Origin of the sequence: Erwinia oleae (genome assembly GCF_000770305.1) — a bacterium.
GTDB classification, from domain to species: domain Bacteria; phylum Pseudomonadota; class Gammaproteobacteria; order Enterobacterales; family Enterobacteriaceae; genus Erwinia; species Erwinia oleae.
In genome coordinates this window covers 1-47,511 of record NZ_JNVB01000029.1, presented here as the reverse complement: position 1 = coordinate 47,511, position 47,511 = coordinate 1, and the positions used below count along the sequence as shown (strand labels likewise).

Annotated in this window: 48 protein-coding genes; 21 read left to right on the top strand and 27 right to left on the bottom strand. The window is 56.3% G+C overall.

What is annotated here, in order from left to right:
* Window positions 1-128: 128 nt before the first annotated feature.
* Entirely contained in the window at window positions 129-2,081 is a 1,953-nt protein-coding gene (locus GS12_RS11405) for an acyltransferase family protein (protein WP_034946982.1), read from the top strand.
* 48 nt (window positions 2,082-2,129) lie between these two features.
* On the opposite strand, the gene proY is transcribed toward GS12_RS11405, so the two are convergent.
* The 6 genes from proY to phoB all read right to left on the bottom strand — a co-directional run bounded on the left by proY (window position 2,130) and on the right by phoB (window position 9,506).
* On the bottom strand, window positions 2,130-3,482 hold the full coding sequence (gene proY, locus GS12_RS11400; RefSeq protein ID WP_034912712.1) for a proline-specific permease ProY: 1,353 nt from the start codon (window positions 3,480-3,482) through the stop codon (window positions 2,130-2,132).
* Between the two features lie 53 nt (window positions 3,483-3,535).
* Window positions 3,536-4,858 carry a branched-chain amino acid transport system II carrier protein gene (gene brnQ / locus GS12_RS11395; RefSeq protein ID WP_034947004.1) on the bottom strand — a complete coding sequence of 441 codons (1,323 nt, stop codon included), beginning with the start codon at window positions 4,856-4,858 and terminating at the stop codon, window positions 3,536-3,538.
* A 379-nt stretch (window positions 4,859-5,237) separates the two neighbouring features.
* Entirely contained in the window at window positions 5,238-6,350 is a 1,113-nt protein-coding gene (locus GS12_RS11390; RefSeq protein ID WP_034946979.1) for a cobalamin-independent methionine synthase II family protein, read from the bottom strand.
* Window positions 6,351-6,548: 198 nt separating this feature from the next.
* Window positions 6,549-7,466, bottom strand: a complete 918-nt coding sequence (locus GS12_RS11385) for a PstS family phosphate ABC transporter substrate-binding protein (RefSeq protein WP_034947001.1) — start codon at window positions 7,464-7,466, stop codon at window positions 6,549-6,551.
* Between the two features lie 17 nt (window positions 7,467-7,483).
* Window positions 7,484-8,797: a phosphate regulon sensor histidine kinase PhoR gene (gene phoR / locus GS12_RS11380; RefSeq protein WP_034946976.1), complete on the bottom strand. Its 1,314-nt coding sequence runs from the start codon at window positions 8,795-8,797 to the stop codon at window positions 7,484-7,486.
* A gap of 19 nt (window positions 8,798-8,816) precedes the next feature.
* Window positions 8,817-9,506 (bottom strand): phosphate response regulator transcription factor PhoB, encoded by a 690-nt coding sequence (gene phoB, locus GS12_RS11375; RefSeq protein WP_034946973.1) that lies wholly within the window; start codon window positions 9,504-9,506, stop codon window positions 8,817-8,819.
* Window positions 9,507-9,700: 194 nt separating this feature from the next.
* Here phoB and sbcD point away from each other — a divergent pair, with 194 nt between their 5' ends.
* From sbcD to GS12_RS23000, 3 genes are all read left to right on the top strand, one after another.
* Window positions 9,701-10,924, top strand: a complete 1,224-nt coding sequence (gene sbcD / locus GS12_RS11370) for an exonuclease subunit SbcD (protein ID WP_034946970.1) — start codon at window positions 9,701-9,703, stop codon at window positions 10,922-10,924.
* A complete protein-coding gene (locus GS12_RS11365) occupies window positions 10,921-14,592 on the top strand; it encodes an AAA family ATPase (RefSeq protein ID WP_034946967.1) in 3,672 nt (1,223 codons plus the stop codon). Before sbcD ends, GS12_RS11365 begins: the two co-directional genes overlap by 4 nt.
* Window positions 14,593-14,684: 92 nt before the next feature.
* Window positions 14,685-15,077, top strand: a complete 393-nt coding sequence (locus GS12_RS23000) for a cell envelope integrity TolA C-terminal domain-containing protein (protein ID WP_052118435.1) — start codon at window positions 14,685-14,687, stop codon at window positions 15,075-15,077.
* Between the two features lie 19 nt (window positions 15,078-15,096).
* Here GS12_RS23000 and mak read toward each other — a convergent pair whose 3' ends face one another.
* Window positions 15,097-16,008, bottom strand: a complete 912-nt coding sequence (gene mak, locus GS12_RS11355) for a fructokinase (protein WP_034912695.1) — start codon at window positions 16,006-16,008, stop codon at window positions 15,097-15,099.
* A 142-nt stretch (window positions 16,009-16,150) separates the two neighbouring features.
* Here mak and rdgC point away from each other — a divergent pair, with 142 nt between their 5' ends.
* Window positions 16,151-17,062 carry a recombination-associated protein RdgC gene (gene rdgC / locus GS12_RS11350; RefSeq protein ID WP_034946995.1) on the top strand — a complete coding sequence of 304 codons (912 nt, stop codon included), beginning with the start codon at window positions 16,151-16,153 and terminating at the stop codon, window positions 17,060-17,062.
* Between the two features lie 27 nt (window positions 17,063-17,089).
* On the opposite strand, the gene ppnP is transcribed toward rdgC, so the two are convergent.
* The 4 genes from ppnP to aroL all read right to left on the bottom strand — a co-directional run bounded on the left by ppnP (window position 17,090) and on the right by aroL (window position 19,148).
* Window positions 17,090-17,380, bottom strand: a complete 291-nt coding sequence (gene ppnP / locus GS12_RS11345) for a pyrimidine/purine nucleoside phosphorylase (RefSeq protein ID WP_034912692.1) — start codon at window positions 17,378-17,380, stop codon at window positions 17,090-17,092.
* 54 nt (window positions 17,381-17,434) lie between these two features.
* The gene (locus tag GS12_RS11340; RefSeq protein WP_052118436.1) at window positions 17,435-18,109 is read right to left on the bottom strand and encodes an AroM family protein; all 675 of its coding nucleotides are present in this window, start codon (window positions 18,107-18,109) and stop codon (window positions 17,435-17,437) included.
* 228 nt (window positions 18,110-18,337) lie between these two features.
* Window positions 18,338-18,529: a YaiA family protein gene (locus GS12_RS11335; protein WP_034912691.1), complete on the bottom strand. Its 192-nt coding sequence runs from the start codon at window positions 18,527-18,529 to the stop codon at window positions 18,338-18,340.
* 94 nt (window positions 18,530-18,623) lie between these two features.
* Complete coding sequence (aroL, locus tag GS12_RS11330) at window positions 18,624-19,148, bottom strand: shikimate kinase AroL (RefSeq protein WP_034946990.1); 525 nt, start codon at window positions 19,146-19,148, stop codon at window positions 18,624-18,626.
* Window positions 19,149-19,427: 279 nt separating this feature from the next.
* Here aroL and GS12_RS11325 point away from each other — a divergent pair, with 279 nt between their 5' ends.
* Window positions 19,428-20,084: a DUF2076 domain-containing protein gene (locus tag GS12_RS11325; RefSeq protein ID WP_034946964.1), complete on the top strand. Its 657-nt coding sequence runs from the start codon at window positions 19,428-19,430 to the stop codon at window positions 20,082-20,084.
* Window positions 20,085-20,119: 35 nt separating this feature from the next.
* On the opposite strand, the gene GS12_RS11320 is transcribed toward GS12_RS11325, so the two are convergent.
* Window positions 20,120-20,575: a YaiI/YqxD family protein gene (locus GS12_RS11320; RefSeq protein ID WP_034946961.1), complete on the bottom strand. Its 456-nt coding sequence runs from the start codon at window positions 20,573-20,575 to the stop codon at window positions 20,120-20,122.
* A 166-nt stretch (window positions 20,576-20,741) separates the two neighbouring features.
* On the opposite strand from GS12_RS11320, the gene GS12_RS11315 reads away from it, so the two are divergent.
* Window positions 20,742-21,935: a zinc-dependent alcohol dehydrogenase gene (locus tag GS12_RS11315; protein ID WP_034946958.1), complete on the top strand. Its 1,194-nt coding sequence runs from the start codon at window positions 20,742-20,744 to the stop codon at window positions 21,933-21,935.
* A gap of 61 nt (window positions 21,936-21,996) precedes the next feature.
* On the opposite strand, the gene GS12_RS11310 is transcribed toward GS12_RS11315, so the two are convergent.
* Both GS12_RS11310 and GS12_RS11305 read right to left on the bottom strand, forming a co-directional pair.
* Window positions 21,997-22,446: a DUF421 domain-containing protein gene (locus GS12_RS11310; RefSeq protein ID WP_034912685.1), complete on the bottom strand. Its 450-nt coding sequence runs from the start codon at window positions 22,444-22,446 to the stop codon at window positions 21,997-21,999.
* A 9-nt stretch (window positions 22,447-22,455) separates the two neighbouring features.
* Window positions 22,456-22,971, bottom strand: coding sequence for a hypothetical protein (locus GS12_RS11305; RefSeq protein ID WP_034912683.1), 516 nt, complete (start codon window positions 22,969-22,971; stop codon window positions 22,456-22,458).
* A gap of 96 nt (window positions 22,972-23,067) precedes the next feature.
* Between GS12_RS11305 and proC the strand changes: the two genes are divergently transcribed.
* The gene (gene proC, locus GS12_RS11300; protein ID WP_034946954.1) at window positions 23,068-23,877 is read left to right on the top strand and encodes a pyrroline-5-carboxylate reductase; all 810 of its coding nucleotides are present in this window, start codon (window positions 23,068-23,070) and stop codon (window positions 23,875-23,877) included.
* 33 nt (window positions 23,878-23,910) lie between these two features.
* Here the strand turns inward: proC and GS12_RS11295 are convergent, their stop codons facing one another.
* The 3 genes from GS12_RS11295 to GS12_RS24765 form a co-directional block, all read right to left on the bottom strand.
* Entirely contained in the window at window positions 23,911-25,449 is a 1,539-nt protein-coding gene (locus GS12_RS11295; protein WP_034946951.1) for an FAD-dependent oxidoreductase, read from the bottom strand.
* A gap of 177 nt (window positions 25,450-25,626) precedes the next feature.
* The gene (locus tag GS12_RS11290) at window positions 25,627-25,929 is read right to left on the bottom strand and encodes a PsiF family protein (RefSeq protein ID WP_034946948.1); all 303 of its coding nucleotides are present in this window, start codon (window positions 25,927-25,929) and stop codon (window positions 25,627-25,629) included.
* A gap of 140 nt (window positions 25,930-26,069) precedes the next feature.
* A complete protein-coding gene (locus GS12_RS24765; RefSeq protein WP_162834963.1) occupies window positions 26,070-26,231 on the bottom strand; it encodes a hypothetical protein in 162 nt (53 codons plus the stop codon).
* Between the two features lie 250 nt (window positions 26,232-26,481).
* On the opposite strand from GS12_RS24765, the gene GS12_RS11285 reads away from it, so the two are divergent.
* A complete protein-coding gene (locus GS12_RS11285) occupies window positions 26,482-29,547 on the top strand; it encodes a beta-galactosidase (RefSeq protein WP_034946945.1) in 3,066 nt (1,021 codons plus the stop codon).
* A 1-nt stretch (window position 29,548) separates the two neighbouring features.
* Here GS12_RS11285 and GS12_RS11280 read toward each other — a convergent pair whose 3' ends face one another.
* Window positions 29,549-30,757, bottom strand: coding sequence for a multidrug efflux MFS transporter (locus GS12_RS11280; protein WP_034946942.1), 1,209 nt, complete (start codon window positions 30,755-30,757; stop codon window positions 29,549-29,551).
* A 196-nt stretch (window positions 30,758-30,953) separates the two neighbouring features.
* A complete protein-coding gene (gene cspE, locus GS12_RS11275; RefSeq protein ID WP_013200976.1) occupies window positions 30,954-31,166 on the bottom strand; it encodes a transcription antiterminator/RNA stability regulator CspE in 213 nt (70 codons plus the stop codon).
* A 541-nt stretch (window positions 31,167-31,707) separates the two neighbouring features.
* Between cspE and GS12_RS11270 the strand changes: the two genes are divergently transcribed.
* The gene (locus GS12_RS11270) at window positions 31,708-32,001 is read left to right on the top strand and encodes a biofilm development regulator YmgB/AriR family protein (RefSeq protein ID WP_052118434.1); all 294 of its coding nucleotides are present in this window, start codon (window positions 31,708-31,710) and stop codon (window positions 31,999-32,001) included.
* A 172-nt stretch (window positions 32,002-32,173) separates the two neighbouring features.
* Entirely contained in the window at window positions 32,174-32,737 is a 564-nt protein-coding gene (locus tag GS12_RS11265) for a redoxin domain-containing protein (protein ID WP_052118433.1), read from the top strand.
* 34 nt (window positions 32,738-32,771) lie between these two features.
* Here GS12_RS11265 and GS12_RS11260 read toward each other — a convergent pair whose 3' ends face one another.
* The gene (locus GS12_RS11260) at window positions 32,772-33,068 is read right to left on the bottom strand and encodes an I78 family peptidase inhibitor (RefSeq protein ID WP_034946939.1); all 297 of its coding nucleotides are present in this window, start codon (window positions 33,066-33,068) and stop codon (window positions 32,772-32,774) included.
* A 279-nt stretch (window positions 33,069-33,347) separates the two neighbouring features.
* Window positions 33,348-35,960 carry a bifunctional diguanylate cyclase/phosphodiesterase gene (locus tag GS12_RS11255; protein ID WP_052118432.1) on the bottom strand — a complete coding sequence of 871 codons (2,613 nt, stop codon included), beginning with the start codon at window positions 35,958-35,960 and terminating at the stop codon, window positions 33,348-33,350.
* Window positions 35,961-36,159: 199 nt separating this feature from the next.
* Here GS12_RS11255 and GS12_RS11250 point away from each other — a divergent pair, with 199 nt between their 5' ends.
* The 6 genes from GS12_RS11250 to GS12_RS11225 all read left to right on the top strand — a co-directional run bounded on the left by GS12_RS11250 (window position 36,160) and on the right by GS12_RS11225 (window position 41,938).
* Entirely contained in the window at window positions 36,160-36,825 is a 666-nt protein-coding gene (locus GS12_RS11250; protein ID WP_034946936.1) for a CPBP family intramembrane glutamic endopeptidase, read from the top strand.
* 127 nt (window positions 36,826-36,952) lie between these two features.
* A complete protein-coding gene (locus GS12_RS11245; RefSeq protein ID WP_034946933.1) occupies window positions 36,953-38,521 on the top strand; it encodes an ABC transporter substrate-binding protein in 1,569 nt (522 codons plus the stop codon).
* Window positions 38,521-39,573, top strand: a complete 1,053-nt coding sequence (locus GS12_RS11240; protein ID WP_034946930.1) for an ABC transporter permease — start codon at window positions 38,521-38,523, stop codon at window positions 39,571-39,573. Before GS12_RS11245 ends, GS12_RS11240 begins: the two co-directional genes overlap by 1 nt.
* Complete coding sequence (locus GS12_RS11235; RefSeq protein ID WP_034946927.1) at window positions 39,570-40,430, top strand: ABC transporter permease; 861 nt, start codon at window positions 39,570-39,572, stop codon at window positions 40,428-40,430. The genes GS12_RS11240 and GS12_RS11235 overlap by 4 nt, the downstream gene beginning before the upstream one ends.
* Window positions 40,420-41,268: an ABC transporter ATP-binding protein gene (locus tag GS12_RS11230; protein WP_034946924.1), complete on the top strand. Its 849-nt coding sequence runs from the start codon at window positions 40,420-40,422 to the stop codon at window positions 41,266-41,268. Before GS12_RS11235 ends, GS12_RS11230 begins: the two co-directional genes overlap by 11 nt.
* The gene (locus GS12_RS11225) at window positions 41,261-41,938 is read left to right on the top strand and encodes an ABC transporter ATP-binding protein (protein ID WP_034946921.1); all 678 of its coding nucleotides are present in this window, start codon (window positions 41,261-41,263) and stop codon (window positions 41,936-41,938) included. Before GS12_RS11230 ends, GS12_RS11225 begins: the two co-directional genes overlap by 8 nt.
* On the opposite strand, the gene GS12_RS11220 is transcribed toward GS12_RS11225, so the two are convergent.
* Both GS12_RS11220 and copM read right to left on the bottom strand, forming a co-directional pair.
* The gene (locus GS12_RS11220) at window positions 41,924-42,118 is read right to left on the bottom strand and encodes a hypothetical protein (protein WP_034912665.1); all 195 of its coding nucleotides are present in this window, start codon (window positions 42,116-42,118) and stop codon (window positions 41,924-41,926) included. The genes GS12_RS11225 and GS12_RS11220 overlap by 15 nt on opposite strands.
* Before the next feature lie 85 nt (window positions 42,119-42,203).
* Window positions 42,204-42,548 carry a CopM family metallochaperone gene (gene copM / locus GS12_RS11215; RefSeq protein WP_034946918.1) on the bottom strand — a complete coding sequence of 115 codons (345 nt, stop codon included), beginning with the start codon at window positions 42,546-42,548 and terminating at the stop codon, window positions 42,204-42,206.
* A 546-nt stretch (window positions 42,549-43,094) separates the two neighbouring features.
* Between copM and GS12_RS11210 the strand changes: the two genes are divergently transcribed.
* Together GS12_RS11210 and GS12_RS11205 are read left to right on the top strand one after the other, a co-directional pair.
* Window positions 43,095-43,316, top strand: a complete 222-nt coding sequence (locus GS12_RS11210; RefSeq protein ID WP_051936983.1) for a hypothetical protein — start codon at window positions 43,095-43,097, stop codon at window positions 43,314-43,316.
* A 123-nt stretch (window positions 43,317-43,439) separates the two neighbouring features.
* Entirely contained in the window at window positions 43,440-44,453 is a 1,014-nt protein-coding gene (locus GS12_RS11205) for an acyltransferase (protein ID WP_034946915.1), read from the top strand.
* A 71-nt stretch (window positions 44,454-44,524) separates the two neighbouring features.
* On the opposite strand, the gene GS12_RS11200 is transcribed toward GS12_RS11205, so the two are convergent.
* Window positions 44,525-44,752 carry a hypothetical protein gene (locus GS12_RS11200; protein WP_034912656.1) on the bottom strand — a complete coding sequence of 76 codons (228 nt, stop codon included), beginning with the start codon at window positions 44,750-44,752 and terminating at the stop codon, window positions 44,525-44,527.
* Between the two features lie 461 nt (window positions 44,753-45,213).
* On the opposite strand from GS12_RS11200, the gene yjbE reads away from it, so the two are divergent.
* Entirely contained in the window at window positions 45,214-45,462 is a 249-nt protein-coding gene (gene yjbE / locus GS12_RS11195; protein WP_034912654.1) for an exopolysaccharide production protein YjbE, read from the top strand.
* Window positions 45,463-45,609: 147 nt separating this feature from the next.
* Entirely contained in the window at window positions 45,610-45,819 is a 210-nt protein-coding gene (locus tag GS12_RS11190; RefSeq protein ID WP_034912652.1) for a hypothetical protein, read from the top strand.
* A 4-nt stretch (window positions 45,820-45,823) separates the two neighbouring features.
* On the opposite strand, the gene GS12_RS11185 is transcribed toward GS12_RS11190, so the two are convergent.
* From GS12_RS11185 to iraP, 3 genes are all read right to left on the bottom strand, one after another.
* Complete coding sequence (locus GS12_RS11185) at window positions 45,824-46,303, bottom strand: nuclear transport factor 2 family protein (RefSeq protein ID WP_034946912.1); 480 nt, start codon at window positions 46,301-46,303, stop codon at window positions 45,824-45,826.
* 19 nt (window positions 46,304-46,322) lie between these two features.
* Complete coding sequence (locus GS12_RS11180) at window positions 46,323-46,880, bottom strand: TetR/AcrR family transcriptional regulator (protein ID WP_034946910.1); 558 nt, start codon at window positions 46,878-46,880, stop codon at window positions 46,323-46,325.
* A gap of 81 nt (window positions 46,881-46,961) precedes the next feature.
* Window positions 46,962-47,258 (bottom strand): anti-adapter protein IraP, encoded by a 297-nt coding sequence (gene iraP, locus GS12_RS11175; protein WP_034946907.1) that lies wholly within the window; start codon window positions 47,256-47,258, stop codon window positions 46,962-46,964.
* Between the last annotated feature and the right edge of the window lie 253 nt (window positions 47,259-47,511).

Here is a 47,511-nt window from a genome sequence, read left to right as displayed (position 1 = left end):
CCTTCACCCACCCTCGCTTTATAACGTTTTTAACAGCCTTTCCTGGGAATTACCCTATTTTTTGTTTCTATATTGGAAACACTAACAACTTGCTTTATGGTGTGGGAAAAAATAAGGATAAGCCTCTCATGTCTGATAAAAATCCCGAATACAGAGCGGATATTGACGGTCTGCGCGCCCTGGCGATTCTGTTAGTTGTTCTTTTTCACTCAGGCGCCCATATATTCAGCGGCGGATTTATTGGCGTAGATGTCTTTTTTGTTATTTCAGGTTTCCTGATTGGCAATATCATCTATCGCGAAATAAACAATAATGCCTTTTCCTATCAGCGGTTTTATGTCAGGCGAATTCGCCGCATCGCGCCTGCGCTGTTCTTTATGCTGCTCTGTATCAGCGCGCTCGGCTATAGCATGCTGTCGCCGCTGGAATTCCGCGATATGGCAAAGTACATTGTTTCAGTACTGCTTTGCGTTCCTAATATCATGTTATTAAAGGGAATTGATTACTTTAATCCCAATGCGGATCTCAATCCGCTGCTGATGACCTGGTCGCTGGGCATTGAAGAGCAGTTCTACTTTTTTCTGCCGGTCATCATGCTTTTCGCGCGTCGCATCCGTTTTTCCATCAGGCTGTTTATTGCGATTATCAGTCTGATTTCGCTGGCAGTGAATATTGTTGTTACACCAAACGATGCAAACAACGCTTTTTATTTGCTGCATACGCGCGCGTGGGAATTAGGCGCTGGCGTACTGCTGGCGCTTTACCGCAGCAGGCCGCTTACCGGTGCGAAAAGCCTGCCTTTTTCACTGGCTGGTTTTTTACTGATTCTGATCCCCGCCGCAGTACTGAATAAAGACAGCGTCTTTCCGGGCTATCTGGCCCTGTTACCGGTGCTGGGCGGCGTACTGATTATTTTCGCCCGCAGTAGCCTGAGCCGCTGGCTGCTGGAGAATCGTGTCATGGTATTTATCGGCAGAGTCTCCTACTCATGGTATCTCTGGCACTGGCCATTGCTGAGCCTGGCCCGCCTCTCCGCCGACCACGATCTCACTGCCATACAGGGACTCTCCATTAGCGCCGCTGCCTTTATCATTGCGGCGTTCTCCTGGTATTTTGTCGAAAAACCTTTCCGCCAACCGGCGCGCCCGCGTCAGCGTGTTATTTCCATTTATTGTGCGCTGTGCGCCGCAGGAATTTTATCTTTTACCGCGATTTATACACTGGGCGGCCTGCCGGACAGGGTCAATCCATTGGTCAATGAAGGTGAAATGTTCAAAGTTTCCGCCGAGAAAAACCCCTGCCTGATTGATTATGGCCCGCTGCTGCCGGTACCGGGTAGCCGCTGTCTGCCATCATCAAACGTGCCTGCCGTGGCGCTGGTGGGTGACAGCCACGCCGCCGCGCTGCATACGGCTGTCGCACAATACGCTGAAAACAAAAAGAAACCTTTATTCGAACTGACCAAATCTTCCTGCCCGTTTTTGGTGGGCGCCAGCCGCTATATGGTCGATCACCCTAAACACGGCGCGCAGTGCCAGGCCTTCAACGAAGAGACGCTGAAAATTTTACTCAGCAACAAGGTTGATGAAGTCATCATTGCCGCCTACTGGTCTTCCGGATTCCTGCCGACGCGTGGCTACGGCTACAACTCGCTCGACAGACGCGTCACCGATAATTATCAGGCGTTGGATCGGGGGTTGAAAAACGCCGTGGCGAAACTGCGTGCCGCAAATAAAAAGGTCACCATTATTGAGGATGCCCCTCGTCTGGATATCGATCCGCTGCGTTTTAACAACATTCAGCAAATTCCGCTGCGTAAGCGAATCCACGCGCTGCTGACCGAAAACACGGTATCCTCAGCCGATCCCGAACGCACACTCCGCCTTTACCCGGAAACCGACCACGTTGACACGCTGCTTGACCGGTACGCACAGCCGGGCGTGAAGGTGATCAGGCTGAAAGACAACCTCTGTAGCCAGCAGGGCTGCCTGATTGCCAATCGCGGTTTGCCCGTTTATTACGATACGCATCACCTGACGGCGCTGGGCAGCACCATCGCGTTGCGAAATCGTCTGAATTAGTCATGACCGCAGCGCATAAAAAAGCCGGAACAGGTTCCGGCTTCGCTTTTAAGCGGTGGTCTTTCTGACAAAAAGCCAACTTATCAACAACAGTAACAGCCAGCCAACGCCGACATAGAGTGATATGCGCGTATCCGGGAAGTAACCGATCAAACCAATAATAAAGGCCAGGAACAGAATACCCACCATTGCGGTGTAGCGTCCGCCGGGCATGGCGAACTTCAGCGCTTTTGTCTGCTCGCTGGTGAGTGAGCGACGGAAACCGATCTGCGCAAACAGAATCATAATCCACACCCAAACGGTCGCAAAGGTCGCCAGCGACGCGATAACAAGGAAGACTTTCTCCGGCATCAGGTAGTTAAGCCAGACGGCGATCAGCATCGCCATCATCATCACCAATACGGTCACCCAGGGTATCCCGCGACGCGAAACGGTGGCAAAGGCTTTCGGCGCATGTCCCTGTTCCGCCATACCGTGCAGCATACGACCCACGCCGAATACGTCGCTGTTGATGGCAGATAATGACGCGGTAATCACCACAAAATTCAGAATGGCCGCCGCCGCCGCGATGCCCATATGCTGGAAGGTCAGCACAAACGGGCTGCCGTTGGTGCCAACCTGATCCCATGGGAAAATCGACATAATGACGAACAGCGTGCCAACGTAGAACACCAGAATGCGCAGCGGCACGGTGTTAATCGCCTTTGGAATAGAGGTCGCCGGATCTTTGGCTTCGCCCGCGGTGATGCCGATAATCTCAATGCCGCCATAGGCAAACATGACGATTTGCAACGACAGCACCATGCCAGTTACGCCGTGCGCGAAGAATCCGCCGTTGGTCCAAAGATTATGAATGCCGGTCGGCTGACCGCCGTTACCGATCCCCCAGAAAATGATGCCGATGCCCGCAACGATCATGATAATGATGGTGGCGACTTTAAACAGCGACAGCCAGAATTCGACCTCACCAAACACTTTTACGGTCGCCATATTAATGGCGCCGATAATCAGCACCACGCTCAGAACCCAGATCCAGTGCGGCACGTCAGGGAACCAGACTCCCATATAGATGCCGAAAGCGGTAACGTCGGCGATGGCGACAATCAGAATTTCGAAGCAGTAGGTCCATCCGGTAATATAACCCGCCAGCGGGCCCAGATAGTCCTGCGCATAGCGGGAGAAGGAGCTGGCCTGCGGGTTGTTCACCGACATTTCACCCAGCGCGCGCATAATAATATAGGCGACAGCGCCGCCAATGATGTAGGCGATCATGACGCTCGGGCCGGCCATTTTCATCGCGTCGGCGGAGCCATAAAATAACCCCGTCCCGATAGCCGAACCCAGCGCCATAAAGCGGATATGGCGCGTGCTCAATCCCTTTTTGAGGGTATTATTTTTCATCTTAGCTTCTGCATCCGTAGCTCCCCTGAGGTCAGGCGAAGCGATTTTATTACTCACTGCTCATGCGCCTTAACCTGCTGACGTCCCAGCATCCGGTCGCAAATTGCCACCAGCACCAGCATCGCCAGCGAGGGCAGCAACCATGCCAGCCCCTGATCGGCCAGCGGCAGATGCTGAGCAAACGCAGGCAATATCGTCTTCAGATCGCTGGCTTTGATCGCGTCGATAATACCAAACACCAGGCTTATCAGCATCGTTGGCGCAATAATACGCGAATTTTTATTCCACCAGCTCAGCGTGAAACTCAGCAACACCAGCACAATACAGGGCGGGTAGATGGCGGTCAGCACCGGGATCGAAAACTTAATCAGATCGGCCAGCCCAAGGTTAGATACCAGCATTGAGAACAGACCCAGGGTAAACACTAACTGCCGATAGCTCAGCGGCAGATAGTGCTCGAAAAACTCCGCGCAGGCGCAGGTCAGGCCTACCGCCGTCACCATGCAGGCGACAAAAATCAGCGTGCCGAGGAAAATGCTGCCCATGCTACCGAACGTCTGCTGAACATAGGCATGCAGGATCGCCGCGCCGTTAGCGTTCTGATCGACAATGGATGCGCTGCCGGAACCCAGCTTAAACAGCGCCAGATAAACCAGCGTCAGACCGATACCGGCAATCAAACCGGCCAGCACGGTGTAGCGCGTCAGCAGTTTTGCTTCTGTAATGCCGCGTGAACGCGCCGCATTAACAATGACAATGCCAAAAACCAGCGCGCCCAGCGTATCCATGGTCAGATAACCGTTCACAAAACCACTGGAGAACGCCGCCTGCTGATAGGCTTCCGTGGCGGGGACCATGCCGCCCGCAGGCCACAGCAGCGCCGCAACGCCAAGAATGGCCAGCGCGACGATTTTCAGCGGCGCAAGAAAATGGCCGACGGTATCCAGCAGCTTTCCCGGGTAGAGTGAAACGCCAATAACGATCGCGAAATAGATCAGGCTGTAAATCAGCAGCGCGCCGGGGCTTTCGCCGGTTAACGGCGCGATGCCGATCTCAAAGGAAACGGTGGCGGTACGCGGCGTGGCAAACAGCGGACCGACCGCCAGGTAGCATACGGTCGCCAGTACCACGCCTGCCGTTTTGCCAATGGGCGAACTCAGCGCATCAATGCCGCCGCCAACGCGCGCCAGCGCGATAACGGTGACAACCGGCAGCCCCACGGCGGTGATCAGAAAACCCAGTGCGGCAATCCAGACGTGTTCGCCGGACTGAATCCCCACCACAGGCGGAAAAATAATATTGCCAGCCCCCACGAACAGGGCAAAAGTCATAAAACCCAGCGCGAGGATGTCTTTAGAAGATAAACGGTTAGTCATAAGCTGTGGATTGGCCCATACGGTGTTAATAAAAAAGTGATGCCATGTGCATGTGCTTAAAAACCACGTAATCAAACCGTTAAAGGGAAATATATAACCCATTAACACTTTGGCAGCAGATTCGCACTGAGTTTTGCTTTACTTGCAGGCGATCGGGAAAAACGGCGCTAAGTAAACCGTTTATAGCGGCGAAAGGCAATGCTGAATCGGAAAACCAGAAGGATATCGCGTAGAAAACGTATCAGGCAGCGTAACTGTTCAGATTATTGCGCAGATGCGCGAGATGATTTGCTTATTTTTTATTCGCTTAATGGCATTCTTGCAAAACTTCGGGGCGGAATGCGTGAAAAGCGCGTTCTCACGCGCTTTTCATCAATGACTATGCGTTTTTCCACACTTCATCGGCGATATCAACCACCAGGCGCAGTTTCGCCCACTGTTGCTCCTCGCTGAGACTGTTGCCCTCTTCCGTTGAGGCGAAGCCGCACTGCGGGCTGAGGCAGATCTGATCGAGGCTGACGTACTGCGCCGCTTCAGCGATGCGTTTTTTTACCGTTTCCGGATCTTCGGGTTCACCGTTTTTGGTGGTGATTAATCCCAGCACCACCTGCTGCCTGCCCGGTTTGATAAAGCGTAGCGGCTCAAAACCGCCGGAGCGCTCATTATCATACTCCAGGAAAAACGCATCAATATTCACCGTGCCAAAAAGAATTTCCGCCACCGGCTCATAGCCGCCTTCAGAGATCCACGTTGAGCGGAAGTTACCGCGACAGACATGCAGACCAATGGTCAAATCATCCGGCTTCCCTTCAATCGCTTTGTTAAGCACCTGAGCATAGATATAAGCCAGCTCTTCCGGATCGTCGCCGCGCGCGCGGATCTGCGCCTTCTGATCTTCGGAACAGAGGTAGGCCCAGACGGTATCGTCCAGTTGCAGATAGCGGCAGCCCGCCGCATAGAAAGCCTGAATAGCATCGCGGTACGTTTGCGCCAGATCGTCGAAATAGACGTTCAGGTCAGGATAGACGCTGGCATCAATCGCTTTACGTCCACCGCGAAAGTGCAGAACGCCTGGGCTGGGAATGGTCATTTTGGGCACCGCGTCGCCGCTGATGCTTTTCAGATAGCGAAAATCTTCCAGCATCGGATGGTTGCCGAAGCCCAGTTTGCCAGTCACGCGGATGCCGTGGGCTTTGGTTTGCACGCCGTTAAACTGAATGCCCTGCTCAGACTCATAACGCTCCACGCCTTCCAGGCCGTCAAAGAAATCAAAATGCCACCAGGCACGGCGGAATTCGCCGTCGGTGACCACCTTCAGGCCGCAGGCGCGCTGTTTGGCCACCACATCGCGAATTGCTTCGTCTTCGACGCGGCGAAGCGCAGTGGCATCAAGCGCGCCAGCCTGAAACCGTTCGCGCGCCTGTTTAACGGCGGCGGGACGCAGAAAACTGCCGACAACTTCGGCACGTGACTGAGCGGACTTGTTTTGCATATTGGCTACTCCTGGCCTGCGCATCATGCGCATAATTTACCGGTGAAATAATTACGCCTGGTTATATTTAGACTTCTGGATGTCTATATGGCTGAGAGAAAGAGTGTCATGAGAAAGATTCAGACGCAAACGAGGAAAATTCATGATGCATGAAAAAAATTCACTCAGAAAGAGGGATCAACGCGAGGTACAGCCAGTTCATTCATTCATCGCAGCCAGCGCCTGTGCACGCTGCGTCTCCGAAAGCGGCAGATAACCTGCCTGCGTCACCAGCGCCTGCCCTTCTGGCGAAAGGACATTGCGCAGAAAAGCCGCCGTGAGCGGCGCCAGCGGTTTACCTGGCGCTTTGTTGACATAAATGTAAAGCGGACGTGCCCAGGGATAGCGGCCATTGCGAATGGATTCCGCCGTTGGCTGCACCCAGGCAGTGCCTTCGCGGGCGACAGGCAGAGTCTTCACACCGCTCAGGCGAATGCCCATGCTGGCATAGCCAATGCCGTTTAACGTTCCGGCAACGGCCTGCACCACCGCCGCCGAGCCGGGGTATTCCCCCACGTCTTTGCGGAAATCGCCATTGCACAGCGCCTGCTGCCGGAAGAAGCCCCAGGTGCCGGAGGCGGAGTTACGGCCAAACCGCTGAAGGACACGATCCTTCCAGCCAGGCGGCATCAGTTGAAGATCGCCCCAGCGGTTGATGGCGGCGGTGCCGCTACAGCGCCGGGTAATTGAGAAAATCGCGTCGAGCTGGCGTATATTCAGGCCCGGTAAAGGATTGTCCTGATTCACCACCACCACCAGCGCATCCAGCGCGACGGGGATCGCCAGCGGCGGATAGCCGTAGCGGGCCTCAAAAATTTCACGCTCTACAGCCTGCATCGGGCGGCTCATCGCTCCCAGCTGTGCGGCGCCCGCAGCCAGCGCGGTTGGCGCGGTCGAAGAACCCGCAGCCTGAATTTGCACGTTCACGCCAGGATATTGCCGGTTAAAATTTTCGCCCCACAGCGCCATCAGGTTGCCCAGCGTATCCGAGCCGACGCCGCTCAGGTTACCGACCAGCGTGCCAGCCTGTGCAAGGGTGCTGAACAGCAGCGCGACGGCAAGAAACAGCGTTTTCATCATCTTTTCCGATTGCCTCAGCGAGAGGCATTTTGTGGCGATTCACCACTGACAATCAACCCCGGCGGCAGCAGGAAGCTGAAACAGGTTTCAATGTCCGGCTGGCTGGTAATATCCAGCCGTGCGTTATGGTGTCCCAGCGCGTGTTTAACAATCGCCAACCCCAGCCCGCTGCCGCCGGTCTGGCGCGAGCGCGCTTTATCCACGCGGTAGAAACGCTCGGTCAGGCGGGGGATATGCTCTGCCGGGATCCCGGGCCCGTTGTCTTTTACTTTAAACTGCGCGCCAAGCGGCGTTTTCAGCCAGCTGATATCGATGCGCGTGCCGTCCGGCGTATGGTTTACCGCGTTATACACCAGGTTCGATATGGCGCTGCGCAGCTGCTCATCGTTGCCGTAGACTTTAAGATGCGGATCGGTATTAAAACGAATCTCGTGGCGTCCGTGGCTGAGCGTTTCCGCTTCGCGTTGCAGCAGGCGCAGCATCAGCGGCACATCGACTTTTTCACGCAGATCCAGTGCGGGCGCGGCCTCAATGCGCGACAGCGTCAGCAGTTGGCTGACCAGCGCATCCATACGTCGCGTTTGCTCCTGCATGGTGTGCAGGGCCTTCTCGCGCAGCGGCCCTTCAAGAACCGAGTCGCTCATAACCTCAAGGTAGCCCTGCAACACCGTCAGCGGCGTGCGCAGTTCGTGGCTGACGTTGGCGAAAAAGTTTCGCCGCGCGCCCTCTAACTGATGTCTCTGGGTAACATCACGCGCTACCAGCAGCCACTGCCCTTCCGTATAAGGCATCAGGCGAAACTCAAGATGGCGCTGGTTGTTCAGCACCAGCGTCAGGTGACGCGAGAAATCGCGCTGGCGCAGATAGCGGGTAAACTCAGGATAACGCAGCAGGTTGAGGATGTTCTGACCATTATCTTCCGGCCAGCGCAGGCCAAGCATCTGCTGAGCCAGGCCATTACACCAGAAAATCGTCCCCTCTTCGGTGGTCAGTACCACCGCATCGGGCAGCGATTCCGCGCCGCTGCGAAAGCGTTTAATCAGATTGCCCAGTTCGCGGCGCCGACGCCGGTTGCGCGCCTGCATCTGGTAAAGCCCATAAAAAAGCGGCTCCCAGCTACCGCGACCAGTGGGCGGCGTCATGCTGCGATCGACCCACAGCCAGTAAGAAAGGCGCAGCAAATTGATGAAGTGCCAGCCCAGCAGGGCCAGCAAGGAGAGCAACAGCAGCCAGGGTAGTCCGCCCGCCAGCAGCCCGATAATCAGCGCGGGCAGGCAAACCAGTACCAGCTCCAGCAGCAATCTCTTCCAGGAGAGGCGTTCCAACACGGTTCAGGCTCCCGAGCGATCAGTAGCGTGCAGAGAAGCGGTAGCCTGTTCCGCGCACCGTCTGCACCATGCGGTCGTGACCGGTGTGCTCAAGCGCTTTACGTAAGCGGCGAATATGCACGTCAACGGTACGATCTTCGACATACACGTTAGTGCCCCAGACATGATTAAGCAACTGTTCACGGCTGTATACCCGCTCCGGATGGGTCATAAAGAAGTGCAGCAGCTTGTACTCAGTCGGCCCCATATCCAGCGGCTGGGTGTTCGACATCACGCGATGCGACGAGGGATCGAGACTCAGCCCCTGGATTTCAATCACCTCTTCCACCGCCATCGGCGAAATACGCCGCATCACTGCTTTGATGCGCGCCACCAGCTCCTTGGGTGAAAAGGGTTTCGTAATGTAGTCGTCCGCGCCCACTTCCAGGCCACGCACGCGGTCTTCCTCTTCGCCGCGCGCGGTCAGCATCATGACAGGAATATCGCGGGTCATCGCCTCACGCTTTAAGTGCTTAATAAACTGAAGGCCGGTTCCGCCGGGCAACATCCAGTCCAGAAGGATCAAATCGGGCCAGGGTTCAATCAGCGAATTGATGGCGCTGTCATAATCTTCCGCTTCAATCGGCTGATAGTCATTTTGCTCAAGTACGAAACACAGCATCTCACGGATAGGGGCTTCATCTTCCACCACCAAAATACGCTTAGCCATTATTGCTCCTGCAACGGATGCTTCTGGGATTTGCGGCGCCATTATGCGTCAGTTTTATGACAGTTTTATGAAAAAAGCACGGGTACCCTGCGGCTTTTATGACTGTTTTGCGAAGCGCTTTCCAACATACGGGGTAGGTTTTTTAGCGTCGCTGTTTATAATCGTCGCATCCGCTTCGCTGCCACAGAGGCTTCATGCGACTTATTCATACCGCCGACTGGCATTTGGGCCAGCATTTCTATACCAAAAGCCGCGCGGCTGAACACCAGGCGTTTCTTAACTGGCTACTGACGCAGGCGGTTGACCATCAGGTCGACGTCATTATTGTGGCCGGCGATATTTTTGATACCGGTTCGCCGCCCAGCTACGCGCGCGAACTCTATAATCGCTTCGTCGTTGATCTCCAGCAAACCGGCTGCCAGTTAGTGGTACTGGGCGGCAATCATGACTCGGTCGCCACGCTGAATGAGTCACGCGCGCTGTTGGCCTGCCTGAATACCCACGTGATCGCCGCTGCCATGAACGATCCGGCCGAACAGGTGCTGTTGCTCAACACGCGTGATGGCCAGCCGGGCGCCCTGCTCTGCGCCGTTCCTTTTCTTCGGCCGCGCGATATCCTGCTGAGCCGCGCAGGCCAGTCCGGCCGGGAAAAACAGCAAACCCTGCTGGAGGCGATTGCCGACCACTATCAGCGCTGCTGGCAGGCGGCACTGCTTCAGCGCGAGTCGCTTGGCCTGCCGTTGCCGATTATCGCCACCGGCCATCTGACCACCGTTGGCGTGACGAAAAGTGATGCGGTGCGCGATATCTATATCGGCACGCTGGATGCGTTTCCTGCGAACGCGTTTCCCCCCGCCGACTATATCGCGCTGGGCCATATCCATCGCGCGCAGCGCGTTGCTAACAGCGAACATATTCGCTACAGCGGCTCGCCGATCCCGCTCAGTTTTGACGAACTGGGCAAAGAAAAGAGCGTTTTCCTGGTGGATTTTCAGGAGGGGAAACTCAGTCAGGTGCAGCCGCTTGCTATCCCGCTGTTTCAGCCCATGCAGATGATTAAAGGCTCGCTGGAGGAGATAGAACGCCAGCTCGCCGCCATCGCGCCGCGCACAGACGGCAAACCAACGTGGCTCGATATCGAAATCGTCAGCCAGGCATGGCTGAATGATATTCAGCGCCGTATTGAGGCACTCACCGACACGCTGCCGGTGGAGGTAGTGCTGCTGCGCCGCAGCCGTGAGCAGCGCGAACAGACCATTGCCCGGCAAAGCAATGAGACGCTGAGCGAACTCAGCGTACAGGAGGTGTTTGCGCGTCGGCTGGCGATGGAAGAAAACGAAACGCCGGAGCGGCTGGCGCGCGCCACGCTGCTGTTTAATCAGACGCTGGCGGCACTCGATGACGAGGTCGCGCAATGAAAATCCTGACGCTGCGTTTTAAAAACCTCAACTCGCTGAAGGGCGAGTGGAAGATTGATTTCACAAAAGAACCGTTCGCCAGCAATGGCCTTTTTGCTATCACCGGGCCGACCGGCGCCGGAAAAACCACCCTGCTGGATGCCATCTGCCTGGCGCTTTACCACGAAACCTCGCGGCTGGGCAAACTGTCGCAGTCGCAAAACGATCTGATGACCCGCGACACAGCAGAGTGCCTGGCGGAGGTTGAATTTGAGGTCAAGGGCGAAGCGTGGCGCGCCTTCTGGAGCCAGAACCGGGCGCGCGGCGCGGCAGAAGGCAATCTTCAGGCGCCGCGCGTGGAGCTGGCGCGATGCAGCCACAATCATATCGTTGCCGATAAGGTGAAAGACAAGCTGGAGATGCTCACCGCCCTGACCGGACTGGATTTCGAACGGTTTACCAGGTCGATGATGCTCTCTCAGGGGCAGTTCGCCGCCTTTCTCAACGCCGATGCCAACAGCCGCGCCGAACTGCTTGAAGAGCTGACCGGCACGGAAATCTATGGACGCCTCTCCGCCAGCGTCTTCGAGCGCCATAAAAACGCGCGTACCGCGCTGGAGACGCTGCGCGCGCAGGCCAGCGGGATGTCGCTGCTGCCTGAAGAACAGTTGCGCGAGCTCAACACCCGGTTAGAGCAGCTTATTGCAGATGAGCAGGTGCTTACTTCAACCTGGCAACGCCATCAGCAGTTACTTCACTGGCAGCAGCAGCATCAGTCGCTGCGCAGCGCCGCCGACACCGCCCGTAGCGAACATCAGCAGGCAGCGGCAGACTGGCAAACCGCCCAGCCGACGCTGCAAAAACTGACGCAGGCAGAACCCGCCGGGAAGCTGCGCCCGCTCTGGCAGCAGCGTCAGCGTCAACAGCAGGACGCCGCCGCGTTGCAACAGCAGCGCGCGCAGCTTGCACAACAACATGAGCAGGCCGCTCGCACGCTTGAAAGCTGCACGGCCTCGCTGAAGGAGGCGGAAGACGCACGACAACAGCATGAAGCGCTGCGCCTGGCGCAGGAAACGCTGATCGCCGGGCAGGTGATACCGCTTGATAATCAGCTTGCCGCGCTGGAAAAGCGCCTTACGGAGCTGGCGCAAGAGATTAGTGAGCGCCAACACTCTTTGCGAGAACGTCAGACAGCCCTGCTACAAAATCAGCAGGCGCAGAAAGAGGCGCTGGCTGCACAGTCAACCCATCAACGCTGGCAGGCCGATAATACACGGCTGGCGGCATGGGGCGAATCGCTTCAGGTGTGGCGCATGACCCTGAGTCAGCATCAGCAACATCATGAAGATGTCGCCCATCTGCAACAGCGCATTGCCGCTCAGCAAAACGGCATAAAGGAACTGGAGCAGGCGCTCAGCGCGCTGGATGTGCAGATCCAGCCGCAACGGCAGCAGGCAGAAACGTCCATGAATGCGGTTCAGCAGGCAGAGCAGGCGCTGGCCCGGCTCCGGCAGCAGCATGCAGAAGCAGACGTTCAGCACGCGTTGAGTTTGCTGCAACAGCAGCGCCCGCAGCGGCAGGCGCTGGCGCTGCTGATGCCGCAGTGGCAGCAGTGTCACCAGCGGCGTCAGCGTGTATTGCATGCCCAACAGGCCACCACGCAACAGCTTCAGCAGTCGGAAAACGCGCTGCAATCACTGCGTGCCGAGTGGAAAGAGAAACGGCAGCACCTGGCCGATCTTGAAGCGCGCTGCGATCTGGAGCAGCGCATCGCCAGTCTGGAACAGCATCGCGCCCGCCTTGAGGCCGGGCAGCCCTGCCCGCTCTGCGGCGCCTGCGAGCATCCGGCCATCGCCGATTACCAGGCGCTTGAGCCTTCGGAAAATCAACAGCGTCTTGCGCGGCTTCGGGCTGAGGAGCAACAGCTTCACGACCGCGGCACCGCGAAGCGCGAAGAGGTCAAAAACCTCAACCAGCAGTCGGAGCAGCAGCAGCAGGAGTGGACGGAGACAGAGGCAGAGCGCGTCAGGCTGCAAAATCAGTGGCAGCTCGCCACGCACGCGCTTTCGCTGACGCTTTCGCCGGATGATACCGATTCAATTACGACCTGGCTGGAAGAACAGGACGCGCAGGAAATGCAGCGCCAGGCACAGCTCGCCGCATTGCAACAGGCCGTCCGCACGCTACAGACGCAGAAGGATCTTCAGGCGCAACAGCAAAATACGCTCAGCGCTCTTCAGCAGAAGCGGGAACTGAGCGGTCAGCAACTGCTTACTTCGCGGCAATCGCTTGATGAACTGCAAAGGCAGTTGCATGCCGTTCAACAGCAACATGCGCAGCAACGTAGCGCGCTGGAAGCATCGCTGGCCGATGTCGGGCTGACGCTCCCGACGCCGGGTGGCGACGAAAGCTGGCTGTCGGCGAGGCAGGCCGAATGGCGGCAGTGGCGGCAAACGGAGCAAGTGCTTACCGATCTCGGCCCTGCGCTGGCAACGCTGGCCTCTGAACAGAAGGCAATAAACGAGACAATCGCTAACGAGCAGGAGAAACTTGCCGCGCAGGAGCAACAGCAGAAGCAGGCGCTGGCATCCTGGGCAGAGTTAACGCAGCAGCGTCAGCGGCTGTTTGGCGACAAGCTTACTGCGGAGTGGCAGCAGCAGCTCCGCGCGCTTTCCGCACAGCACGCGGAGCAGTGTCAACTGCGTCAGCAGCAGTGGCAAACGCAGCAGAATCAGTTGACTACCCTTCACGGGCAGTTGACCACCTTAACCGAAAGCGCGTCCGTACTTGAGACGCGGTTGAAAGAGGCTGAGCAGGCTTTTGATACGGCCCTGACGGCCAGTCAGTTCAGCGATGAAGCCGCGTTTACTGCGGCTCTGATGGATGAGGCGCAGATGCTGCGGCTCAGCGCGCTGCAAAAGCAGCATGACGAGCGGCGTCAGCAAACCACGGCGCTTTTACGGCAGGCGGAAAGCAACCTCGCCGCGCTGCTGGCGCAAAAACCGCTGGATATGCCGCCGGAAAATGAAAACATACAGGACGCCGTTGCCGCCCTTGCCCGCCAGCTCCGCGACAATGCGCAGTGGCAGGGAGAAGCACGCCAGCAGCTGACCAGCGATGCCGCCCGTCGCCAGCAGCAGCAGTCGCTGCTGACGGAAATCGGCCGCGTTGAGGCGCAGGTTGAGGAGTGGAGCTATCTCAACCAGCTGATTGGTTCAAAAGAGGGCGACAAGTTCCGTAAGTTCGCCCAGGGCCTGACGCTGGATCACCTGGTCTGGTTGGCTAACAGGCAGCTCGATCGCCTGCACGGACGCTATCTGCTGCAACGAAAATCGCAGGAGGCGCTGGAATTACAGGTTGTCGATACCTGGCAGGCGGACGCCGAACGCGATACGCGTACGCTGTCCGGCGGCGAAAGTTTTCTGGTAAGTCTCGCGCTGGCGCTGGCGCTTTCGGACCTGGTCAGCCATAAAACGCGCATTGAATCGCTGTTCCTTGATGAGGGTTTTGGCACGCTGGATGCCGAAACGCTGGACAGCGCGCTGGATGCGCTGGACGCGCTGAATGCCAGCGGTAAGACCATTGGCGTGATCAGCCACGTCGAAGCGATGAAAGAGCGCATTCCGGTACAGATTAAGGTGCGCAAAATAAATGGCCTGGGCTACAGCAGGCTGGAGACGCCGACCTGAGCGCGAAAAATCTGTAAATAGCGCACTTGCCTTTTTCACAGACATACAGCCTGTAGACTATGCGGCATCAGAGAATGAAAGAAGGGATGGCAATGCGTACAGGTATTATCGGCATCGCGATGGTGCTGGCGGGATGTCAGTCCGTACAGGACGGCAAAACGCCGCCTGACGCGCAGGCGATTCAGGCTGCGGCTGACAAAGCGTGCCGCCACGAGACGTCCGCTAAAAAGGGCGACTGCGTCTACTTTGCAAAAATGCAGTACGCTATTCAGCGCAACTTTAACGAGGCCGATCGCTATCATGGCCGCGAGTGCCTGGTGACGGTGGGCTGGAGCGGCAACGGCCGCTATAGCGTTAAAAGCACAAACGGCGACGAAGCGCTGTGTCTGAAGGCATGGAGCGTCATTGGCAGCGCCGACGATCTGCCGCCGCCGCCTGAAAATCTTCCGGGGGAGATGGTACTGCAATTTAAACCCGAAAAATAATACGGCGATGCACGTACCGTCAATTATCCTGAGGCCAGAGCCACGCGGCACCGCGCACGCCGCTGGAGTCGCCGTGTCGCGCTTTGCGCACCGGCGTTTCGCATTCGCCGCCGAACACCCACTTTTTCATCAGCATCGGCACCGTCTGATAAAGACGATCAACGTTGCTCATTCCACCGCCCATCACAATCACGTCCGGGTCGAGAATATTCACCACATGCGCCAGCGATTTCGCCAGGCGCAGTTCGTAGCGGCTCATCGCCAGCTCAGCAACCGGATCCTGCTCCCCGACAAGTTTGATGATCTCCGCGCCTTTACGCTCAACGCCGCTTAACCGCTGGTAGTCGACAGCGAAACCGGTGCCTGAAATAAAGGTTTCGATACAGCCTGATTTACCGCAGTAGCACGGAACCTCATCGCGATAGCGCAGCTCGTCTTCATCCATCCACGGCAGCGGATTATGCCCCCATTCACCGGCGTTGCCATTGCCGCCGGTGTGCGCCTTGCCGTTGAGCGCCACGCCCGCGCCGCAGCCGGTACCGATAATCACGGCAAATACCGTCGGACAGCCTGCCGCCGCGCCGTCAACCGCTTCGGATACCGCAAGACAGTTGGCGTCGTTGGCAATCCGCACTTCGCGCCCAAGCATTTTATGCAGATCTTTATCCAGCGGCTGGCCATTAAGCCAGGTAGAGTTGGCGTTTTTTACGCGTCGCGTGAACGGCGAAAGCGTGCCGGGAATGCCCAGCCCGACGCTGCCCTGCTGGCCGGTTTTCTCTTCCGCCAGTTTTACCAGACCAACGATGGCCTCCAGCGTTTTTGGATAGTCGTCGCGCGGCGTGCTCACGCGATGGCGAAAAAGTGCATCACCTTCTGCCGACAGCGCAATGACTTCAATTTTTGTGCCGCCCAAATCAATCCCGATACGCATAATTCCTCACTATTCAATGGCCTGACTCTGAGCGTAGAGTGAAGCAGGCGGAAAGGCAATGAAACGTCGCCGCCGATTCGCTATCATGCGCGCTGACGTTTACACTGGCGCGCCAGATACGCGCACGGAGAGGAAAAGCATAGTGCTGTGGTTTAAAAATTTAATGGTATATCGTCTGAATCGCGAGATCCCACTGGCGATTGATGAGATGGAAAAACAGCTTGAAGCCTTTGCTTTCACTCCCTGCGGCAGCCAGGATATGGCAAAAACCGGCTGGGTGTCGCCAATGGGTTCGCGCGGCGAGGCGTTTACGCACCTTAACAACGGCCAGATCCTGATTTGCGCGCGCAAAGAAGAAAAAATCCTGCCTTCTCCGGTGATCAAACAGGCGCTGGAAGCCAAAATTGGCAAGCTTGAAACAGAGCAGCAGCGCAAGCTGAAGAAAACGGAAAAGGACTCGCTGAAAGATGAAGTGTTGCACAGCCTGCTGCCGCGCGCCTTCAGCCGTTTCAGCCAGACCTTTCTGTGGATCGATTCTGTTAACAACCTGATTATGGTTGATTCAGCCAGCGCAAAAAAAGCTGAAGACACGCTGGCGCTGCTGCGTAAAAGCCTTGGTTCGCTGCCGGTGGTGCCGCTGACGCTGGAAAGCCCCATTGAGCTGACCATGACGGAATGGGTGCGCTCCGGCGAGACGCCTGCGGGTTTTGCGTTAATGGATGAAGCCGAGCTGAAGGCGCTGTTGGAAGACGGCGGCGTTATTCGCTGTAAAAAGCAGGATCTGGTTTGCGATGAGATAGCCAATCATATCGAAGCGGGCAAACTGGTGACCAAACTGGCGCTGGACTGGCAGGAGCGCATTCAGCTTGTGCTGTCGGACGACGGGTCGTTTAAACGGTTGAAATTTGCCGATGCGCTGCGTGAGCAGAATGATGATATCGACCGCGAAGACGTGGCGGCACGTTTTGATGCCGACTTTATTCTGATGACCGGTGAGCTTGCCGCGCTGATCGCCAATACCATTGAAGCGCTGGGCGGCGAAGCACAGCGCTGAGGAACGGGGCGCGGCGTCGCCCTGCGGTTATCCTTTCAGATAGCGACAGAGATAAGAAGACGGCTCGGCCACCTGAAGATGAAATTCGCTGTGGCCGGGAACGTTAAATACCTGGCCCGGCTGGTAGAGCGTCCACTCCGTTTCGTCTGGCAGCAGCACCTTCAGCGAACCGCTCACCACCGTCATCTCTTCGGGCTGTCCGGTACCAAACGTATATTCCCCTTCCGCCATTACGCCCACGCTGGCACGTCCTGTACTGGCACTGTCGAAACCAATAGATTTCACTTTTCCGTCGAAGTACTCGCTAACGTTGAGCATTATTTTATCCTTACATGATAGTGAGACAAAAAACGTACACAGATGCAAACTTCATCACATCACCAGTTCTGCTGCCAGTTTTACAATCAGCAAATGCGACAGCAGCACGGGGATCCCCAATAATTTTTGTAAAAAATCACGGTGCCGTTGGTGGTAACCCAGACAATCCAGGATCAGCACATCCGCCCCTTTTTCCTGAAGCGCCAGCGCCGCGTCAATCAGCGCCTCATCCTCCCACGGACTGGCAACGGCAAAGTGGGGTCGCTTGCTGAGCCTGCGCCAGTAATGGGCACTTCCGGCCGCGGCGTCGTCTGCGGCAACAATGATGCCGGCCTGATGGTCATTAACGATCGCTTCAATCATCGGCGGCACGATCCTGCGCGGTTCAAGCAGCACGGCGCTTCCGGCACGCAGGTTTTCAAACGCGTTCGCGTTCAGAAGAAGAATGGTTTCCGCGCCCTGCGCTTCAAGATCGCGGATACGCTTTTGCAGCCCCGCCTCAACGCGTTCAGCCGAGAGCACCAGCGTTGTTTGCGCTTTGCGTCGCAGGCGAAGGGTATTTTCGCCCTGAGACGGCGCATAAAGTCGATGGATTTCCTCATCGCTGATGCCGTCGAGCAGCCCGATGCAGACGATTTTCTCCTCGGACAGATGTTCAATCAGCAACGGAAAGATGTCGCTGCGTGAAACCCCGCCTGGTAAAAGGGCAACCAGTTTATTTTTTATCATTTTACTTTCCACAACGTCCTTTCTGTTGACGTCACTCAGGCGCAGTTCCGGCACCCGTTTAACCATTGCTTCAGGCGAAAATAAGGGGATGAAAGGCACGGGTCAAGAAAAAGCGGGGGAAAAAGCGTTTGGCAGGCTGCAATACATTCGAAAAACGTGATGCGTTATCCATAACGCATCCATAAAGGTACTTTTTTTACATCGTGTAAGTCAGGCTGGCGCGTCGCACTACTCTTTTTCGACATCCTCGTAGCGCGCTTTTGAATCCAGTGCTTCCTGCTCGGTTTCATGTTCGCTGATCAGCGTATCAGGTCGGGGGTGGTCGGCGCGCAGCTCGTACCAGGTAACAGGGTTGCCTGCTGTACCTTTTTCCACCGGTACAATGCGCGCTTCGCGTGGATAGGGCGGTCTGGTTGGCATACAACTTACTCCTGTGAGAAAGACAGAGGGTGTCCGTAAGGGACAGGTTTAGTAAGTATAGACAATGCCAACGATTTTTTGCCGGACGGCGTTTTTACCCCGCGCTCGCCAGGGCAAGCAGCGTGATGATCTCCTCTATCACGCCTTCAGGCGACTGCATGGCGTTAACCACCCGATGCGCGGCATTTTGGTAAAGCGTATCGCGCGCGGCAAGCACTTCATCCACCTCATCGACAATGGGCCTGCCGGTGAGCGTAGGCCGCTGTGCCTGTTCAGGATCGGCCTCAAGGCGTGCCGCCAGTATGCCGGCCTCGGCGTTCAGGTAGATAACCTGCCCGTGCTCACGCATATAACGGCAGTTTTCCGGTGCCAGCACCATGCCGCCGCCGGTCGCGATCACCGTGTCCGGCGCCGTTACCGCATGCAGCGCGAGGGTTTCCTGCTGGCGAAAGCTTTGCCATCCCTCTGCGGCCACGATCTGCTCAACGCTGCGTCCGCTCACCTGCTGGAGATGACGATCGGTATCACAAAAGGCGTAGCCCAACGCATCAGCCAGCTTCTGTCCAACGGTGGTTTTACCGCAACCACGCGCGCCAATAAGATAAAGGGGTAACGCCATACCAGCAACTTCCTCAGCCTTGCCTGCAACGGTTTCTGCGTCGTGCAGCAACCGTTTTCCACTTTGCGACGCATCATACCGGGATTTTTTCTGTGCGACCAGCCGACGCCGCCCTTTCAGAAAAAGTGAAATATTGCGGGGACGTTAAAGCAGATTTTGCAAAAGGCCGGGCCTTGCGCTTGACTTAACGTTAACCGGCAACATTTGCTTACCCGTCGCGTGTTTACTTTCGGCGTCGCCGCCCCAAGATAAGCATGACACACAGGCAGAGGATACATTATGCAGAGCCAGGAACAGCAGCTAATTGAAAGTTTGTTCAGCCGTTTAAAGCAGGCGGAGACACAGTCAGGCCCGCGCGATGCGGCAGCCGAAAACCTTATTCATCAGCAGGTTCAGCAACAGCCTGCGGCCGTTTACTATATGGCGCAAACCGTCCTGATTCAGGAAGCGGCCATGAAGCAGCTCAACGAGCGGGTCAGCGAACTGGAAGCCAGACTCAAGCAGGTTGAACAACAGCCCGCGCGGCAGAGCAGCGGCGGTTTTCTTTCCGGCCTGTTTGGCGGCGGGCAGCAGCGCCAGCCCGCCCCGCAGCAGCAGCCAGCCTGGAACAGCGCCCCACAGCAACAGCAGCAGCCGTTTGGCGGCGCGGGCGCACCTTCCGCCACGCGCGGCTTCCTTGGCGGCGCATTGCAAACGGCAGTGGGCGTTGCGGGCGGCGTGGTGATGGCGGACATGCTGACCAGCATGTTCCATCACACGCAGCCAGAGGAGATTGTCAATATTATCAACGAACCGGCGCAGCCGCAGGCGTCGGGCGATAATGCAGGCGATGGGAGCTTTCTGGATCAGAATGACGATCTTCAGCAGGATTACGCCGCCGACGACTTCAGCGATTACAACAATGACGACTTTGGTGACGACGACACCTTCGTTTAATATCGGGCGCGGGTGCGCATCGCTCACCCGCGCGTTCAGCTTTTCTTTTTCTGCGCCACCAGCCACTTATCCAGCTCATTAGCAAACTGCTGCCGATCGCGCTGGCTGAGCGTCGGTGGGCCGCCGGTCTGTACGCCGCTGGCGCGCAGGGTATCCATAAAGTCGCGCATGGTCAGACGCTCACGGATGGTTGCGTCACTGTAGCGCTCGCCGCGCGGATTGAGTGCAATCGCGCCCTTCTCCATCACCTCGGCCGCCAGCGGAATGTCTGCGGTGACCACCAGGTCGTCTTTTTCAACCCGACGCACAATCTCATTATCAGCGACATCAAAGCCCGCCGCGACGCGCAGCGTACGCACAAAGCGCGACGGCGGTACGCTGAGCGACTGATTGGCCACCAGCGTCACCATCATCTCCGCCCGCTCCGCCGCACGGTAGAGCACCTCTTTGATCACTTTCGGGCACGCATCCGCATCCACCCAGATTGGCATTGCTTTCTCCTTTCATTTTTTTGCTGGCGAGAAGTAGAACGTAATCGCCGCTCTGAATCCAGTGTAGCGAACAACATTAAAAAAATTGGACTAACCTTTATCCATGCAGCCTTAAGGCCGGGCTGTGTATTTACAGCTCGATGAAATTCTTTGAACGGGAGAAAATATGAAAGCCCTTACCTATCATGGCCCGCATAAGGTCAGCGTCGATAATGTTCCTGATCCAACGATTGAAGCGGCAGATGATATTGTTCTCCGCGTAACGGCCACCGCTATCTGCGGTTCAGACCTGCACCTTTACCGCGGCAAGATGCCCGGCACGCATCACGGCGATATTTTTGGCCATGAATTTATGGGCGAAGTGGTTGAAGCCGGCCCCGGCGTCACCGCCGTCAGTAAAGGCGACCGCGTGGTGGTGCCGTTTGTCATCGCCTGTGGCGACTGTTTCTATTGTCACCTTCAGCAGTATTCAGCCTGCGAAAGCACCAACAGCGGTAAAGGCGCCGCACTGAACCGTAAAAACATCACGCCTCCGGCGGCGCTGTTTGGCTTCAGCGACATGTATGGCGGTATCCCTGGCGGGCAGGCCGAGTATGTGCGCGTGCCGAAAGCCAACACCGGCCCTTTCAAAGTCCCCGATACGCTGCCGGATGAGAAAGTGCTTTTTCTCTCCGATATTCTTCCCACCGCGTGGCAGGCGGTTAAAAATGCGGAGATCAAAAAGGGATCGAGCGTCGCCATTTTCGGTGCCGGGCCGGTTGGCCTGCTGAGCGCGGCCTGTGCGCGTCTGGAAGGCGCCGAGCAGATCTTTATGATCGACCATAACGACTATCGGCTGGCGTTCGCCCGTGAGCGTTATGGCGTGATCCCCATTAACTTCGATGAAAACGACGATCCGGCGGCGTGGATTATCGATAACACAGCGGGTCATCGCGGCGTTGATGCGGTGATTGATGCGGTGGGGTTTGAGGCGAAAGGCAGCCTCACTGAAACCATCCTGACCAATCTGAAAATCGAGGGAAGCAGCGGCAAAGCGCTGCGCCAGTGCATCGCGGCGGTACGCCGGGGCGGCATTGTCAGCGTACCAGGCGTCTATGCCGGTCCTATTCACGGCTTTATGTTTGGCGACGCCTTCGATAAAGGGCTGACCTTTAAAATGGGTCAGACGCACGTGCATGCTTACCTGCCCGATCTGCTGTCGCTCATTGAGAAAGGTCTGCTGAAGCCGGAAGAGATCGTGACGCATCACCTGCCGCTGGAAGATGCGGCAAGGGGTTACGAAATCTTTGAAAAACGCGAGGAAGATTGCCGTAAGGTGATTCTGGTGCCGGGCATGCAGTCAACGCAGGCCACGCTGTAAAAAAAGAACCAGGCCCGGCGGACACCGGGCTTGTTTGTAGGGGAACGTTTGTCCCCCAAACCTACCCGTTCTGCTGTTCAGGAATAATTGAAATTTTGCCGTTCTTTTCAAGGATGGCGTATTTGATCTGATCGAGGCGTTCGAGGCCGGAACTGCGCGCCGAATTCAGAATATCGTCTTCAGAGATCCCCGCGCGTCGGGCGCGTTCAGGCAATACGCGTCCGTTTTCCACCAGAATCAATGCCGTGCCGTCAATCAGCATATCGAGCCGCGGAAAGCGTGATTTCAGCATCCCGAAAAGAATATCCACCACGATCAGCGTAATGATGGTCAGCGATGCACCGGTTATGGAGAAATCGTTGCCCAGCAGCGCCTGCTGCGTCGCCTCACTGATAATCAGCAGCAGGATCAAATCAAACGAGGTCATCTCCAGCAGGGTGCGCCTGCCCGCAATTTTCAACACGATCATCAGCAGCAGATACATGCTCGCCGCACGCATTACCGTTTCCATGCCTGACTCCTACGGATAAATATAATGAGTAAAATTCACTTTTGCGGCGTTATCCAGGGTGATGGTTACCGGGTAACGGCCTGGGTTTAGCGCCTGCGATCCTATCCATACCGTGGCGCCGTCATTCATCGACGTTTCCCAGGTTAATTCAAGGCTGTTATTACGCGTAACGGCGCGCTGCGGCTGCGGCTGAAGCGACTGAATCTGAAAATTCTCCATCTCCTCGCCGCTCACGACCAGGGTAAATCGTCCCGGCTGGTGCGGCTTTACCCGGATAGTCATCGTCATGTCACTGTCACGCAGGCCAAAACGTTCGTAGTTGACCTGTAGCGTGCCGTCGGACGAGGTCGCGGTCACGTCGCTGAGTACGCCTTTGGAAAACAGGCCACACGCGCCAAGGATCACCACGGCGAACAGCAGCAGGTAACCCACGCGTTGAATGGCCCACTCTATGCGCTGCCAGCGCAGATTTTCTTCAATGGGGTAGTGTCGGCTTTGCTCTTCATCCTGCGGATTGGGCTGCATATTTTTCTCCTGATTGTTGCTTAAGCGTAGCCGAAACTGGATTAAGAAGATGAATGACGTAAGCTAAACGCAGGTAACCGAAACAGAGAGCATGAAATGGACAAGAAAATTGGTTTTATTGGCTGCGGCAATATGTCCCAGGCCATTATTGGCGGCATGATTTCCGCGGGTCAGATTAAGGCAGAAAATATCTGGGTTTATGACCGTAAGCCAGCCACGAACCAGGCCATGCACGAGAAGTACGGCATCACGCCCGCCAACAGCGCGGACGAACTGGCCCGCCAGGTGGACATTCTCTTTGGCGCGGTAAAACCCAACGTCATCCTCAGCGTGTTGAAGGAGATTTCCGGCAGCCTGAATAAAGAGACGCTGGTGGTGTCCATTGCGGCGGGCGTGACGCTGGATTCACTGGCAGGCGTGCTGGGCCACGATCGCAAGCTGGTGCGGGTGATGCCAAACACGCCTGCGCTGGTGAATGAAGGCATGACCTCGGTAACGCCTAACGTGCTGGTCACCGAGGAAGAAGCCAATGAAATCATCGCTATTTTCAACGGGTTCGGTAAGGCGCAGCGCGTGCCGGAGTCTATGATCCACGCGGTAGTGGGCGTGAGCGGTTCGGCGCCCGCCTATGTATTTTTATTTATTGAAGCGATGGCGGATGCCGCCGTGCTGGGCGGAATGCCGCGTGCGCAGGCTTATCAGTTTGCGGCGCAGGCGGTTAAGGGCGCCGCGCAGATGGTGCTGGAAACCGGAAAACATCCGGCCGAACTGAAAGACATGGTCTGTTCACCGGGCGGCACCACCATTGAAGCGGTGAAGGTGCTGGAGGAGAAGGGTTTCCGCGCGGCGGTGATCGGCGCGATGCAGCAGTGTATGGCGAAATCAGAAAGCATGGGTAAATCCTGACGCCAAAAAAAGGGGCTTCGCGCCCCTGTTGCACTAGCGTTTTTCATCAAGCGCCTTCTGCGCCAGCGAGGCCGCCTCGTCAACGCTTAAGGGATGCTGCATGCGACGTATCATCTCTGCCGTAAAGGTGTACATCCCGCAGGAGGCCAGCGCTGCCAGTTGCCCTTTTTGCCCGTACAGCGCCACGAAGGTTTTGTCCTCCAGTGAACCCAACAGCGTGTAATCGTCCCACTCGCTGGCGTGACCGAGATACTCATAGCGCGTGCCAAACTGCGCCGTCCAGAAAAAAGGCACCCGGTTAAACGGTTCGGTTTTCTCCAGCATGTTTTTTGCGCTGATGCGCCCCTGCTGCTGCGCCACGCGCCAGTGTTCAATGCGCTGATAGCCGCTTGCGACCGGATAGCTGACGATGTCGCCTGCCGCCCAGACGTTGCGCGCCACCTCAAGCGTTTCGGTTGCGGTCAGGCTGCCATCATCACGTAACGGGATATCGTGAATAAAGTCCGTGCCCGGCGCCACGCCGGTTGCCAACAGCACCACATCTGCCGCCACGGTGACGCCACTTTTCAGCCGGACACCGTTCACCTTTCCGTCTGCGCCTTCAAGTTTGTCTGGTTCACCTTCGACAAAGCGCACGCCGTTCTCTTCATGCAGCCTGCGGAAGTAGCGCGCCAGTTCTTCGCCAAACTGTTTTTCGAACGGCAGCGGTGAGCGGGTGATAATTTGCACGTCAATATCACGACTGCGTAGCGCAGAGGCCAGCTCGGTGCTGATAAAGTTATTGCCAATAATCACCAGCTTTTTACTGCTGTCCACCTCGTTGAGCAGCGTCTCCGCCTGTTCGAGACTGCGCAGGACATGCACGCCAAACAGCACCTTCCCTTCCAGATCCGGGCGTTGCGGTATGCCGCCGGTGGCGATCAGCAGTTTGTCATAACGCAGCGTCGAGCCATCAGCGAAGCGCAGCGTCTGCGCTTGTGTGTCGAGTTGCTCAACGTCACCCTGTTTACGTTCGGCGACATCAAAAAAGTCGTCATCAAGTACCGACGGCACCTCATCAATGGTCATTTTTCCGGCAGGGACAAATTTGGTCAGTACGGTGCGATCATAGGGCGCTTCGGTTTCCCGATCTACCAGTACCAATCGCCCTTTAAAACCTTCACGACGCAGGGTCCAGGCGGCGGCGCTGCCCGCCGCGCCCGTTCCCAGCACCACAAAAACCGGCTCTTCCCGATCGGCTGAAAAACGATAAAGCGGCGGTAGAGCTTCAGGTTCAACCTGAACCATGCCGTTCTCAATGTTGACCGGATAGCGTTGCAAATCGCTCAGCGCCAGCGGTTCGCACAGATGGCCGTCGCTGATATCAAAGTTGGCTTTATGCCACGGGCAAATGAGTTTGCCTTCGCAGATGGCGCCCTCTTCCAGCGGCGCGCCAGAGTGCGGGCATTTTGCCTGAAAGGCATTCACCGATTCGCCATTACGGATCAGCAGAATGTCAGTGTCCCCGATGGGCACTCTGACCGGTTTACCCTCAGGTAAATCCTGTAATACCAGGGCGTTCTGATAGCTCACGACAGCGCTCCTTATTTTTATATTTAACAGTATTAAGCCTGGCATTGATAAGGAATTGAACAACATAGAAGAAGGCGGAACGGCAAAGACGGCAGGATAACCCTTTGTTGATAAAGGGCTTTAAAAACGTAAAAAAATTTATGCAAACAGTGAAGCGGGGCCGGACGGCCCCACCCATTAGCTTTTTTTCAGGCAGGTGCTCATGAAGGTTTTACGGTCAGCGCCCTTAAGGCTTTTTTCGCCCGCCTGTGCGTTACAGGTTTTCATGCGGATCTGCTGAGGCGTCATCTTTTCCATATTGCTGCCCTCTTTTTTCAGGCAGCCCTGCATAAAGGTTTTGCGGTCGTCGCCCTTTAATGATTTTTCGCCGGCCTGATGATTACACTGCGTCATTTTTTGCTGCTGCACGCCGGGTTCTGCGGCAGTTACGTAGCTGCTGACGATAGCCGCCAGTCCTGCGATGAAACAGATCGCTTTCATTGGTGCATTCCTTATGTAAGTGAGTCAGATCAATTCTGGCAGGAAATTTTTTGTCGGTGAGAAGAGAGGTTAAAATAACGCGGCGGGATCGCAAAAGCGGGATGGAAAAACGGAGGCGTTACGCCCCCGGATGAATTTTTTTAGCGTCCCGGCCCCATGGCGAAGCCACCGCGCGGGCCGCCGCCGCCGCCGCCATGACCACCCCAGCCACCGCCACCGCCACCGCCCGGAGGAGGAAACAGGCAACCACTTAGCGCCGTAACCAGCGCAATCACACTCACTACTTTAATAAGACGATTCATATTTTTATACCTCCCATTGCTGTGCCGCTGATACTAAGCTGCGGCCGCAGCCCCGACAATGCAGAATTCTCCTGTTCGGGCGGCTATTAACCCGGCGTAACCACGCTTAACACTTTGCTGTCGGAAAGCGGCAAAAAAGCTGCCTGTCACGGTAAATTCCTGATGTCAGGCTCGCAGGCTGCCCGCGCCGCACTTTACAAATTTTGTTGCGGGCAGCATTGTGAGCGCATTCCACAGCAGAGAGATCGTTATGACCTTGCTCGCGCCAATGAACCTTCAACAGCAGCTCAGCCGCCGTGACTGGGAAAACCCCGCCGTTACGCATATTCATCGCCTTCCTGCCCATCCGCCCTTCAGTAGCTGGCGCGATCTGGCCGCCGCACGCGATGATGTGCCCAGCACCAGCCTTCTGTTGTTAAACGGCGACTGGCAGTTCAGCTATTTTTCCGCGCCTGAGCACGTGCCTGACCGCTGGCTGATGCAGGATCTTCACGATGCTTCGTCGATCAGCGTACCGTCGAACTGGCAGCTGGCTGGTTTTGACGCGCCTGTTTATACCAACGTGCAGTATCCGATCCCGGTAAACCCGCCGTATGTTCCCGCCGGGAATCCCACCGGCTGCTATTCGCTGACCTTTACCGCGCCTGCGGGCTGGCTGGCCCATGGTGAGACGCGCATTCAGTTTGACGGCGTCAGCTCGGCCTTCTATCTGTGGTGTAACGGGCAGTTTATAGGTTATTCGCAGGACAGCCGGCTTCCCGCCGAATTTGATCTCACCCACAGTCTGAAAGAGGGCGAAAACCGTCTGGCGGCACTGCTGTTACGCTGGAGCGACGGCAGCTATCTGGAAGATCAGGATATGTGGCGGATGAGCGGGATTTTCCGCGACGTCAGCCTGTTGCATAAGCCCGCGCTGCATCTGAAAGACGTGCAGATCGAAACGCGGCTCGGTCCGGCTTTTCTCTCCGCGAGTCTTGAGGTAAAGGTGGTGTGCTCATCCGGCGAGGCCGAGGCCGCCGTCCAGCTCTGGCGCGGCGAAGCGCTTATCGCCAGCGGACGCCAGCGCATGGGCAGCGAAGTCATTGATGAGCGCGGCCGCTATCAGGATCGCACCACGCTCAGCCTGCACGTCGATCGCCCCGATCTGTGGAGCGCTGAAACGCCTCATCTGTATCGCGCAACCATTGCCCTGTTTGATAACGACGGGCAGTTGCAGGAGGTGGAAGCGTTTGATGTCGGTTTTCGTCAGGTGGCTATCCATGAAGGTCTGCTGAAACTGAACGGCAAACCGTTGCTGATCCGCGGCGTCAATCGCCATGAACACCATCCCGAGCACGGCCAGGTGATGGACGCGTCTACCATGCTGCGCGATATTCAACTGATAAAGCAGCACAATTTCAACGCCGTGCGCTGCTCGCACTATCCCAATCATCCGTTGTGGTATCGTCTGTGCGACCGCTACGGGCTTTACGTCGTCGATGAGGCGAATATTGAAACCCACGGCATGACGCCGATGAACAGTCTCTCCGACGATCCAGTCTGGTTTAACGCCTTCAGTGAACGGGTGACGCGGATGGTGCAGCGCGACCGCAATCATCCGTGCATTATTATCTGGTCGCTTGGCAACGAGTCCGGCCACGGTTCAACCCATGATGCGCTGTGGCGCTGGGTAAAAAGCAGCGACGGCACCCGGCCGGTTCAGTACGAAGGCGGCGGCGCCGACACCGCCGCCACGGATATTATCTGTCCCATGTACGCGCGGGTGGATCAGGATCAGCCGTTTGCGGCGGTGCCGAAATGGTCGATCAAGAAATGGATCGGCCTGCCGGAGGAGACGCGCCCGCTGATCCTGTGCGAGTACGCACATGCGATGGGCAACAGCCTGGGTGGTTTCGCCAAATACTGGCAGGCGTTTCGTCAGTTTCCGCGGCTTCAGGGCGGCTTTGTCTGGGACTGGGTGGATCAGAGTCTGACGCGCTATGACCAGCGCGGCACCGCCTGGCAGGCCTACGGTGGCGATTTCGGCGACAGCCCGAACGATCGCCAGTTCTGCATGAACGGGCTGGTCTTTGCCGATCGCACGCCGCATCCGGCGCTGTATGAGGCGCAGCGCGCGCAGCAGTTTTTTCAGTTTACGCTGGAAAGCACCGCGCCGTTGACGCTCACCGTGCGCAGTGAATACCTGTTTCGCCAGACGGATAATGAACGTCTGCGCTGGAACATTGAGCATAACGGTGAACGGATCGACGGCGGCGAACTGGCGTTAGTCCTTGCCCCACAAGGCAGCGCCACGCTGACGCTGGGCGACGCGCCACAATCAGACGGCGACGTATGGTTGAATGTCTCAGTTATTCAGCCAGCGGCTACCGCCTGGTCACCAGAGGCTCATCGCGTCGCCTGGGATCAGTGGCGATTGCCGTCGACGCTGGTGCTGCCTGCTCGCATGGGATCGCCGATTGCGCCGGCTATACATGAACACCCCGATCGTTTTGAAATAACGCACGAGCGGCAATGCTGGCAGTTTTGCACGCGCAGCGGCGATCTGGTGCAGTGGCAGGTGGATGGCTCGCCGCAGTTGCTCTCACCGCTGCGCGACCTCTTCGTGCGGGCGCCGGTGGACAATGACATCGGCATCAGCGAAGTGGCGAAAGTCGATCCCAACGCCTGGGTGTCGCGCTGGCAGCAGGCAGGATACAACGATCTGACCTGTCACCTCATTGATCTGCGCTGCGACCGTCCCGGCGGACGCGTGACGATAGTACAGGCATGGCAGTTCGCCGGGGAAACCCGCTTTGTCAGTCAGAAACGTTTTGAAATTGACGCCAGCGGGGCGCTCTGCGTGACCATGGACGTTAGCGTCGCGGCGGGCCAGCCCTTCCCGGCGCGTATCGGCCTGCGCTGTCGGCTGCGCGACGTGCCCGCCGAGGCAAGCTGGCTGGGGCTGGGGCCGCATGAAAACTATCCCGACCGGCGGCTGGCGGCGCAGTTTTCCCGCTGGACGCTGCCGCTGGATGCGCTCTGTACGCCGTATGTGTTTCCGTCGGAAAACGGCCTGCGCGGCGGCGTAAAAAGGTTGCAGGCTGGCGTGCTCAGCGTGACGGGCGACTTCCACTTTTCGCTCAGCCGGTATGGTCTGGAACAACTGCGCGACACCTCGCACAGACACCTGTTGGAAGAGGAAGAGGGTTGCTGGTTAAGCCTTGATGGCTATCACATGGGCGTTGGCGGCGACGACTCCTGGAGTCCGAGCGTCAGCCCTGAGTTTCTACTGGACGGTTCACGCTATGTCTGGTCGGTAACGTTAACGATGGTATAGCCTATTCCATACGGTCCGGCGTCGTTTTACGACGACGCCACACCAGCATCAGTTGAACCGTATTGATCAGTACGAACGTTGCTGTGGCGGCAAAAACCCAGCGGAAGCCCCCAATGGCAGAGACCGCCGATCCGGTCAGCGGCCCGACCACGTTGCCGAGGTACATAAACGACTGGTTATAACCAAATATGCGCCCGGTAACGCGATCGCTGGAGTAGCGCAGCAGCAGCGTTTGCACCGCCGGCATCATCGCGCCCTCCGCGAAACCTAACATAAAGCGCAGCGCCGCCAGTTCAAAGGCGCTGCCTGCCCATGACATGGCGACGAACAGGCAAAATGTCAGGATCAACGCGGCAAAAAGAACCCGCTGCGCGCCGATTCTGTCGCCCAGCTTGCCCAGCGCCGGCGCAGAAAACAGCGCAGAGACGCCGGGGATCGCCGTAACCACGCCGCTGAGAAAAGCGATGTTCTGCACGTTCGGCTCCAGTTCACGTACAAACAGCGTCAGGATCGGGCTAATCGAACCGTTGCACAGCTGAATAACCAGGGTGGTGATAAACAGGCTGACGATCAGGCCGGGATGTGACAGCGAGCGGAAAACCATGCTGCCGCTGAGCTTGTCCGCTTTCTTTATCTGCACGCGACCGCCTTCTTTGATCAAAAAGAGCGTGACCAGAAAGCTGGTCAGCAGCAGCCCGGCGGTAATGAAAAATACCGCGCGCAGCCCGACTTTATCAGCCAGGAAGCCGCCCATCATCGGCCCCATGATCACCCCGCAAATCTGCGCGGTAGATACCATGCTCAGCGCCCAACCGCTGCGCTCGCGCGGCACCTGCCCCGCCACCAGCGCCATCGCGTTGGGAATATAGCCCGAAGTCAATCCCATCAGCGCCCGCAGCAGGAAAAGCTGCCAGACGTTGGTGACAAAAGCCTGAAGGAAAATCACGATGCCCATGCCCAGCGAGGCGCGCAGCAGCATCAGCTTGCGCCCTTTGCGATCGGCAAGGCTGCCCCACATCGGTGAAACGATGGCGGAAATCATAAAAGTGACGCTGAAAATCAGACCGGACCAGAGCGTTAAGGAATCGTGATCGGTGACGCCAAGCTGCTCGACGTAGAGAGGAAGAAAGGGAATGATCTGACTGATAGCCAGCCCGGTAAAAAGGCAGCCAAACCAGACTGAAATGAGGTTAATTTTCCAGGATTCCATCGCGCGGCGCGTTTAACCTATGATTACGTGTGAATATAAAGTCTAACACGCTGGCGTTGGGCGAAGAGGTCAGAGGGTAAGATTTATAGCGAAACAATAACCAGAACGGATGTCATACCTGAAGCCAGCGCGATGCCAGAAAGCAAAAAACCCGCCAGTTGGCGGGTTTTTTATGCTGAGTATTCAGCAATCGAAATTACAGTGCAGTAACGTTAGCAGCTGCCGGGCCTTTCTGGCCGTTTTCGATTGAGAATTCAACTTTCTGACCTTCTTCCAGGGTTTTGAAACCACCGTTCTGGATAGCAGAGAAGTGTACGAACACGTCTTTGCTGCCGTCGGTTGGAGAGATGAAGCCGAAACCTTTCTCAGCGTTGAACCATTTTACTAAACCAGTCATTTTGTTAGACATGTGTCTTTCCTTCAATAAGTGTGAGGCCATAATGGCGTGGGGCTTTGTGAACAGGATGGACTTATGGGGCACTTAAGAAGGAAGTCAGGAAGAAGAGATATCTGAGATAACGCTTTAACTGAAAACTGCTTTACTAAAATGGCTCGCATACGCTGTCTGTTTCAAAACCGACGGTGCATTTACTCATAATGGAGGAGGGAGTACAACCCCTTCCCGGAAAATAATCGCAAATAAAAAATAACCCATTGTTATTTATTGTACTTTTTAAATTTCCCCTGCTTATTGCTGATCTCTTTACTGGCTGTTTTTCTCCGGAAGCACCATTTCTGTAATGTCTCTAACGCCTTTAATCGGCCTCGTTGAAAATATTTCTGATTGTTACTGGACTTTCTGACCGCCACATCTAGAGTTTAAAAATTCCCGCCTGATTATTTTTCAGGCTATGTCGCGGTCCGCCGTTCTGGCGAATCGGCTCAGTATCACTTTTTACTCTCTTCGCTCCGCCTGAAGGCGGTCGCTGGCGCTTTTGCGGAGGTTAATGATGGGCCGCTCTCTCCCCGGCGCGGGACGCGCTATTACTGACTACTTCAACAGTCCGGCCTTTCACGCGCCAAACGTCAGTGAGCTGTTGGCTGCGGTGATGATGGAACTGATGCGCGACGGGCGTCCGGCCACCAATAAAGCGATCGTCCGCATTATTATTGCGCGTCTGGAAGGCGAGGTGGACGAAGCAAGGCTGAACGGCTATCGCAATCTGCTGGCGCAGGTAATGGATGAAAAGCAGGAGTCTCGCGGCGTCAGCCATCCAAAAAAAGCCCGCACGCGGCGGGAATGAGACGGGTTAATCGTTTTTAGAATAAGAGAGAAATTGCCAGCGCAGCGTAGCGCGCAGGTGTGACAGCCGGATGACAGATGTCTGGTTCAGGTATGAAATGATTGCCACAGAAAATTTGCTGGCTATTATGGCGGGATAGATGAACGAAGCCTATGGATAGCGAAACACTGGCATGGATAGCCGAAAATTACCCCTTTTTTATAACGACAGTTGGAAAAACGCCTGTCGTCATCAACAGCGACAGGATCTCCGCGTCGTGCTGTTATTGGCCGCGCTGCTGGTTACAATGCTGACCATCATGGACTGGCTGCGCGCCCCGAACCTCCCCACAGATTTCGCCGACAGGCCGCTTTACACCATTGATGGCATGGCCGTGACCCTCGCTGAACTGAGCGCTAAAAAACCGCTGTTGATCTATGTCTGGTCCAGTACCTGCGGTGTTTGTGAGTATGCGTCTCGAAACGTTCAACGGCTGCGCGCGAGCGGTGGCAACGTGCTGACCGTATCGCTGAACTCAGGTGATGACATCCGGATCATTCGCCTTATGCGAGGCCGGCATCTGACGCAACCCATCGTGAACGATCCGCAGGGCGAGATGGTGGCCGAGTGGGGGCTTAACGTCATGCCGACGCTGATCGTCGTCTCAAAAGGCCAGGCGGTGCTGAGTACCAGCGGCTGGACAAGCGATACCGGGATGCGATTGCGTATGTGGTGGGCAAATAAATGGTATCGCTAAGATGTGCAGAAGGCCGGTTAATCCGGCCCCGACGTTAGCCGCAGTAGACTTTGGTGATGTTGTTCTTTTCGTCACCCAGGAAGTTCAGACGATTGAGGTTGAAGTCCATCGTTACCGCCGAGTTGTGCGGGATAGCGCGCACGGCATGCTCGAACTTCAGTGATGAAATCGATGAGAGCGGTTTACCCACGTACTGCTGGTACTGCGATGCACCACAGCGATCAATTTCAGAATCGGCCTGCGCAGCGGCGCCGCCCGGCTTTGCGTCAGACTGACATCCCGCCAGCATAACCAGCGCGGCGGCGACCATCATCCTTCTGGAAAATATCATTTATCTCTCCTTTTCATTCTTTAACGACCTTAAGACCCGGCAAAGGTTAGCAGATTCATGCCAACAGGCGTACGGCTTTTACGCAGGGGCTAAAAACCTGGCCGGGTACAAAATGGGGCACAAAGTGTTCAAATAATCAGCAACACTGCATTATAATTAGGAATAATCTCAGATGAGGAGGGCACAATGGCACTGTTCAGCTTTGTTGCTTTTGCAGCGGTCATGACGCTGGTCGCGGTAAAAGTCCGCTAATCAAAAAGCCCGTATTGACGGGCTTTTTTAATGCTCAACGTTGTGGCTTTCTAACAGGAGCGGCGTATCCAGCAGGGGTAAAAATCTCTCCAGCGGCATTGGACGCCCCAGATAGTAACCCTGCCCTTCCTGACACGAAATCGCCTTCAGTTCTTCCCACTGCGCCTGTGTCTCAATCCCTTCCGCCGTGACCGTTAGCGAGAACGCTCTGCCAAGGGCGATGATGCCCTCCACAATCGATACCGCCTGTCGCGATTGCGGAAAGTCATGCAGGTAAGAGCGATCCATTTTCATGCCGTCAAACGGGAAGGTCTTAAGATAGTTGAGCGAGGCATAGCCCGCGCCAAAGTCATCCACCGTCAGCCTGACGCCCAGTTTTTTCAGCGCCTGCATCATTGTCAGTGCGTTTTGAGGATTCTCAAGCGTAATATTTTCCGTGATCTCCAGCTCCAGTCGACTGGCCGCCAGACCGCTTTTGTGCAGCGCATCAGCCACGCGCTTCACCAGGTTACCGCTGCGGAATTCGACCGGCGAGATATTAACCGATACATACATCATGTTCGGCCACGCCAGTGCGTCAGTACAGGCGCGGAGCAGCACCCAGTTGCTGACCTCGATGATAAGACCGGTCTCTTCCGCCAGCGGAATAAAGCTGTCCGGCATGATCAGGCCGGTTGGCGGATGCGCCCAACGGATCAGCGCTTCGGCCCCTTCCATTCGGGATTTTTGCAGACAGTAGCGCGGCTGATAGTAGAGTTTCAGCTCGTCATTGACGATAGCCATACGCAGGTTTCGCTCCAGCTCGCGTCGATGAATCAGCTGCTCAGCCATATCCGGGCGATACCACGTCCAGCAGTTGCGCCCTTCCCGCTTGGATTTATAGAGTGCAATATCCGCCAGACGCAACAGCTCATCCGCCTGCATCGCGTCAACCGGCGCCAGCGCAATCCCCATACTGACGCCGATAAAGAGCTCCTGCTGCCCGATATAAAAAGGCCGACACAGTTCGCTTTGCAACCGAACGCAGCAGTGGTCAATCTCTTCCTCATTGGTCAGATCGCAAACCAGCAGCATAAATTCGTCGCCGCCTGTCCGGGAAACCAGATCGCCCGCGTTCAGCGCGCCGCGCAGTCGATGTGAGGCTTCAACCAGCACGCTGTCGCCCGCCGCATAACCAAAGGCATCGTTAACGGGCTTAAAGCGATCGAGATCGAGACTGATCAACACCAGCGGGCGCTCGGCCGTTGGCTGCGCGTGAAGTTTACCGCGCAGAAATTCCAGCATGTAAACGCGATTAGGCAGGCCGGTGAGCGTGTCGTGCTGCGACAGATAGTGCAGTCGCGCTTCGGCCTCGACCTCCTGGGTGATATCCGATACCGTGCCGCGATAGCCTGCGATCTGGCCTTTCAGCAACACCGGATTCGCCACCAGGCTACAAATACGTTTCTCATTTTGCGCAGAAAACGAGTAGCAGCGTAGCTGCCTGCGCTGCCCGTCAGCGCGCTGCTGGAAAATCCACAGTGAAACCGCTTCCGTTTCATGCAGCAGGATATCGTCGATGGAGCGCCCCAGCATGCGGCTTATTTCAAAACCGGTCACCGAAGTGAAGCGGCGGGAAAGATAGGTGATCATCCCCTGCGGATTGGTTTCCCATATCCAGTCTGAGGCGGTTTCCGCTACGTCGCGGAAACGCGCTTCGCTTGCCGCCAGCTCGCGCTGGCTGTGCTTCAACTGGGCAAATCGCCGGTCGGAGAGCACCGCGCTGGACATAGCATGGTTAATCACTCTGCGGGCGACCAGGCCAAGCGCGAACGCCGCAAAAAACAGTGCCGGAAGCAAACAGATAAGCAGATTGCGTCCCGGCTGGCGCGGATCCCAGCGGATGATAATCGGCGCGTCTTCCGCCACCTCTTCCACCATAAAAGGTGTCACGAAGGCATCCTGTGCGGTGGTTGGCACCCTGACATTTTTTACCCCGACGGCGTTGCCCAGGCGCTTCAGCTTTTCCGGCGTGAAGCGAGAGACAAAGACCATAACCGACGGCGGACCAGGGAGGGTACCCAGCCCGGGCACCTTGCCGGGGGTAATTGCGGCGGCGGCAACCAGCGCGGGCGTGGTGCCGATAATGACATTTTGCGTTGTCGCAGCCTCCGTCGTCGCCAGCGACCGTGCTTTTCTGATCAACGGCGCAGCATGGATGCCAAGCCAGCTCTCAAGCGGTAGCGTATCCAGCTTGCCGTTAATCACCGAATAGCGCGTGCGCCCCTGACCGTCCACCACAAAAACGCCTTCGTAGTGATATTCCTGGAACAAACCGGGTCCAAAATTTTGCTGATCGAAGGCCCAGACCGTATCGACCTGTAAATGCAGGTGATTCCACGCCTCGCTCCAGAAGGCGTAGTCGCGAATATCGGTGAGGATGCTTTGTCGCTTGTCTTTCCACATATTACTGAGCAGGAAACGCTGCTGCTGCGTGGCGTCTTCATTCTGTCGCCAGGCAATGCCTACGACCAGCAGCATTGCCAGCAGGATGACGCCGGAAAGCAGCAGGATCAGCGACATCAGCAGCCTTCGCGTGAAAAAAGCCGCTTTGTGATCGTCAGTGACGATGTGATGTTCTGGCAGCGGAGGATAATTCATTCACTACGGACCCTTTTTCAGTTGCCTCATCAAGCAACGCGACCCGTTAGCTTGCTCTGCGCGCCGGATTTACCGACGCCTTATTGATCTGTTATCGGCCCGTGATGCGAACAGTTTAGGCTGATAACCCGGCTCGCCGTCTCGACAGGCCCCGGCAGCGCTTGCTACTATCCGCTGCTCCCCGGCCAGAGAACCGACCATGCGCAACCTTTCCGACAGAGTGATCCACACCCTGCTGTGTGCAGGCATGTTCGTTGTCTGGTATGCCATCACCCTCATCATCAGCATGCTGCCTTATCAGACTGCGCTGCGCAGTAGCGGCATGCTGATGCCGTTACTGTGTGCGCTGGAGTTTTGCGTACTGGCGCCGCTTTATTACTGGTACTGTCGACACTACGACACTATCCCGCTGGCGACGGTGAAGGTGCGACAGCTCGCGCTGTTCAGCCTGCTGCTGCTGGCGCTGATTATCTCGCAGTCGTTTTTCCTGCGACAGGAGAGCTGGACCGCCGACCAGCTCAGCGGCGGACAGCCACAGCTTCTGCTTTTCGCGCTGGCGGTAATTGTGCTTGCGCCGGTATTTGAGGAGATCCTGTTTCGGGGGTTCGTACTTCAGGGTCTGCTGCTGTGGGCGCCCGACCAGCGCTTTGCCTGCGCGCTGCTGACCTCGCTGCTCTTTGCCGCCATGCATACCCAGTACGCACATTTACAGACCATTATTGCCCTCAGCGCGCTTTCGCTGCTGCTCTGTTATGCGAGGCTGCTTTCTGGCGGCCTGTTGCTGCCCGTCATGCTGCATATGTTGAATAACGCAATCGGCATGTCGCCGTGGATCTGGCGCTATTTTTCGCATTCGCTCACCTGAATGATTAATTTTTATAACTACTTTGCGCTGGTTATAACGCAAACGAATAATGATAGCGATTAATCAACTATTCTTCCTTACGTCCGCTCATCTACACTCGCGTAATCAAAAAAAGTAAGGAAATGTCATGAAGATTATTGTTCCGTCAATGCTGGCTGTCGCGCTGGCTGGTTCATTTACCGCGCAGGCCGCCACGCCGCCGGATACGCTGGTCATCGCACAGTCCATTGATGATGCCAGCAGCTTTGACCCGGCAGAAGGTTTTGAGCTGACGTCGGTGCAGGCCTTCACTAACCTGTATCAACGCCTGGTGCAGTCCGATCCGCAGAACCCCGTTGATTTGAAACCGACGCTGGCCAGCAGCTGGCAGGCGGGCAGCGACAATCGCAGCCTGATCTTTACCCTGCGCGATGGCGCGAAATTCGCTTCCGGTAACCCTGTTCGTCCTGAAGACGTGATTTTTTCGCTGAGCCGCGTGGTGAAGCTGAACCTCGATCCCTCTTTTATTCTGACGCAGCTGGGCTGGACAAAAGATAACGTTGACGGCCAGCTCAAAAAAATCGATGACAGCCATGTGCAGATAAACTGGACGGCAGACGTCAGCGCAAACTACGTGCTCAGCCTGCTGGCGGCGCCGGTGTCTTCCATCGTTGATGAAAAAACGGCCTCGGCCCATGTGCAGAAAGGCGATTTCGGCAACGCGTGGCTGGGCGCGCATTCGGCGGGCAGCGGCCCGTTCCAGCTCCGCAAATATGTGCCGCATGAGGTGGTATTGCTGAGCGCCAACCCAACGTCGCCAGGCGGCGCCCCGAAACTGAAAAATGTTTTGATCAAAAACGTTCCCGATCCTGCCGCACGCCGCCTGCTGCTGGAGCAGGGCGATGCCGATATCGCACGTAACCTGGGCACCGACCAGCTGGCCGCGCTGAAAGGCAAACCGGGCGTGAAGCCGATGGCCATCCCGATGGCGTCGCTCTACTACCTTATGTTCAATGCTGAAGCCAATCCGGTACTGAAGAATCCCGCCCTGTGGGAGGCGTCCCGCTATCTGTTCGACTATCACGGCATCGCTGACGACCTGCTGAAAGGCCAGTTCCAGGTGCATCAGTCGTTCCTGCCGGAAGGCTATCTGGGCGCGCTGAAGGACAACCCTTATCAGTACGATCCGGAAAAAGCGAAGGCTATTCTCAGCAAGGCCGGCCTGAAGAACGTCAGCTTTAAGCTGATCGTCAGTAACCAGCCGCCGTACCTGGATATTGCGCAGGCGCTTCAGGCCAGCTTTGCTAAAGGCGGCGTGAAGGTTGAGCTGCTCCCGGGCCTGAGTAATGAAATCTCCACCAATGTGAAATCGCATCGCTATGAAGCGACGCTGAACTCCTGGGGCGCAGACTATTTCGATCCGAATACCAACGCGTCGGCATTCGCCTGGAACCCGGAAAACGGCAGCACCACGCTTGCCTGGCGCGCCAACTGGCATATTCCTGAACTGAATAAAAAGACGCTGGCCGCAACTGCTGAAAATGACAAAGCGAAGCGCGTGGCGCTGTACCAGGACATGCAGCGCGACGTGCAGAAAAGCTCGCCGTTTGTGGTTGGCCTTCAGGCGCGTAACCTGATTGCGCTGCGTGATAACCTGAAAGGATACGTACAGGCCATCAATCCGGATATGGTTTACTACGGTCAGGTCAGTAAGTAATGGCGCACGCTGCAACAGAAGCCGGGTCCGCCCGGCTGGTATGGCGACAAAGCCAGCGGCTGCTGACCGGCGTCCTGTCGCTGGTGGTGACGCTGCTCGGCCTGCTGGCCTTCACTTTTATGCTTTCACATCTGTCGCCGGTCGATCCCGTGCTGCAACTGGCCGGGGATCACGCCAGCGAATCAACCTATCAACAAATTCGCCACGATCTGGGGCTGGATCAGCCGGTACTGACGCAGTTCTGGCGCTATCTGGTGCACCTGTTCCACGGCGATTTAGGCATTTCCCGCCTGACGCATCAGCCGGTGGCCAGCGATCTGCTGCGCACCTTTCCCGCCACCTTTGAGCTGGCAACCTGCGCGATGATCTTCGGCGCGACCTTCGGCATTCTGCTGGCGCTGTTGGCCGCATGGAAACCGGGAAGCGTGGTGGACCACGCTGCGCGTTTGATCTCGCTGCTGGGCTTTTCCGTGCCGGTGTTCTGGCTCGGTCTGCTGGGGCTGCTGCTGTTCTACGCCGTGCTGCACTGGTCTGCCGGCCCGGGAAGGCTGGATGATATCTGGATCTATACGCTGGAACCCAAAACCGGGCTGGTGCTGGTTGACAGCTGGCTGTCGGGCGATGCGGAGATGTTTCGCAACGCGGTTGCTCACCTCTGGCTGCCGGTGGTGGTATTGGGACTGCTGGCGATGGCATCCATCACTCGCCTGTTGCGCAGCGCTCTGCTTGAAGAGAGCAACAAAGAGTACGTTACCCTTGCCCGCGCCAAAGGCGCCAGCCGTGGCCGGATCCTGTTGCTGCATATCTTTCCGAACGTGCGCGGCACGCTGATTACCGTGCTGGCCCTTGCTTATGCGTCGCTGCTGGAGGGATCGGTGCTGACGGAAACGGTGTTTGCCTGGCCCGGCGTCGGGCGCTATATGACTTCCGCGCTGTTCGCCACCGATACGCCCGCCATTCTGGGATCGACGCTGCTGATTGGCGGCTGCTTTATCACCCTGAATGCGCTGGCTGACGCACTCACTTACCTTAGCGATCCGAGAACACGATGACGCAACATTTAACCGATGCTGAAAGCGCCGCGCCGCGTCGGCATCGACATAAACGCATAACGTCGCTGGCTATCGGCGGCGGCCTGGTGCTGGTGCTGATTTGCGCGGCGCTTTTTGCTCCGCTGCTGGCGCCGTTCGATCCGAATGTGCAGACGATGTCCGCCAGGCTGATGCCGCCCTCCTCCGCACACTGGTTCGGCACCGACGGCTTCGGACGCGACCTGCTTTCACGCGTGATTTACGGCGCGCGTCCCACCCTGCTGCTGGTTTCGCTGATCCTCGTGCTGACCATTCCGGTGGGCATGCTGGTCGGTATTTGCGCGGGCTACCTTGGCGGCTGGACCGAGCGCGTGCTGATGCGCATTACTGATATCTTTCTGTCGCTGCCAAACCTGGTGATTGCGCTGGCGCTGGTGGCCATGCTCGGACCCGGCCTGATGAACGGCGCGCTGGCGCTGGCGTTAACCAGTTGGCCGCCGTTTGCCCGCCAGGCGCGCGGCGAAACGCTGGCCCTGCGTCGCAGTGACTACCTTTCCGCTGCGCGAATGCAGGGCATTACCGGCCCGCGCCTGATGTTCGGGCATATTCTGCCGCTGTGCGTTCCCAGCGCCGTGGTACGCGCCGCGTTGAGCCTTGGCGGTATTATTCTCTCCGCAGCCGGTCTGGGTTTCCTCGGCATGGGTATTCAGCCGCCTACCGCCGAATGGGGATCGATGGTGGCGGAAGGCGGCAAAGTGATCTTCGATCAGTGGTGGGTCGCTGCCGCGCCCGGCGGCGCTATCCTGCTTGCCAGCCTGGCCTTTAACCTGACGGGCGACGGCCTGCGCGACAGACTGGATACCCGACATGGCAACTGAGACTTCAAATCTGATCACGGCGAACGACCTGACCATCGCCACTGCCGCAGGCAGCACGCTGGTGGACGCTATCAGCTTTTCACTTGGCCGTGAACGCGTGGCGCTGGTGGGCGAGTCCGGCTCCGGCAAGTCGCTCACCGCGCGCAGCCTGATGGGCCTGCTCGCGCCTTCGCTGCACCTGACCGCCCGAACGCTGAGCGTCGCCGGGCAGGACGCCACGTCGTTGAGCGAGCGGCAATGGAGCCAGCTGCGCGGCAGCCAGATGGCGATGGTAATGCAGGACCCGAAATACGCGCTTAACCCGATGCGCACCATCGGCTGGCAGGTGGCAGAACCGTTAAAACTGCATGGCCGCCTGAGCCGGGCAGAAATAAAAGAGAAGGTGTGTGAGATGCTCGACGCGGTCGGTCTTCCTCAGCCGAAGACGCTGATGGATCGCTATCCCCATCAGCTCTCCGGCGGCATGGGCCAGCGCGTGATGCTGGCGATTGCGCTGATTTCCGATCCGCAGTTGCTGATTGCCGATGAACCCACCTCGGCACTGGATCATGCGATGCGCGACCAGGTACTGACGCTGATCCGCCGCCTGGTCGACGAACGCAATATGGGCCTGCTGCTGATCAGTCACGATCTCCAACAGGTTTCCGAACACTGCGAACGCGTGATGGTGATGTATCAGGGCAGGATCCTCGACAGGCTACCCGCCGCCGACCTGCCGCATGCCACGCATCCCTACACCAGCACGCTGTGGGCCTGTCGACCGGGCAAGGCGACGCACGGTAAGCCGCTGCCGGTGCTGGATCGCACGGCGATGGAGGCATTGCGTGAACATGATTGAGCTGAATGACCTGAGCGTCTCGCATCGCCAGGGGTATGAGAGCCGAACCGTGGTGCATAACGTCTCGCTGTCGGTTGCCAGCGGCGAGTGTTTTGGCCTGGTCGGCCCGTCCGGCTGCGGCAAATCGTCGCTGCTGTGGGTGCTGGCAGGGTTGAATCCCCACTGGCAGGGCGCGATGAACCTTGCAGGACGCCCGGTGACGCCGGGGGGCGCCTTTACCGGCCAACTGCGTCAGGACGTGCAAATGGTGTTTCAGGACCCTTACGCGTCTCTGCACCCGCGACATCGCCTGCGGCGCACGCTGGCAGAGCCGCTGAAGCTGTTAAAGAAAAGCGATATTAACACGCGGATAGAAAACGGATTTCGTCATGTGGGACTCGATCCGTCGCTGGCGGATCGCTATCCGCATCAGCTTTCCGGCGGCCAGCGGCAGCGCGTCGCCATTGTGCGGGCGCTGCTGCTGGAGCCGAAGATCCTGCTGCTGGATGAGCCTACCTCGGCGCTGGATATGTCGGTACAGGCGGAGATTCTGAATCTGCTTAACCGGCTCAAGCAGCAGGATAATCTGACGATGGTGCTGGTGAGTCACGATGCCGATGTAATCGAACATATGTGCGATCGCGCCGTCACTATGCATAACGGCCGCGTTCAGGCATTACAGGATCGCTGAAACAGAGGCTTTTTTCTGTTTGTCCGCTTCGAAATGGGCTTTGAACTGCTCGTAAATTGAGATCATATTCGACGCATCGCCCTGAAGCGGGCTGAGCTTGCCCGCGCGAACCAGTTCGATGACCAGTTGAAGCGCGGCCTGTTTAGGATTGGTGGAAGGGTGTGCGATTTCTGATGACATAGGGATTCCATAATTGAAGGGGGAAAAGAGTAATTTTAACGCTTTTCCCCTTTTTGGGCGGATTTTTTCACGTCCGTGCGCGTCATCAGCGCTTCTGTTGTTTGAGCCAATTCTGCATCTGATCGATTTCTGGCTGCTGCGCTTTGATAATCGCCTCTGCCAGCTTGCGCATTTCCGGATCTTTACCGTATTTCAGCTCTGTTTGCGCCATATCGATGGCGCCCTGGTGATGAGCGATCATGCCTTTGGCGAAGGCGACATCAGAATTACTCTCTTTCATTCCGGCCATCATATCTTCATGCATTTTGCTCATGCCTGCGTGATAGCTCTGCTGTGCGGCGTCATCGCTCGGGTGGTTCTTCATGGTTTCAGCCTGCGCGGCGCAGGAGAGTAACAGCGAAAAAATCAGGCCGCATTTAATGGCGTTCATACTCTTTCCTTCATTAGCGTGGGTGGGTAACGCGAGGCATCTTCCACCTTCCAGCAGGGGGAAGGTCAATACACGCCGTTCGCCTAAACCCTACAATTTACACGGATATACATTCGCTTACACAAAGTTGTACAACACGCGTGAAAAAGTTGTACAAATGTTAAGGGCTGAGGTAGTTTATTGTTCGTAACGAATTATGCATTTGCATGGCCTCAGGAAGTGTATGTGGGTTTCCCACTTCCCGAGGCTATTTTTTCTTCACCCTCTTTTCCTGCCTTTTATTCCCTAAGTCAAATCGTTTGTTTGCCGCCCTGAATTGAAGCGCATAACGCGTTATCCTATTGATTTTAATGCAAAAATTAACACCAGATCTCTCACCTCGCCTGTTCAACGCCTGCTTTCTCATACCGGCTTCGTCTGATAATGCAGTCACGACCTTGCAGCCTGCCCGGTGCTGGCGCTAACTTCATAGCGGCCGACAGGATTATGCCCTGTCACTTTTTGAAATTTCTTACTTCTGGTCGCATATCAATGAACGGATTTAGCATGTTGAAAAAGCTGACGTCTTCTCTGTTATTCACCGCGCTGTGCTGGACGGCCGCTCAGGCAGAGCCCGTCACGCTGCGGCTGGCACAGGAGCAGGACGGCGGCGAAGCTGGACGCGCCTGTATTTATATTCACCAGGGCAAAGCCGAATATCGGCTGGTGCCGCCCGCAGAAAACTGCCCCGGCGCCATCACTATCGAACGCGCTTCATCGCGCGGGTAATGCTTTAAAACGCCTTTTTTCACGTCTGAAGATACGTCAGCCATAAGGAATATGTTACCTTTACCTGACAGCACTAGCCCGCCCTGCCGGGGCGGTTTATGCTTTTTGACAAGGGGTTAGGCGTTGAAAACGATCAATATTAAGTTGCTGACGCTGTTGGCGACGTTTCTGGTTATTTTGCTGCATACGGCAGCATTCTCATTTAACTATTTTCACCGCGCCTGGTCCGTTTCGGTGCTGTATGAAGCGCTCGGCCGCACGGCGTTCCCGCTTTTTTTACTTATTGCGGGTTACGTTTCACTTAATAAAAATGAATCACTGCTCAGCGCGCTGAAAACGCGCGTGCTGGATCTGATCATTCCGCTGGTTGTCTGGTCAATTGTTTATATTTTTTATGCGCGCTATGTCAGCGGGATCAGTAAGCCTGTCAGCCTGCTGGACGTGCTCAGCCAGCCGGTCTATCCCCATTTATGGTTTATTTACACGCTGATCCTGCTTTACCTGCTTACGCCGCTGCTGAACACCTTCATTCAGAACGGCAGCCGCCAGCGCATCAACTATACGCTTACCGTCTGGTTCGTGCTGGCGTCGGTCTACGTGCTTTTTGATAACGTGAAGGCGAACCTGATTGAGGGTAAAACGGAAGCCATCCTCAGTAATATCGATATGGTGGTTTACCTGTCAGGATTCTATATTTTTGGCGGCGTGGCACGGCGCTTTAATATTAATCCGAAGGTGACCATAGCGACAATCGTGTTTATTCTTTCCGCCGTGCTGACGTCGGTGCTGACTTATTCTCTCTCCGTCAGCACTCAGGCACCCAACCCGATATTCTTGTTCTATTCTGCCCCCACTATTGTTGCGATCTCCGTCTCCGCTTTCTTTATGCTGTTAAATGCGCGTTTTTCATGGAGCAGAAGAGGTATCGCCGTCATCAGAACGCTGTCGCGTTTAAGTCTGGGCATATTCTTTGTACATATGATGGTGCTGGAGACGCTGCTGCGGATATTTAATTTCAGCTTTAATAACTACGATTCCGCCCTGATCATTCCCGGCGTGGCGATCGCCTCTTATGCGCTGTCCGCCCTGATTTGCTGGCTTCTGCGGCTTATCCCCTGGATGAGAAAAATTGCCTGAGTCAATAACGAAAACGGCCGCTCATAATGAGCGGCCGTTCGACAGGCTTGAAATGCCAGATGCCATAAAAATCACCAGGCTGTCGCAAATCTCTGCGGTTGGTTAATTGCTTTACGGGCAATCCAGTAAAGAAGGATTCTCTCGTCATCATCGTCCTGATCGGCCATGGTTAATAGCTTAAGCACCAGAGTCGCTTTATTTACCGGCTGCCCTGTGATGCTCAGGTCAACCACCGCTTTACCAATAATGTTACACACCTCTTCCTCACTGCCTACGGTTGCTTCTGATTCATCTCGCATGGTCTCCTCCTGTTGTTGGGTGAACGCTAAGCCTGGCAAAGGCTGCACAGCTTTGCCAATAGTTGTACAAGCCGCTTAACGCGACCAGGGCGATCTCACTGATATTGTGAAAGAAATACCCCTCGGGAATTAATCCTAAAAGCAGACAGAAATTCTGATAATGATCGGCGCTTTTTTATGACCGCCTGAATTTATGCTGTTTAAGAAGATTTCGCACCGCTTCGCTGCGATAAATCTCAGCTTCCCGACGATAAAGCACAGCGGCAGGCCGATCCGTATCCCGGAACCGCAACGCCTCGCTTAAAAAGTGAAAGGAAAGCTCAATATTACGTCGGATCTGTTTCTGTCACATGCCGGTCATAACCCGCATAAAATCGGCTAAAAGCCCGCTTCCAAAGGCGGCGCTTTCGATTATGCTTCCTCACATTGTGATTCGATCCCGACTGAGAAGAGTATAAAAAATGAAAAAAATGACTGCACTGGCACTATTAATTACCCTGGTCGGCTCCGTAGGCGCTCAGGCTGCAACAACCGAAGGCGCGGCGGCAGGTAGCGAAGCCACCACGATGTCTGAAGGCGATTCCAACGCCGTGGGCGTTGGCGCAGTAGGCGCGCTGCTGGGCGTGGCTTTAGCCACCATGGGCGGCGGCGGTGACGGCGATGGCTCTACCACCAGCACCGGCACGACGACCAATACCGTCGCTCACTAAGTGTTACGCATGGCCCTTCTGCGGAAGGGCCGCTATCATCCGTTTCTGCAACAAAACCACCCTTCACACGACATCCATCAGTATGCTGCCGTCACCGTCTCGCTCATCACCTATACTTAGCGATACTTTCTTTCAACGGAGTGAGCCATGTTGATTGGTTTTGTCTTACTGGTCAGCGCCTGCGGGAATGACGCCTGCGAAGCGCTGCCGATCTCTGAACATCTTTTTCCCTCGCGGGAAGTATGCGAGCGTATGGCGGCGCGTATCAAAGAACGACGCCCCAACGCTGTGCTGCTTTGCGGTGAGGTTTACCGCAGTCACGGCAGCGACAGCGAAGAAACCACGCACATCCACTGAAACACTACAGACCCAGCTCGCTCAGTCCCGGATGGTCATCCGGCCTGCGTCCCAGCGGCCAGTGAAATTTGCGCCCGGCTTCCGCTATTGGCAGATCGTTAATGCAGGCGAAACGCCGCGCCATCAATCCATTTTCATCAAACTCCCAGTTCTCATTGCCATAAGAGCGGAACCAGTTGCCGGAGTCGTCATGCCATTCATAGGCATAGCGCACCGCAATGCGGTTGCCTTCAAACGCCCACAGTTCTTTGATCAATCGATAGTCCAGTTCGCGCGCCCACTTTCTGCTCAGAAAATCGGCGGCTTCCTGACGATTGGTGACAAATTCCGCGCGGTTTCGCCACTGTGTGTCAACGGTGTAAGCCAGCGCCACCTTGTGCGGATCGCGGCTGTTCCAGCCGTCTTCTGCAAGACGAACCTTTTCAATAGCCGTTTCATGCGTAAAAGGCGGCAGTGGCAGTCTACGTTCACTGTTTCCAGACATCATTTTCTCCTCAGGAGGATCAGACAGGAGCGAGCAGGCGGCGCGCGATCTGTTGCGCGTCGTCTGCCGCAGAAACATCGTTCATGACCATCGCAACGGTTATCGCGCCGTCAATCAGCAATAACAGCTGGCTGGCCATGATGTCGCAATCAACGACATTCGCCTCACGACAAAGCCCGGTGATAAATGTTTTAAGGTTGTTTTTATGGTCGCGGGCGATGTGACGCAGCGGATGCGAGGGATCGCTAATTTCACCCGCCGTATTGATAAACGCACATCCGCGAAAATCATCGCTGCCAAACCATTTTTTCAACGCGCTAAACAGCGCCAGTATGCGCCCGTGAGGATCGTCCGCCTGTGATTCACGCGCTAACCAGGCCATCCAGCGGCGATCGCGGCGCTCAAGCGCGGCCGCGCACAGCGCCTCTTTATTAGCGAAATAGCGATAGATAGTTTTACGTGAAATGCCGGAGGTTTTAACGAGCAAATCAATGCCCGTAGCGTGAATGCCATGTTGATAGATAAGCTGTTCAGCGATATCCAGCAGCTGTTCGTAAATCGGGGTTGTCGTTTGCATCCTGCAAAGGTAGAACAACCGTTCTACCTTCACAAGCGTTATTTGATACAGGGGTTAAATCGGTTTGATGGTGTAAAAAAATTACTCTTCCTCTTTGGCCTTTTCGTCGACAAAACTGGTCACCGCCAGCAGACGATTGACGTGCGTCAAGAGCAGGTCAACGTCCGAGCGCAAAAAGCCTTTCCCTGAATGGGATGCCACTACGATCGCGTTATTAATATTTTCTGAAATTGAGTCACTGTTATTGCCCTCTTTACCTGCCGTCAGCAACAGCGCGGCAACCAGCAAAGACTGTGCTTCAACCTGCGCGGTAAGTTCTTTTGCCTCAACTTCGATATTGGCGATTTTCATTAAAACATCGATAACCAACTGCTTCATACTCCACTCCTGAAACCGATCCTGATAGGCGCGCACCGAGAGAGTCCGCGAAAAAGTTCTGCCAAATCAAGTAGACGCCGTTTTGACCCTAATCGCATCAGGGAAATATCTGAAAACAAGATGCCAAGTGGCGTGGAGAAGGATTTCTACTACATTTAAGCAACCAGGGTCTCTGAAACGGGGCGCTGTCGCTACCCCTCTGCTCAAAAATGCGCCAACTCAACGGTGTAAACACATTGTGCAGAGAACAACA

Excerpts from the sequence above, each read along its gene's own strand:
- GS12_RS11405 (WP_034946982.1), top strand. The coding sequence starts at position 129 with ATGTCTGATAAAAATCCCGAATACAGAGCGGATATTGACGGTCTGCGC.
- proY (WP_034912712.1), bottom strand. The coding sequence starts at position 3,482 with ATGAAAAATAATACCCTCAAAAAGGGATTGAGCACGCGCCATATCCGC.
- brnQ (WP_034947004.1), bottom strand. The coding sequence starts at position 4,858 with ATGACTAACCGTTTATCTTCTAAAGACATCCTCGCGCTGGGTTTTATG.
- GS12_RS11390 (WP_034946979.1), bottom strand. The coding sequence starts at position 6,350 with ATGCAAAACAAGTCCGCTCAGTCACGTGCCGAAGTTGTCGGCAGTTTT.
- GS12_RS11385 (WP_034947001.1), bottom strand. The coding sequence starts at position 7,466 with ATGAAAACGCTGTTTCTTGCCGTCGCGCTGCTGTTCAGCACCCTTGCA.
- phoB (WP_034946973.1), bottom strand. The coding sequence starts at position 9,506 with ATGGCTAAGCGTATTTTGGTGGTGGAAGATGAAGCCCCTATCCGTGAG.
- sbcD (WP_034946970.1), top strand. The coding sequence starts at position 9,701 with ATGCGACTTATTCATACCGCCGACTGGCATTTGGGCCAGCATTTCTAT.
- GS12_RS11365 (WP_034946967.1), top strand. The coding sequence starts at position 10,921 with ATGAAAATCCTGACGCTGCGTTTTAAAAACCTCAACTCGCTGAAGGGC.
- GS12_RS23000 (WP_052118435.1), top strand. The coding sequence starts at position 14,685 with ATGCGTACAGGTATTATCGGCATCGCGATGGTGCTGGCGGGATGTCAG.
- mak (WP_034912695.1), bottom strand. The coding sequence starts at position 16,008 with ATGCGTATCGGGATTGATTTGGGCGGCACAAAAATTGAAGTCATTGCG.
- ppnP (WP_034912692.1), bottom strand. The coding sequence starts at position 17,380 with ATGCTCAACGTTAGCGAGTACTTCGACGGAAAAGTGAAATCTATTGGT.
- GS12_RS11340 (WP_052118436.1), bottom strand. The coding sequence starts at position 18,109 with ATGATAAAAAATAAACTGGTTGCCCTTTTACCAGGCGGGGTTTCACGC.
- GS12_RS11335 (WP_034912691.1), bottom strand. The coding sequence starts at position 18,529 with ATGCCAACCAGACCGCCCTATCCACGCGAAGCGCGCATTGTACCGGTG.
- aroL (WP_034946990.1), bottom strand. The coding sequence starts at position 19,148 with ATGGCGTTACCCCTTTATCTTATTGGCGCGCGTGGTTGCGGTAAAACC.
- GS12_RS11325 (WP_034946964.1), top strand. The coding sequence starts at position 19,428 with ATGCAGAGCCAGGAACAGCAGCTAATTGAAAGTTTGTTCAGCCGTTTA.
- GS12_RS11320 (WP_034946961.1), bottom strand. The coding sequence starts at position 20,575 with ATGCCAATCTGGGTGGATGCGGATGCGTGCCCGAAAGTGATCAAAGAG.
- GS12_RS11315 (WP_034946958.1), top strand. The coding sequence starts at position 20,742 with ATGAAAGCCCTTACCTATCATGGCCCGCATAAGGTCAGCGTCGATAAT.
- GS12_RS11310 (WP_034912685.1), bottom strand. The coding sequence starts at position 22,446 with ATGGAAACGGTAATGCGTGCGGCGAGCATGTATCTGCTGCTGATGATC.
- GS12_RS11305 (WP_034912683.1), bottom strand. The coding sequence starts at position 22,971 with ATGCAGCCCAATCCGCAGGATGAAGAGCAAAGCCGACACTACCCCATT.
- proC (WP_034946954.1), top strand. The coding sequence starts at position 23,068 with ATGGACAAGAAAATTGGTTTTATTGGCTGCGGCAATATGTCCCAGGCC.
- GS12_RS11290 (WP_034946948.1), bottom strand. The coding sequence starts at position 25,929 with ATGAAAGCGATCTGTTTCATCGCAGGACTGGCGGCTATCGTCAGCAGC.
- GS12_RS24765 (WP_162834963.1), bottom strand. The coding sequence starts at position 26,231 with ATGAATCGTCTTATTAAAGTAGTGAGTGTGATTGCGCTGGTTACGGCG.
- GS12_RS11285 (WP_034946945.1), top strand. The coding sequence starts at position 26,482 with ATGACCTTGCTCGCGCCAATGAACCTTCAACAGCAGCTCAGCCGCCGT.
- GS12_RS11280 (WP_034946942.1), bottom strand. The coding sequence starts at position 30,757 with ATGGAATCCTGGAAAATTAACCTCATTTCAGTCTGGTTTGGCTGCCTT.
- cspE (WP_013200976.1), bottom strand. The coding sequence starts at position 31,166 with ATGTCTAACAAAATGACTGGTTTAGTAAAATGGTTCAACGCTGAGAAA.
- GS12_RS11270 (WP_052118434.1), top strand. The coding sequence starts at position 31,708 with ATGGGCCGCTCTCTCCCCGGCGCGGGACGCGCTATTACTGACTACTTC.
- GS12_RS11265 (WP_052118433.1), top strand. The coding sequence starts at position 32,174 with ATGGATAGCCGAAAATTACCCCTTTTTTATAACGACAGTTGGAAAAAC.
- GS12_RS11260 (WP_034946939.1), bottom strand. The coding sequence starts at position 33,068 with ATGATATTTTCCAGAAGGATGATGGTCGCCGCCGCGCTGGTTATGCTG.
- GS12_RS11255 (WP_052118432.1), bottom strand. The coding sequence starts at position 35,960 with ATGAATTATCCTCCGCTGCCAGAACATCACATCGTCACTGACGATCAC.
- GS12_RS11250 (WP_034946936.1), top strand. The coding sequence starts at position 36,160 with ATGCGCAACCTTTCCGACAGAGTGATCCACACCCTGCTGTGTGCAGGC.
- GS12_RS11245 (WP_034946933.1), top strand. The coding sequence starts at position 36,953 with ATGAAGATTATTGTTCCGTCAATGCTGGCTGTCGCGCTGGCTGGTTCA.
- GS12_RS11240 (WP_034946930.1), top strand. The coding sequence starts at position 38,521 with ATGGCGCACGCTGCAACAGAAGCCGGGTCCGCCCGGCTGGTATGGCGA.
- GS12_RS11235 (WP_034946927.1), top strand. The coding sequence starts at position 39,570 with ATGACGCAACATTTAACCGATGCTGAAAGCGCCGCGCCGCGTCGGCAT.
- GS12_RS11230 (WP_034946924.1), top strand. The coding sequence starts at position 40,420 with ATGGCAACTGAGACTTCAAATCTGATCACGGCGAACGACCTGACCATC.
- GS12_RS11225 (WP_034946921.1), top strand. The coding sequence starts at position 41,261 with ATGATTGAGCTGAATGACCTGAGCGTCTCGCATCGCCAGGGGTATGAG.
- GS12_RS11220 (WP_034912665.1), bottom strand. The coding sequence starts at position 42,118 with ATGTCATCAGAAATCGCACACCCTTCCACCAATCCTAAACAGGCCGCG.
- copM (WP_034946918.1), bottom strand. The coding sequence starts at position 42,548 with ATGAACGCCATTAAATGCGGCCTGATTTTTTCGCTGTTACTCTCCTGC.
- GS12_RS11210 (WP_051936983.1), top strand. The coding sequence starts at position 43,095 with ATGTTGAAAAAGCTGACGTCTTCTCTGTTATTCACCGCGCTGTGCTGG.
- GS12_RS11200 (WP_034912656.1), bottom strand. The coding sequence starts at position 44,752 with ATGCGAGATGAATCAGAAGCAACCGTAGGCAGTGAGGAAGAGGTGTGT.
- yjbE (WP_034912654.1), top strand. The coding sequence starts at position 45,214 with ATGAAAAAAATGACTGCACTGGCACTATTAATTACCCTGGTCGGCTCC.
- GS12_RS11190 (WP_034912652.1), top strand. The coding sequence starts at position 45,610 with ATGTTGATTGGTTTTGTCTTACTGGTCAGCGCCTGCGGGAATGACGCC.
- GS12_RS11185 (WP_034946912.1), bottom strand. The coding sequence starts at position 46,303 with ATGTCTGGAAACAGTGAACGTAGACTGCCACTGCCGCCTTTTACGCAT.
- GS12_RS11180 (WP_034946910.1), bottom strand. The coding sequence starts at position 46,880 with ATGCAAACGACAACCCCGATTTACGAACAGCTGCTGGATATCGCTGAA.
- iraP (WP_034946907.1), bottom strand. The coding sequence starts at position 47,258 with ATGAAGCAGTTGGTTATCGATGTTTTAATGAAAATCGCCAATATCGAA.